Genomic DNA, 56,635 nt, shown 5'->3' with positions numbered 1-56,635 from the left:
TAATGGCCCCATGACTGCTCAGCCCTCCCGCACACGGCGGCTCACGAAGACGCTGCTCGGCGCCGCGCTCGTGTTCGCCGGCATCTCGCACCTCACCTTCGCCCGCAAGGATTTCCAGGCGCAGGTGCCCGACTTCGTTCCCCTCGAGCCTGACACCACCGTGGTGGCTTCGGGCATTGCGGAGATCACGCTCGGGACCGCTCTCACGGTCGCTCAAGGCAAGCGGGCACGCGCCGTGGGGAGGATCGCCGCGGCGTTCTTCGCAGCAGTCTTCCCGGGCAACATTGCGCAGTACCAGCACCGCCGCAGCGCCTTCGGCCTCGACACCGACGAGAAGCGCCTCGGGCGGTTGTTCTTCCAGCCCGTGCTGATCGCGCTCGCCCTCTGGTCGACCCGGCGCTGATCATGCGTCTCGGCGCGACCTGAGGCAGCAGGGGGGCGCACGCGAGCACGCAAGTGGGAGAGCGATCCGACTGCGCTCAGTCCTGCAGAGGACGACAATGGGCGGGCACGAAACTCAATGTTCCGCACCCGCCCATCACGTGAGGCAAGGAGCCGTCGCTTACTCCTGGTACTCCGCCACGAGCTCCGACTCGAAGAAGTCGCGCTCGACCTCGAGTCCGCCGGGCAGATCCCCGTTTACCGCGAGCAGCACGCTCTGCGTTGACGCCGAGCGGCCCGCATCCTGGAAGTTCTGCGGGGCGAAGATGCCGCCGTCGAGCTCGGGCAGCTCGCGCAGCGCACTGACGACGCCCTGACGAGTGAGGTCGCCCGCCTCGCACGCGGCGTCGAGCGCGGCACCGAGCACGCTAGCGGTCGCGTAGCCGTAGTTCACGTAGATCGTCGGATCGTCCTTCGGGAAGGTCTCACTGAACGCAGAGGCGATCTCGGCGGCATCGTCCGACCCCTCGGCATCGACGGGGAGATAAGAAAGTACGACGCGCACGCGTTCAGCGATCGCCTTGCCCGCTCCGGTTTCGAGCAGGGCCGGCCCGAACGACGGGCCCTGGGTCAGCACCGGCACGTCGAGACCGAGCGCAGACGTGCCGCCGACGATGCCGGCGAGCTGCGGCGGAGTGCCCGAGACCACGATCGCATCGACCTTGGCGTCGACCAGCTGCTGCACCTGCGCGCTGTAGTCGGTCGCGGTCGGCTCGACCATGATGTCGACGACCTCGAGGCCCTTCTGCTTCGCGAAGAACTGCGAGCCCTTGAGCGCGTTCTCACCGAAGTCGCCGGGGAGGTGCACGTGGCCGATCTTGCTGCCCTTCGAGATCACGCCCTCCTCTTCGAGCGCGGTCAGGCCGTTGATGATGTCGTAGGGGTAGATCGTGCCCGTGAGCGCGATCGGGTCACTACCGAGGAAGTCGCTCGACCACGAGGCGACGAACGTTGGGATCGACTTCGACTCGATGTCGGCCTTCAGCGCGTTGACCTGCGGCGAGCCGAGCAACTGCGTGAACGCGAGCACGTTGGGCTCGAGCTCTGAGAACGCCGAGACGGCCGACTGCACGTCGTTCCCGTGGTCACGCACCTCGACGTCGACGTCGTAGCCGCAGATGCCGCCATCGGCGTTGCGCTTGTCGAAGTAGAGCTGGTTGCCCTGCGCGAGTGTACTCCCGAGAGCCGCATACGGTCCTGTCTGGTCCGTGAGAGCCGCGACGGTCAGCGTATCGCCGCTGACGCCGACGTCGGTCTTGACGTCTCCCGCTTCGCCGTCGCCGGATTCGCCGCTCTTCGATGAGCAACCGACGAGCAGGGCCGTGATCGCCAGCATGCTGAGGCCGGCGGCCGTGGTCTTCCGAATGGTGTTCATAGGGTTTCCTTTCGTGAGGTCTTGCGAGTCGTGGCGCCGAGGCGGGCACTGATGCCGCTCCAGAGGCGGGAGCCGAGGCGTGCGAGGCCACCCGGCTCGAGAATGATGAGCGCGACCACGAGCACGCCGAACACGATCGACGAGACCGTTCCCGCGTCGTACCCACCGGATCCGCCCGCGGCGAGAATGCCCGTGTTCGCGGCGAGGTTCGCGAGGAGCAAGGGGGTCGCGGTCACGATGATTGCGCCGACCACCGCACCGCCGACCGAGCCGAGCCCGCCGATGAGCACCATGACGAGGAAGTTGATCGAGAGCGGCAGCCCGAAGTTCTGGGGCGTGAGGTACGCGTAGGCCAGCCCGGTGAGCACGCCCGCTCCGCCCGCGAACGCAGACGAGATGACGAATGCCGACGCCTTGTACCGCTGCACGTCGATGCCGAGGGCGGATGCGGCGGCCTGGTTGTCGCGCACCATCGTGAACGCCCGCCCAGGTCGGCGGTTGATGATCCCTCGCGAAAGATAGATGGCCACCAGTAACGAGAACAGTGCGAGGTACCATATGCGCTCCTGAGCGCCGAAGGCGACGCCCAGAACGCTGAGCGCGGGCTGGTTGCCGGTGAGCTCGAAGCCGAGGACCGAGAACGGGGGCACCCCGCGGCCGTTCACGCCGCCTGTGATCTCACCGAGGTTCTTCAAGAGGTGCTGCCCGATGAACACGAGACCAAGCGAGGCGACGCCCAGGTAGAGGCCGCGAACCCGCGCTGCGACCGGGCTGAAGGCCAGCCCGGCAGTGGCCGCGAGCGCAATGCCACCGAGGGCGGCGAACACCGGCGGCCAGCCGAGTCCGTCGCTCGGGGAAGCGAGGTACGCGTAGCCGTACGCACCGACGGCCGCGAAGAACGCGTGCGCGAGCGAGAGCTGGCCGGCCGTGCCAACGAGCAGCGTGAGACCGATCGCCCCGACCGCCGCCGCCATCGACCACGATCCGATCTTCAGCATCTGCGCGTCGAGGTAGAGGGGAAGCGCCGCGAGCACGATGAGGGCGACGAGGATCAATGCCGGGCGCGACCAGCGCTGCAGCGTGCCGCCGTCGCTCGTGGAGTTCACCGCCGGAGCCGTGGTGAGAGTTTTAGACACGGACGAGCTCCTTCGTTCCGAAGATGCCGCTCGGTCGCACGAGCAGGAAGATGATCATGAGGATGTAGGGGGAGATATCGCCGATACCCTCCCCGAGGAAGCTGAGCGACGCCGAGTAGCTCGTCACGATGGTCTGCGTGATGCCGACGATGAGCCCGCCGAGGATCGCGCCGCCGCTCGAATCGAGGCCACCGATGATGACGGCGGGAATCGCGTGGAACACGAGGAGATGCGCATGGGCGTCGAGCCCCGGGTTCGGGAACATCGCGAGGAAGACGCCCGCGACCGCAGCGAGACCGCCACCGATTGCCCAGCTGCTGAGGGAGACGCTGCGCTGGCTGATCCCCATGAGGGCGGCCGTCTCGGAATCGGCCGACGCGGCGCGCATCCGAATGCCGAAGCGGGTCTTCTGGAAGATCAGGAAGAACACCCCGATGAGCACGAGGCCGGTGACGAGCGCAATGACGCGGGTGAGCGGCACGGTCGCTCCGAGCAGGCTGATGGTTTGCGAGCCCCAGGGATCGCCGACCGTAATGAAGTTCGTGCCGATGAGCCGCGACGACTCTGCAACGAGCACGACATCGAGCCCGACGGTGAGGATCGTCAGCACGAGGTGATCGCCGCGCGGGGCGAGAGCGATGATGCGGTCGAGGATCGCCGCAAGAAGTGCTGCGGCAAGCACACCCCCGGCGACTGCAGCCGCGAAGCCGATGCGATCGGTAAGGATGGAAGCGACATATACGCCGAAAATCATCACGGATCCGTGCGCAAGGTTGAACACCTTCGTGCCCTTGAAGATCGTGACGAAGCCGAGGGCGATGAGCCCGTAGATGGCCCCGAGCGAGAGCCCGAGGACCAAGACCTGGACGAGTTTCATGCGCGGTCCTCCTTGTCGATGCCGATCTGCGTCATGACCTCGGTGTTGATGTCGCTCCCTTCCTCACCGAGGTAGGCGGCGATGACCGCCGGGTCGCTCTGCACCTCACCGGGCGTGCCCTCGGCGATGATGCGTCCGAAGTCGAGCACCGTGATCCGGTCCGCGAGCGACATGATGAGCGGCATGTCGTGTTCGACGATGAGCACCGTCGTGCCGAGCGAATCGCGGATCGAGCGCACCACTTCTGCGATCGCTCGTTTCTCGTGCGCCGGCATTCCGGCGACGGGTTCGTCGAGCAGGAGGGCCTTCGGCTCCGAGGCGAGGGCGCGGGCGAGCTCGATCCGCTTGCGCCCGCCGTATGAGAGGGAACCCGCGGGCACGTGCAGTTGATCGCCGAGACCGACGAATTTTGCGATCTGGATCACGCGTTTGCGGTGCTGCTGCTCCTCGCGTCGCACGCCCGGAAGGCCCAGGGCGCTCCCGAAAAATCCGCTGCGCATGAGGCGGTGGCGCCCGACCATGATGTTGTCGAGCACGGGCGCGTGCCCGACGAGGGCGATGTTCTGGAACGCCCGACCGAGGCCGAGCGCCGCGATCTGGTGTGGGTGGCGCTGACCGACGTCTTCGCCGTCGATGAGCACGGTGCCGGTGTTCGGCCGGTAGAGCCCGGAGATCACGTTGAAGGTCGACGACTTGCCGGCGCCATTCGGGCCGATCACGGCGTGAATGCTGCCCGGTGCAACGGTAAACGACAGGCGATCGAGCACCTGCACTCCGCCGAAGCGAAGCCCCACGTCTGAAACCTGAATCGAGATGCTCACGCTTGCCACCTTTCGAGTGTCGGTTGCGCTGTGTCGGCCGAGTCCGCTTCCTCCACCGCTGAGCCGCCGAGGTACATGCGGTGAATCTCGTCGGATTCGCGCAGCTCCGCGGCCGGTCCCTGCATGGAGATCGCACCGCGCTCGATAACGAGGCCCTGGTCCGCGATGCCGAGCGCCATCGCTGCATTCTGCTCGACGAGGACCACGGTCGTGCCGCCCTCATTGATGCGCTGAATGGTGTGGCCGATGTGCTGAACTACGCGCGGCGCGATCCCGAGCGAGGGTTCGTCGAGCAGCAGTATCTCGGGGCCGCTCATCATGCCGCGGGCGATTGCGAGCATCTGCTGTTCTCCACCCGAGAGGAGCGATGCGCGCTGGTCGCGTCGGCGGCCGAGCACCTCGAACATCTCGAAGGCCTGCTGCAGGCGCTCTTGGCGCAGCTTCGAGCTCCGCACCGACGCGGCACCCGCTTCCAGGTTCTCGGTGATCGTGAGCTCCGAGAAGACGTGTCGCCCCTCGGGCACAAGCGCGAGACCGTGCTGCACAATGCGGTGCGCACTGAGGCGGTCGATGCGAGTGTCGTTCAGCCGGACTTCGCCCGAGTGGACGCGGCCGCCGTGGAATCCGAGCGTGCCCGAGACGGCTCGCATAAGCGTTGTCTTGCCCGCACCGTTGCCACCGATGATGGCGCAGATGCTGCCGGGCTGCACGGTGAAGCTCACATCCTCAATGGCGTGAACGCCGGCGCCGTAGTGCACGGAAAACCTGTCGAACGTCAGCAATCAGTTCTCCTCTTTGAGTGTCTGGGACGCGGCAGAGCTGACGCCCGCCGAGGAGTTCTCTGCGGCGCAGATGAACCTCTGTAGTACTTTCATGAAGTGCCGTGAGGCGTTCAAGCGAGCGTGCCAATAGGCGAAACGAGCCCGGACGGGGCGCAGTCGAGGGTCGACGTAACCGCCGAATCGTGCTGGACTCCGGAACGGAAGCGCGCTTTCGAAGCGGGATGCCGAGAGTCTCGGAGGGGCGCGCTGCGGCTGCAGTCGGGTCGCGAGCGGCGACGGCTTCGCGAAACCGCTGAGCACCATGCTGTGCGCGCAGGCTGCACCGTACATCGTGTGCTGCCCGCCCCACTTATCGAGGAGGATCAATGGAGATACATCCGATCGCAAGCCCGTGGCTGGGCAAGATCACGGTCGAGGATTTGGCGGATCGTTCCCGGGACACCCTGAACGAGAACCTAGGAATGGAGTTCCTCGAGATCACCTCGATGGAGTTGCGCGGGCGCATGCCCGTCGACCGACGCACGGTGCAGCCGGCTGGCGTGCTGCATGGTGGGGCGTCGATGGCGTTCGCGGAGACGCTCGCGTCGTGGGCGGGCTACATGTCGATCGACCGAGAGCGCTTCCACGTCGTGGGTCAGGAGATCAACGCGAATCATCTCCGCCCGGGCAAGGCGGGCGGGTGGGTGTACGGCGCTGCGTCGCCGATTCACATCGGTCGTCGCGCGCACGTGTGGGAGGTCAAGATTGCGAACGAGGAGGGCAAGCTCGTCTGTATTTCGCGCTGCACGCTCGCGGTGATCGAGCAGAAGAGCAGCTACAGCACACCCGAGGGTCGCGAGTAGGCACACGAAGGCGCGCCCGCGGATCAGTCCGCGGGCGCGCCTTATGCGTGGATCAGGGGATGAGGCGATCCAGGTCGGGGCGCAACAACAGCAACGACTCGCTCATCGTCACCCGCTCTCGACTGCACCGACCCGGACGCTGGTGCTCTTGGACACAGTGAAAACCTGACCCGGCTCTAGAAGCTAGTGCGATCTGACGACGATCGTAAGCTGAGCGGGTACGTCAGCGGCGTGCGTTCAGCGAGTGCGTCAGCGCGAAGTCTCGACCTCGCTCGCCGCGAGCTCGGTCATGCGACGACGCTCAGTCTCTCGGCTCGGGGCGTAACCGTGCCACGTCTCGGCGACGACGGCCTCCCAGCGCTCGGCGCGCTCTCGCGCCGTCTTCGCCTCGGTCGTCTCCGGGAAGGGGTGATCGCGGTACTCGATATCGAGGCGATCACGAAGTCGCTGACGAAGCGCCGGGGCTGGTGTCGACGCGGGGATCGAAGCGTTCTCGGTCAGAGCTGCACTCGCGGCAGCGGCGTCGGAATTGATGAGAGGCTCGGTGTAGTTCAGGCTCAAGACGGGCCTCGTTTCTGCAGTTGTGACGGTTCGGTCAGTATGCGCTCACAACATGTGCGAGCACGCAGCTTCGCGCGGCTGGCTGGCTAGCGGGCTGCCGTATGAGCTGGCCGGAGCGCAGACGAGCGGGTGAATGGGCGCGGCCAACAATTGCCCTCGCTCGGTTCTGAGGCCACCGGTCAGCGCCACGCTCCAGCACGTCCCCTCGTTCGCTCGCAACCCCGAGCGGCGGCGCATCCAAGCTCTCTACGATGACCTCATGACCGCTCTGATCTGGTTCCGAGACGACCTGAGAATCTCCGACCACGCAGCGCTCAGTGCGGGCACGGCCGACCCCGACGGGATCGTTGCACTCTACGTGCTCGATGAAGACTCCGAGGAGGTGCGCCCGCTCGGCGGCGCCGCGAAATGGTGGCTGCATCACTCGCTCGAGCGGCTCGCGGGGGACCTTCAGAAGCGCGGGATCCCCCTCGTGCTGCGGCGCGGCCGCGCGGAGGACGTGGTCCCCGAGGTGGTCGCCGAGACGGGGGCGGATCGCGTGTACTGGAATCGCCGCTACGGTTCCGGGCGGCACATCGATACACGACTGAAACAGCGGCTACGCGAGGAGGGCAGAGATGCGCATTCCTTCCCGGGAAGCCTGCTTTTCGAACCCTGGACCGTGCAGACGCAGGCCGGAGGTCACTTCCGGGTCTACTCCCCGTTCTGGCGCGCGTGTCTCGCCATGCCGTCTCCGCCGGATCCGCTGCCGGATCCCGAATCGCTGCGTGCCGCTCGTGAGCAACCGCGTTCCGATCGACTCGATGATTGGGATCTGACCCCGAAGCGCCCGGACTGGGCCACCGGATTCGCGGATGCTTGGGAACCGGGGGAGGCGGGGGCGCTCGCGCGACTCGAGCGGTTCCTCGCGGGACCGACACGGGAATACGCTGCGCGACGAGATTTCCCCGCCGATGACGTCACGTCAGGACTCTCCCCGCATCTGCGCTGGGGCGAGATTAGCCCGCGCACGGTATGGCATCGGGCGCTCGCGTCGGGCGCGGACGTCGGCGACTTTCTCTCAGAACTCGGGTGGCGCGAGTTCGCCTGGCACACCGCGTTCCACAACCCGCCGCTGCACCGCTTCGGGTTGAACCGGCAGTTCGATGCGTTCCCCTGGAAGGATCCGGACGCCGAGCAGCTCCGCGTCTGGGAACGCGGCGAAACCGGGTACGGGCTCGTCGACGCCGGAATGCGAGAGCTCTGGGGCACGGGAAGCATGCACAACCGCGTGCGCATGGTCACAGCATCGTTCCTCACGAAGAACCTGCTGATGGACTGGCGGATCGGCGAGGCGTGGTTCTGGGACACCCTTGTCGACGCGGACGAGGCGAGCAATCCCTTCAACTGGCAGTGGGTCGCCGGGTGCGGGGCCGACGCCGCGCCCTACTTCCGCATCTTCAACCCGGCGACGCAGCAGAAGAAGTTCGACCCCGAGGGGCACTACGTCAATCTCTGGGCGCCCGACAGTGTGATGCGTCCCGAAATCGTCGACCTCCGCGCGACCCGTGCCCGCGCGCTCGCCGCATACGACACCGTGAGGCACAGCGAGACCGCGGCGCCGCCTGGATGATCACGGTCGTCGCAACCTCGCCGCAGGCTCGCGCGCGCCGAGGCGCCGCCTACTTGGCGGCCTGCTCCGCGTCGTAGTCCGTGTCTCGGCGTCGGCGCTTCGGCGACGTCGTCGACTTCACGAAGAGTCGAACGAGCGAGCGCTTTTTCTCGAAGTAGGCGTAGCGCGACAGTTCCCCCGCCGCGTACTGCTCCTCAAGCTCTCGCAATGTTTCCTCCGCGGAAGATGCGTCGAAACGCGAGTACCCGTTGGCGAGCGTGTGTGTTTCTCGAATGGCCAAAATTTCCCCCCGCGGAGGATGCTACGTGGAGGGTCCGACATTTCTGCTGAGCGCGCGGAGCGCTCAGGCAATTGCGAGCAAAGACCGCGCGAAACCGGGCCGCCTGGTGCATAGCACGTCCCGCCCTGAACGCGCACGGGGTGGTGGGGCCGCGATCCGCCGCCTACCGTGGAGGTGAGATTGGGAAGGAGCCTCTCATGACTGATTCACACACCCACCCGCACCCCGGGACCGAGCACGAGGCCTCGAACGGGGGAGGCACTGTGTCCTCCTACTCCAGCTCGGGCGGTGTCCTCGACCACTCGGTGCTCGACGGCTCGACCGAGGATTACGGCCTCGAGGGCGCGGAGAAGAACCCGCGCTTCGGGCAGGAAAACCCGGAGCTCGTGCGCGACACCGAAACCGGCGAAGAGACGCCGATCCCCGACGAAACCAAGTAGCGGCGACTCATTGCACCGCCGATGGCGTTAAAGTACTCGCTTGACGCCGTCGGCGGTGTAGTAGCGCACTGACGCTGTCGTATCGAGCACCCCGTAGACCGTCACACCGTTCGACATCTCGCGGACGTCGCAGATCGTGCCGCGAGCGCCTGTCGGAGCAACGACGTTGTCGCCGAGCTGGAGGGAATCTGGTTCAACCATGACATGACTGTACCCCGCCTGGCCCGCGAGGAGGAGGGCCGTTTACCGGTTCGCCTTGAACTCCGTCACGGGGTGGGTGCCGAACTCGCTCCGGTAGCTGGCGGTGAACCGAGAGGTGTTCGAAAAACCCCACCGTCGCGCGATAGTCGTAACGGTCTCTCCGACGCGAGCCTCGGCGAGGTCGCGCCGCGCACCCGCGAGCCGCGCCCGGCGCAGGTACTCGCTCGGTGTGTAATCGAGTGCCCTGCGGAAGGCGTACTGCAGTCCTCGAGTCGAGATGTGCGCTGCGGCCGCGATGTCATCGATCGAAATAGGCTCGTGAGCGTGGGCGTCGATGTAGGCGAGAGCTCGCCGCACCGTGAGCGGTGCCGCCGTGCGCTGAGGGTTCGCCTCCCACGCATCGGAGAACGTGGTGGAGAACGTGCTGAGGATCGTCCAGAGCGCGTGCCGCTGCAACCCGCGACCGACGAGCGTGTCGGGGTCGAGTGTCACGTCCCCCGCGAGCACGGCACCAGACAGATAGTTGAACGTCCGTTCCCAGTGCGAGGCTTCTTGCGGGCCGATCGCTTCCGGCCGCTTCAAGCGCAGGGAGAGCGCATCGTCGCCCGACATTTGCCGCGCGAGGTCCTCCGCATGTTCAAGATCGAACACCATGGCGTGCACAATGGCGGATTCGCTCCACTTGGAGCGCACGGGGGCGCCGTGCGACGCCCAGGGGCGACCGTGGGGCAGGGGCCGTCGCCCGGACTCGGAGCCCCCGCTCGTCGACTGCACGCTGCAGGTGAAGAGCTGATCCTCGGGCGCGATGGAGGACTCGACGGAGGCGGTGAGTTCGTATCTGATGAGGGAGAAACCGGGGGACGACGCTGAGAACCACTCGAGCTTGCCCTGCTCTTCGTCCATCCGGTTCAGCTTCGAGGTGGGCGCGAATTCGGACCAGATCTCGGCGACCTCGTCGGCGCCTTTCGATCGAAATCTGCGAACCTCCATGCGTGACATCGAACCCGCCCCTCCTCCCGCGCCCTCAGGTGCGACCCGCCCCACAATCAAGCCATGATCGTAGCCACTCGCGCTACGGTCCGCCAGTCCTTTGAATTTGGAGCGTACGCAAAGAATTAACGTAGTCCCCGCACACAACGCTCGTGTACGGCGAGATTCGCCGCGAAAACTTATTGCGCGAGATGTACGGCTGTTGCCCTGGCGGCGCTTCTCTGCCCATTCGGGCGGCTCGACTGACACTATGAGCACATGGGGTTTTTGATTCACGGTGGCAACGAGTACGAGTTTGAGGACCGTCTGCTCGCGCACTTGAAGATGGTCATCGGTCAGAAGCTCAAGAAGCAGGAGTGCTTCTTCCTGAGCTGGACGAAAACGCCCGAGGAGGGCAGCGGACGCGTCTCAGTGTGGCTCTCGCCGTACTCCACGGTCGCTTTCCGTTTCTCCGGCAGCCGGCCGCCCGAGCTCAACGTTGCGTGGGTCAAGGTGCTCAATGCGCTTTCGCACACGCCGCGTGGCCTCGTCGTGATCTCCGAGGAAGATGCGATCACCTACGCGAAGAAGAACCCGGACCTTATCTGATTTCGCGGATTCGACGGCGCCGCTGACAGCCGTCGCCGTCGCGGTCGCGCCCGAAGCGGATCGGATCTCGCGGCCCTGCTTTGAGGAGCACGGTGAAGTGGGATGCGCGTCTTCGGGGTGCCTTCATTCGCCGAGTGTGCGAGTATTTCGCCATGGGAATCTTGTTACACGGGAGTAATGAGTATGCGTTCGAGGATCGCCTGCTAGCTCACCTGAAGATGGCAATCGCTCAGAAGTTGCGCAAGCAGGAGTCGTTCTTCCTCAGCTGGGCGAAGCGCGCAGAGGATGGCGGCGGACGGGTGTCGATCTGGTTGTCTCCCGGCACCGATATCGCATTCCACTTCCATGGGAGCAAGCCGCCGGAGTTGAACGTGGTGTGGGTGAAAGCGCTCGCCGCGACCTCGCACACGCACCGCGGCCTCGTGGTGATCTCCGAGGAGGAGGCCGCGAAGTTCGCGCAGAAGAATCCCGACATCCTCTAACTCAGTCCGAGGCTTTGGAACACCGCCCGACGTGTAAATAGTGGTTCGCTTCCCGCGGTGCAAGCCCCTCGTGGTCATCCACGGTTCTTGGAATTCTGTACTTGGCGCTGTTGAGCGCCGAGTGGCATGGGGAACGTCGCGGATCTCGCGGCGATGCCGCGACTGCCGCATGGCGAGCTGCCGGTGGGGGCAGTTCGAAGAACGGATGCGGGGAACGCGTGGCGGGCAGTGGCGGGGGGCCACGCCCGCCACTGCCCTCGCTTCTGTGCCTAAGGGCATCCCTCACCGAGACTGAGCGTCATTGTTGTGACCGAGTGTTTTGACGTGCAAAGAGGCTCGGTTTCGGCAAAGACACTCGGTTTCGGCGTTGGGGGTGGGAGCTGGCCAGCTCCCACCGCGGTCCTGTCACGGACACATGCAATCATCAGATGTAAGTTAGGCTGCGAACATGAGCCTTCGAAACATCGTGACGCACCCGCTCGTTCTCAGACGACTTGAGGTGCTGGAGGTTTCCGACCTCACTCCGCGCATGCGGCGTGTGACCTTCGGGGGAGACGAGCTGGGGCCCTTCGAGCGCGCGGGCATGTCCTTCGGCGCATTTCACTCGCCAGGCTTCGATGATCATGTGAAGGCGATCTTTGCTGCGTCATCGGAACTCCAGCGCGTGCTTCCCATTCAGCTCGAGCACGGCATCGAATGGACTGAGTCGCCTGCGCGGATCACGCGTGATTACACGCCCCGCATGGTGGACGGGGCTGCTGGCACCTTCGCGCTCGACTTCGTGATGCACGGGCACGGTCCGGCCTCGGATTGGGCGCGCCGCGCGGTCGTCGGCGAACCCTTGTGGGTGGTGGGGCCCAAGTCGTCGCTCGTGCTGCCCGAAGGTCTCGACAGTGTGGTGCTCGCGGGTGACGAGACCGCGCTCCCCGCGATCGGTCGCTTTCTCGAGGAACGTCCTGTCTCGGCGGCGGCCAGCATCGTCATCACGACGTCATCCCCGGAGGCGAGGCAGAAGCTCGCTCTGAGCGACGGAGATCGTATCGAATGGGTGATCGCGGATCCAGCGGATCCGGAGCCGCTGCTCGCCGCTGTGCGACGGGCGGTGCCCGGGGTTGGATCGTGGTTCCTCTGGGCGGCGGGCGAGAGCCGCGCGCTCCTGCCCTTGCGGCGAGCAGCGCGAAGGGAATGGAATCTCCCGCCGGAGCGAACCAGCATCACCGGCTACTGGCACGTCGAGAAGGAGCGGAGCGGTGTCGCCTTGCCGGAGGTCCCTTCTCCCGCGGCCTGGTTCGTCGTTCGCGCCGCCCTCGCGACGGGGCTCCTCGATGACGTCGCCGACCACGCTGGCACCACGGTCGAGGAATGCGCGGTGCGCTTGACCATTTCCGCGAGTGCTATTGCGGCGATGATGCCCATGCTCGCCCACCACGGACTAGTGAACGAGGAGTCGGGCGCCCTCAGAGTCGGCGCCCCCGCCGAAGTGCTGCTCGCCGACGAGCATGCGCGGGAGGCCTATGTCGGCGTGGAGGCGAATGCGCTGTTGTCGCTCACGACCCTTCCAGAAGCGCTGTCGCGGGGAACTTCTCCGTGGTTCAGTGCGCATGGCGAAACGTTCGTGTCGCAGTCGGCCTATGATGCGGAGCTGCACGAGGAGCGTCAAGATGAGGCGAGCGTGCTCCGCTTTGTCGGGCGGGGGGTGTTCGACGATGCGGCGTGGGTGGGGGCGAGTCGCACGCTCCTCGTGGGACCTGGCGCCGAGGAGATGCGGGCACTCGCGGCGGAGAGTGGGGTTCGGGCGGAGCTGATCGCCGCGGAACAGTGCGAGAGGGATGCCATTGTCGGTGTCAGTGGCTGTGACGTCGGCGTGCTCGCGTTGGCGTTGCGTGATGCCACGGATGCCGAAGCATCGGCCCTATTCGGTGACCTGCGCGGTGTCGTGGAGCGACTCATAGTCGTGGAGCCGGTGCGCGCGGACGCGCTGGGTCCGCGCGCGGTCGAGGAGCCGATTCGCGCTTTTGCATTGAACGGTGCGGGCGTCCGTGATGCCGCGCGCATTACCGAGCTGGCCGAGGCCCGTGGATGGCGTTGGACTCGATCGCTCGCGCTCGGGTGGGGGATCGAGGCCCTTGTGCTGGAGCGGTAGGACTCGCTGATCGTCCTCCGTCTAACGATCTGTCAACAACGCACGTTGGCGCCGCCCCCTCAAGCATGTAAGGTGAGGGTTACCTACATCCGATGAAAGGATCCCCGTGAAGCTCACTCTTCGTGCCGCCGCCCTCGGCGCCGGTGTCGCCCTGTTCGCCCTGACCGCCTGCTCCGCTCCAGCGGCCTCCGACTCAGGAAGCGCCGACGCCGTTTCGGAAGCGTCCGGTGACTGGCCTCGCACGATCACTCATGACGCTGGCGAAACCGAGATCGCCGATGAGCCCATGACCATCGTGTCGACGAGCATCACGCTCACCGGGTCCCTTCTCGCAATCGATGCGCCAGTGGCCGCTTCGGCCGCGACAGGCGTCGGACCGCTGACCAATGACGAGGGTTTCTTCACGCAGTGGGCCGACGTCGCGGAAGAGCGGGGAGTCGAGGTACTGTACCCGAATCTCGATCTCGATCTCGAGGCGATCGAGGCTGCGGAGCCGGACCTGATCGTGGGTTCGACCATTGGCGCGGACAGCACCATCGATGCGTACGATCAGCTCAGCGACATCGCTCCCACGATCATGATCGACTACGGCACGCATAATTGGCGCGACGTCGTCGCGCAGCTGGGCGAGGCGACCGGTCACGAGGAGGATGCGGAGGCAAGCCTCTCCGAGTTCGATGCGTGGGTCGGAGAACAAGCCGATCAGGTCACGCCTGTCGACGGCCCGGTGACTGCGCTCTCCTACAACGGCGCAGATCCGTCAATGATCTTCGAGGAGAACAGTTCGCAGGCGGCTCTGCTCGATGCGCTCGGTTTCGAGTACCAGGGTGCTCCTGAGGATCTCATTGCACAGGCGCGATCCGATGCGTCGTCGGTGACCCCCGAGAATCTTCCCGCAGCCCTCGGCGATATGAGCGCGCTGTTCATGGTGAGCATTGAACGCGACGGAGTCGCCGGTGTGAAATCCGACCCGCTGCTCGCGAACGCGAAGGCAGTCGCCGACGACACTGTGGTGCCGCTCGGTGCGACCTCGTTCCGCATCGATCCGTACAGCGCTCGACTCTTCGTGGAGGCGGTCGTGGAGGCCTTTGGGTCCAGCCAGTAGTCTGCCGTGCCCGCTCCGCACACACGTCGGAAACCGAGCGTCCGATTCGTCACGGTGGTGACCTCGAGCCTCCTCGTGCTCGCGGTCACCACCGTGATGAGCCTCGGCCTCGGTTCGCACTTCGTACCCCCGAGGGTCGTGCTCGACGCGCTCCTCCACTTCGACCCAACGAACAACAATCACCTCATCATCAGGTCGTCTCGGGTTCCGCGGGCGGCGCTCTGCGTCGTCGTCGGGGTCGGACTCGGGATCGCCGGCGCTGTCATGCAGTCGCTCACGCGCAATCCGCTCGCCGAGCCCGGCCTCTTAGGCCTCAACGCGGGCGCGTCGCTCGCAGTCGTCGTTGCGATCTCATTCTTCGGCGTCACCCAACTGGCGGGATACCTCGGGTTCGCGTTCGCCGGAGCCGCGCTCGCCGCGGTCGGCGTCTACGCGCTCGGCACCGCGCACCGATCCGGAGCAACCCCCGCGCGGATGGCGCTCGCCGGAGCCGCGATCTCCATTGTCTTGAGCGCCATCACCACCTCGATCCTGCTGAGTCGCGAGTCCGCGTACGACCAGTTCCGTTTCTGGGCGGTCGGTTCGCTCCAGGGGCGCGGCCTCGATGTCACCACCACCGTGCTGCCGTTCATCGCGATCGGCGTGCTCGGGGCGCTCGTGCTCGCGCGCCCGCTGAACGCGCTCTCCCTCGGCGACGACACCGCCCGATCCCTGGGGGTCTCCGCCCCGCTCACCCGAGCGGGTGGGGGAGCGGCCGTCGTGCTGCTCGCCGGGGCCTCCGTCGCGGCGGCAGGCCCGATTGGTTTCATCGGGCTCGTCGCTCCCCACGCGGTGCGGATCCTCGTCGGACCGGATCATCGGCAGCTCATCCCCGCAACTCTGGTCGTCGGTCCCACCGTGCTCATGGTGGCTGACGTGCTCGGGCGCTCCGTGATCGCCCCCGCTGAGATTCAGACCGCGATCGCCGCCGCCATCATCGGAGGGCCCGTGTTCGTGGCGCTGATCCGCGGGAATCGGAGGATCGCAGGATGACAGAAATGCCTCCGCTGGTATCGGGTAGTGCCCTACGGGTCGGCCGCTACAGCGCGCGCGTTGATGGGCGGGTGCTCCGCCTCGCCCTCGTACTCCTCGCCGTACTGCTCGTTGTGGGCACCGCGAGCCTCATGCTCGGATCACTCCATCTCTCCGTGTCGGAAGTGCTCTGGGCGCTCGCGGGCCAGGGAGAAGAGCGCACGATCCGCACCGTCGTGGGAAGACGCGTCCCGAGGCTGCTCTGCGCGGCTCTCGTCGGCGCAGCGCTCGGCGTCGCCGGGTGCGTGTTCCAGAGCCTCTCACGTAACCCGCTGGGCTCGCCCGACATCATCGGTTTCACCTCGGGCGCCGCCACCGGTGCCGTCGCGCAAATCACACTCTTCGGGGGCGGCGTCTTCGCTACCGCGCTCGCCGCCGTCTCGGGCGGTCTGATCACGGCCTTCCTCGTGTATGTGCTCGCTCGGAAGCACGGGGTGACCGGCGGGATCAGGCTCGTGCTCGTGGGTATCGGGATCGGCGCCGTCGCGGCCGCGTGCACGGATCTTCTGCTCGTACGTGCCGGCATCGCCGAAGCCGCCGCAGCTCAGGTGTGGCAATCGGGATCGCTCACCGGCCGGGGATGGCCGCACGTGCTGACGCTACTCGTCGCACTCGCCGTTCTGCTTCCGCTTCTCGGCCTGCTCGGGCGCACTATGCGCATGATCGAGATGGGCGATGACACTGCGGCGGCCCTCGGCATCAGGGTGGAGCGCGTGCGGTTCGGGGTGCTCGTGACCGGCGTACTCCTCACCGGAGTGGCGACCGCTGTCGCGGGCCCGATTGCGTTCATCGCGCTCGCAGCGCCACAGGTCGTCGCGCGAATCATCAGGAGGGGGAGCGTGCACCTCGCGCTCTCGGCGCTCATGGGCGCGATCCTGCTTGCCTCCGCGGATATCGTGTCGCAGCACGTCGACATCGGGCTTCGAATGCCGATCGGTATCGTCACGGCCATCCTCGGCGGAATCTACCTCGTCTGGCTGCTTGCGCGTCGCGCGTGAGTATCGCTCCATCACCTGTCGGAAACGGAACACCCATCATGCATACCCCCTCGCTCAGTGCGGAAGCGATCCGCGTGGGTTATCCCGAGCGCTCAGTGATCGACTGCCTCGACTTCACCGTGCCCCAGGGCTCGTTCACCGCAATCGTGGGACCGAATGCGTGCGGGAAGTCGACACTGCTGCGCGCTCTCGGTCGGATGCTGACGCCCTCACGCGGCCGCGTGCTCGTCGATGGTCGATCCGTAGCGGATCTTCGCAGCAAGGAGTTCGCGCGACTCGTCGGGGTGCTGCCCCAGTCTCCCGTGACCCCGGAGGCCCTCACCGTCGGAGACCTCGTGTCACGCGGTCGCTACCCGCACCAGAGTCTGCTGCGTCAGTGGTCTGCGGACGACGAACGCATCGTCGAGGACGCCCTCGAAGAGGTCGGGATGCGGGAGTATTCGGATCGCCTGGTCGAGGAGCTCTCGGGAGGGCAGCGCCAGCGTGTGTGGATCGCGATGGCGCTCGCGCAGGAGACCGGGGTGCTCCTGCTCGACGAGCCGACGACGTTTCTCGACATCGCGCACCAGATCGACGTGCTCGAGTTGTGTGCGCGGTTGACGGGTCGCGGTCGCACGGTGGTCGCGGTGCTCCATGATCTCAACCTCGCGGCGCGCTACGCCGACCATATGGTGGCTATGCACGACGGCCGCATCATCGCTTCGGGCAGCGCTTCCGACGTGATCACGCCCGACGTGCTCAAGACGGCGTATTCGCTCGATGCGCTCGTGCTCGATGACCCCGAGACGGGTCGCCCCCTTGTGGTGCCCCGGGCCCAGCAGTCCGGAGCGTGATGAGTTTCCCGATGCCGCCGCGGGGCGGAACGCTCGCCGTGCCCCCGCACGCACCGCGGCCGACGCCGATCAAGCGTGCGGCAAGCCCGATGATCGCGGGACTGGGTGCCGCTCCTGACGAGGATCAGCTGGACCGCTTCTGGAGCGACGTGAAGCGGCAGGGCACGCCGGTAATCGAGGCGGATCGCGACAATGCATGCACCTACACGTTCGTCTACCGCGGCGCCGCGGCGACCGAGCGCGTGGCCTTCCTCGGCAACAAGATCGCGGACCCGCTCGCGGTCGAGGACACGCTGTTCGAGCGTCTCGAAGGGACCGAGGTGTGGTGGTTCAGCATCCGGCTCGGTGCCAGCTGGCGCGGGAGCTACGGGATCGCGGCGCAGGAGGGTGAACGGCCCGCCATCGCGCCGGAGCGCGCGCAGCTCATCGAGCGGCGACGCGCTCGATCGCTCGCGGCGACCGACGCTGAGCATCACCACCGCATCGAAGACTGGTACGACCTCCAGTATTACGTTGCGGCGGACCGTTTCGCGCGGGAAAACGGGCGGCCGGGAAGTTCACTGCCATCCGTCGCCTCGGGCCCAGCAGCGCCGAGTCCGCACGTCGCTTTGCCGAGCGGCGACGTGGCCAACACGGCGCCGCACATCGGACGCGTTGTGCCGGTCCGTGACGCTCCCCGCACGGGTCTCTGGTGGCACGTCCCCAGCGGTCCCCGTCCTGCTGAGTGGGACGTGCTGGTGCTGCTCGACGGCGAGCGCTGGCTCGATGCGGGCGCTGAGCTCGACGCGTGGCAGGCGTCGGGGGCGCTGCCGCCGACGGTAGCGCTGCTCGTCGGCGCCGGCGAGCTCGATCAGCGCGTCCGGGATCTCACGTGCTCACCCGACTTCGTCGACGACTTGGTTCGAGTGATCGATCGGGCGGCGGACGACTTCCCCGAACTCGGAGCACCGCTCACGCGCGACCCGCAGCGCACGCGCATCGCGGGGCAGAGCTTGGGCGGCCTGACGGCGTTGTACGCCCAGTGCGCCAGGCCCGAGCGGTTCGGCGTCTCAGTCAGCCAATCCGGTTCCTTCTGGTGGCCGAACGCGCGAGCGGTGCCCGACGCCGACGCAGACGCTGAAGCGGCGCCGACGACCGCTGAGTGGCTGACCAACGCGATACGCACCGCTGCACCGCGGCTCGGCACCGTCGCGATCGAGGTCGGCACGCAGGAGTGGGCGCTCCTCGAGCCGACCCGGCGTTTGCGCGCCGCCCTTGACGGAGCGTGCGTGAACCTCTTGTACCAAGAATTTGAGGGCGGACACGACGAGGCCTGCTGGTTCGCGACCCTGCCACGGTTGCTCCGCGATACGGTGCGATAGCCCGCTGCGCAGCGCAGCGCGCCACGCCATGCCTCCTGCTTAGGCGTGCGGCGCGGTGCTGCCCAGTGCCGCCTCGACCGCTGCCTCGGTCGTCGGATGGGCGAAGCGGAATCCGGTTCGAGTGAGCACCGTCGGGAGCACGCGGGCGTCGGAGAGCAGGAGCGCTTCAGCCGCGTCCCGGCCGAGCGCTCGACGCAGCGCCCACGCGGGCGCCGGCACGAGAAACGGCCGGTGCAGCGCTCGCGCGAGGGCGCGGCCGATATCGTTCGCTGTCGCGGGCACCGGCCCGGTGAGATTCACGGGCCCGTCGATCCCGCTGTCGATGACGTGGCGGATCGCCCGGACCTCATCAACGAGCGAGATCCACGGCCAGTGCTGCATTCCCCTCCCGAGCGGCCCGCTGATCCCGAGTCGCGTCAGCGTGACGAGCGGTTTCAGCACGGCCCCTCGATCGATGAGCGGGGCGGTGCGCAGCAGCGCGACGCGCGCGTGGGGGCCCGCGGTGAGCGCCGCTCGTTCCCACTCGACGCAGAGCTCCGCGAGGAAGCTGTGCCCGGGCCCGCTCCCCTCATCCAGGGTTTCGCCGGGTCGCGACCCGTAGTAGCCGACTGCGGACGCGTTGATGAGAGCGGGGGCTTCCGCGCCGAGAGCGCGGGCGGCTTCCGCGATTGCGCGGGTGGGTGCGATCCTCGAGGAGCGCAACTCCGCGCGATACTTCGGCGTCCACGGCAAGCGACCGATGCTCGCCCCGTTCAGGCAGACCACTGCGCGCGCACCGGCCACGGCGTCGGGACTGAGCGGGGCCTCTCCCGGACTCCACTGCACCTCGTGCGGCGACCGCGGCACCCGCCGCACGAGGTGCGTCACCGGGACTCCGTCGGTCTCCAAGGATCGCGAGAGGGCCGAGCCGATGAGGCCCGACGCGCCGGCGATGACGACGCGCGAGCTCACGGCTGTGTCCTTTCCCCAGGAGTGACGCTTGCTCGTTCATCTCGCCAGAGCTTCGACGGCCACCAGATAGCGCGCCCGATGTCCGTCGCGAGCGCCGGCACGAGCAGCGATCGCACGATGAAGGTGTCGAGCAGCACGCCGAAGGCCACGATGAACGCGATCTGGGCGAGGAACAGGATCGGGATCACGCCGAGCGCCGCGAACGTTGCCGCCAGCACGAGCCCGGCAGACGTGATGACGCCGCCCGTGATCGTGAGGCCGCGGAGCACCCCCTCGTGCGTGCCGTGCCGCTTCGTCTCCTCGCGCACGCGTGTCATCAGGAAGATGTTGTAGTCGATGCCGAGCGCCACCAGGAACACGAAGCCGTAAAGAGGAACTGCCGGATCCGCTCCGGGGAAGTCGAATACGTGGTTGAAGACGAGCGCTGAAATCCCGAGCGCCGTGCCGAACGAGAGCACCGTCGTCAGCATGAGCAGGATCGGCGCGAGAATCGACCGCAGCAGCAGCATCAGGATCACGAGGATCACGGCGAGCACCAGCGGGATGATGAGGTTGCGGTCATGGATCGACGCCTGATTGGTGTCGACGGCCGTCGCGGTCACGCCCCCGACCAGCGCATCCGTACCCGCGAAATCGTCGCGGAGGCTCGTCACGGTCTCTGCCGCGGCGTTCGAGTCGGCTGCGTCGGCGAGGGTCGCCTGCAGCAGCACGTCACCGTCGACGACGGTGGGGTCCGGCGCCGGGGTGCCCGGCGGGCCGAACGGCTGCAGCCCATCTTCGGTGACGGGCACCGTTCCGCTCGGGCTGTCTTCCGCGGTAACCGCGACGCTCTCGACGCCGGGGTTCGCCAGCGCGATGTCTGCCACCTCCTGGAGCGAGTCTTCCGAGGTGAGGACGTACGCTGGGCTGCCCGATCCGCCGGGGAAGTGCTCGCCCAGCACCGCCTGGCCGTCGCGCGCCTCCGAACTGCCGAGCACGAGATCCGACTGGGGCACGCCGCTCGCGTCGAGCTGTGTCGCCCCGACGGCTCCGACCGCGAGCACGAGCGTCGTGATGATCCAGATGGGTCGGGGGTGGCGGCGGATCGCGCCCGCGAGTCGGCGCCACACGCCCTTCGCGGGCATCCCGTTCTCCTCCGCGACCAACTCCGGTTCGTACTTCGGACGCCTGGGCCAGTACGCCGCGCGTCCGAATGCGAAGAGCAGTGCGGGAAGGAGCGTGAGCGCGGACAGCATCGCGAAGACGATGCCGATCGCGGCAACCGGTCCGAGCGTGCTGTTGGATTTGAGGTCGCTGAGGAGGAGGCACAGGAGTCCGACGATCACGGTGCCGCCCGAAGCGAGGATCGGCTCGAACGAGCCCTTGACGGCTGCGAGGATCGCGGCTCCGCGATCCCGCGCCACTCGAAGCTCTTCTCGGAAGCGAGCGACGAGCAGGAGCGAGTAATCCGTCGCCGCTCCAATGACGAGAATGAAGAGGATGCCCTGGGTCTGCCCGCTGAGCAACAAGACGCCCGCGTCGGCGAGATGCCAGATCACGAGGAGCGCAACGCAGAGCGCGAACAGGCTGGTGCTGAGCACGATGAGGGGGAGGAGGAGCGAGCGGTAGACGATGATGAGGATGACGAGCACCGCAAGGAGAGCGACGAGCAGCAGGATGCCGTCGATTCCGGCGAAGCCAGCCGCGAGGTCGGCGGTGAAACCCGCGGGACCCGTGACGTGAACCGTGACGCCCTCGGGCGCGTCCGCTCGAAGCTCGTCGCCGATGTCGGCCACCACGTCTGCGATCTCGGCGCTCGAGTCGATGGGGACGAAGACCTGCACCGCCTCTCCGTCTTCGGAGGTGATCGCGGGGGAGGTTTCTTCCGCCACGCCCTCGATCTCGGTGACGGAGGCGACGGCGTCCTCAATCGAACTCAGCTGCGATGTGCTGAGTTCCTCGGGTTCGTCCGCCGAGAAGACCACGATCGCGGGAATGACGTCGTCTCCGAGGAAGTCTGCCTGAACTTCGCGCACCGCGGTCGCGTCCGCGGACTCCGGGAGGTATGCGGTCTGGTCGTTCGATGAGACCTCGTCGACCTTGCCGAAGAGCGGGCCACCCAATCCGGCGCCCGCGAACCACACAAGGATCAACACCGCGGGGAGCAGGATCCGAAGCCAATTCGGTCCCGCTTTCGGCGCAGCGACGCTGTGCTTACCCGTCTTCGTTTCAATTTGAGACATTTATCAACTATCTATCCAAGGAAAGTATCTCGCTAAGTTAGCAAAATCATAGCGCGATGCGCGCCGCGGGGGAACCCGGGCGGACGAAGAACGGGTGGCACGATGAGAGCGCCCTGTACAGCCCCCTCTGCCCGAGAGGGCGCGCGCGTAGACTCGCGGCATGTCTGAGCCGCGAGACCGCAGCACATCGACCGCAACGAACGAGCAGGGGGAGGCGGTTGAGGAGCGACTGCCGCCGAGCGCCGAGGTCGTTCTGGAGCACGACTTCGCCGATCGGCTGCCCGAGCTGTCGGTGCCATGGCGCGCGCAGCGGCCGGACCAGCCCAGCGTGCTCGTGTGGAACGTCGCGCTCGCCGCAGAGCTCGGCATCGACGCCGCGCACCTCTCGGAGGAGGAGCGCGTACGTTTTCTCCTCGGCAATGCGCTTCCGGTCGGAGCGAAGCCCGTCGCGCAGGCTTATGCGGGACATCAATTCGGCGGCTTGTCTCCCCGCTTGGGCGATGGGCGCGCGCTGCTGCTCGGTGAGATTCGCGATGCCGATGGTGGTCTCCGCGACCTGCACCTGAAGGGATCGGGTCGCACACCCTTCGCGCGTGCGGATGGTTTCGCGGCGCTCGGGCCGATGCTGCGCGAGTACTTGATGGGCGAGGCCATGCACGCGCTCGGCGTGCCCACCACGCGTGCTCTCGGCGTCGTGGCGACGGGCCGTCGCGTGCCTCGCGACGGTGAGTTGCTGCCGGGGGCGGTGCTCGCACGCGTGGCCGCGAGCCACCTGCGCGTGGGGAGCTTCCAATACGCACGCCTCGTGGGGGAAGACGAGCTGATCGTGCGGGTCGCGGACTACGCGATCGAGCGTCACTTCCCGGAGCTCGCGGGCGCAGAGGGACGGTACTCGGCGCTGCTCGCAGCGGTGGTGGCGGCGCAGGCGCGCCTTGTCGCGCAGTGGGTGCTCGTCGGCTTTGTGCACGGGGTGATGAACACCGACAACATGACCATCTCTGGAGAGACGATCGACTACGGCCCGTGCGCCTTCATCGACGCCTTCGACCCGGGCGCTTCGTTCAGCTCGATCGATACCCAGCGCCGATACGCGTATGGCAATCAGCCGTCGATCGCCCTCTGGAATCTCACGCGCTTCGCGGAGACCCTGCTCCCGCTCCTCGGCGACGATACGGAGGCGGCAAAGGGGGTCGCGATCAAATCGCTCGACCGCTTCGGTGAGCTGTACAACGAGGCATGGATGTCGGGTATGCGCGACAAGCTCGGGCTGGCGCACGACGGGGCGAAGCAGGCGATCGACGACGGCGCACTCGCGGAGCTCACTGCGGAAATGCTTGGGGATCTACAGGGGCACCGGATCGACTACACGAGTTTCTTCCGCGCCCTTGCCGACGCGGCGCGCGGCGACGCCGCAGCCCTCGAGTCGGCGTTCCCTGAGGGAGTGGGGATCGGCGAGTGGGCCGGGCGGTGGCTCGAGGCGTCACCGGACGCCGACGCGATGGATCGCGTGAATCCCGTCTACATCCCGCGCAACCACCTCGTCGACGAGGCGCTCACTGCGGCCTCGGAGGGGGACCTCGCGCCGTTCCGCACGCTGCTCGAGGTGCTCGAGCGCCCATTCCTGCCGCGCCTCGGCTACGAGCGCTACGAGCGCCCTGCACCGGTCGGCGGGCCGGCGCATGTCACGTTCTGCGGCACGTAGGCTTCGCGATCCGCCGCCTTGCCGCCCCGCGCGCAGCGCGAGCGGGGCGGCCCTCACGTTTCCCTCACAACAAGAGAGTCCCGCCGATGCCGTGCCCTCCGCTACTCCGGAGTGACGCGGCCTCGACGGGACCCTCGAGAGGGGCGAGCGTTCAGAGCTCGCCCGCCTGCCGTGCCTAAGCCTGCTGGCCCTCGTGCTTCCCCTCGCCGATCTCCTCGACGAGCTTCGAGTTGAAGGCGGGGAGGTCATCGGGCGTGCGGCTGGTCACGAGACCCTCGTCCACCACGACCTCCTCGTCGACCCACGTCGCGCCCGCATTCTGCAGATCGGTGCGCAGGCTCGCGTACGAGGTCACCTTGCGGCCCTGCAGCACGTCGGCGTCCGCGAGGATCCATCCGCCGTGGCAGATCGCTCCGACCGGCTTGTGCTGGCTGAAGAAGTCACGGGTGAAGTCGACAGCCTTGCTATCGAGACGGATCTGGTCGCCGTTCACGACGCCGCCGGGAAGTACGAGTGCGTCGAAGTCCGAAGCGTTCGCGTCGGCGGTGCTGAGGGTCGCTTCCTGTTCGTGCCCGTTCTTGCCCGTGATCGTGCCGACCTCGGGTGCGACGACGGTCACCTCGGCGCCGTGCTCCGTGACGGCGGAGATGGGTTCGGTGAGCTCCGAATCCTCGAAGCCGTTCGTTGCGAGAACTGCGACGCGCTTGCCGGTGAGATGTGACATCTGTGAACCTCCTGGTTGTTCGGCGTTCGGATCGACCGCGCTCGGTGAGCGCCGGGCCACGGCTGCGTGCAGGGCATCTGCAACCAGCGCGTGTCCACGGCGGTCACCGGCGAGTCGACGCTTCCATGGCACCACGCGCACGGTGTTGCAGGCACCCCGTTGCACCCGCGGGGGAGCGGCGCTACACGCGCGCGATTGAGCGGTTGACCGTGCAGCGCGCGGGGAGGAGCGGGATTCGTGGCGGAAAACTGCGCGCTTGTCGACCCCTGGAAGGCGGTTTTCGTGCCGCGTAGGGTGAGGCGCATGGCACGCATCATTATTTTCGGTGGACATGGCAAGATCGCGCTTCTCGCGGAGCCGCTGTTGGCGGAACGCGGGCACACGGTAACGGCGGTGATTCGCAATCCGGATCACGTGGAGGAGGTTCGCGCGGCAGGGGCGGAACCGCTCGTCGCAGACCTCGAGCGCTTGAACACGGAGGAGGTTGCGGACCTCATGCGCGGGCACGACGCGGCCGTGTGGTCCGCAGGAGCGGGCGGCGGCGACCCGGAGCGGACGTGGGCGGTCGACCGGGACGCTGCGATCCGCACGATGGATGCCGCGGAAATCGCGGGAGTCTCGCGGTACGTGATGGTGTCGTACTTCGGCGCGTCGACGGATCACGGTGTCGATCCCGGTGACTCGTTCTTCGCGTACGCGGAGGCGAAGGCGGAAGCCGATGAGCACCTGCGCGGCTCGGGGCTGGAGTGGACGGTGCTCGGGCCGAGCATGTTGACGCTCGATCCCGCGGCCGGTGCAGTCGAGGTCGATGCGGACGAGGCGAACTCGGTGGCGCGCGCCGACGTGGCGGAGGTGATCGCCGCGGTTCTCGACGACGATTCGACGAAGGGGCGCACGATCCGCTTCAATACGGGTGAGACGCCGATTGCGGAGGCGGTCCGCGACTGACGTAGCGGTCGCTCCTACTGCTTCATCGGCAGTCGGGTACTGCAGGCCGCGCCGAAAACGCGGTAATTTGAATGATTCAAAATAAGTAGGGTAGGGTGAGGGGCGTGGAGATGAGCACGGAAACGGCGTTGCGCAACGCCGGATTGCGCGCGACCGCTGGCCGGGTCGCCGTTCTCGAAGCGCTCACCTCCATGCCGCACTCGGACGCAGATCATGTGTTCCGAGTGGTCGCGAGTGCCGTGCCGACTACCTCGATCCAGTCGGTGCATAACATCCTCGCGGACCTGACGGCGGCGGGGCTCACCCGCCGGATCGAGCCGGCAGGCTCCGCGGCGCTGTTCGAACGGCGCGTGGGAGACAACCACCACCATGTCGTCTGCTCCCAGTGCGGAGCCGTCGACGATGTGGACTGCGTCGTCGGTCACGCACCGTGCCTCGCCCCTGCCACAACGGCGGGCTTCACCGTTCAGACCGCCGAGGTCACATTCTGGGGCACCTGCCCCGAGTGCGCAGCCTCAGCCGCATAGCCGTCACGTTTTCACGCCGCTCCCCGGGCGGCGGTGATCGGCGTGCCCGAAACTCCGAAGGAGTGTCATGAGTCACCCGAATCCGACGACCCCCCACACCACCACGCAGACCGGCAGCCCGGTCGGGAGCGATGAGCACTCGCTCACCGTAGGACAGGGCGGCAGCATCCCCGTCCACGACCGCTACCTCGTCGAGAAGCTCGCGCAGTTCAACCGCGAGCGCATCCCGGAGCGCATTGTGCACGCGAAGGGCGGCGGAGCCTTCGGCGAGTTCGTGGTGACCGGCGACGTCTCCGCGTACACGCGCGCAGCGGTCTTCCAGCCCGGCACGCGCACGGAGACCGTGCAGCGCTTCTCGTCGGTCGCCGGCGAAATGGGCTCGCCCGACACCTGGCGCGACGTCCGCGGCTTCTCGGTGAAGTTCTACACGACCGAGGGCAACTACGACATCGTCGGCAACAACACGCCCGTCTTCTTCATCCGCGACGGCATCAAGTTCCCCGACTTCATCCACTCGCAGAAGCGTCTTCCCGATTCCGGGCTGCGCGACTCCGACATGCAGTGGGACTTCTGGACCCTCTCGCCCGAGTCAGCGCACCAGGTGACCTACCTCATGGGCGACCGCGGTCTGCCCCGCTCCTGGCGCAACATGCCCGGCTTCGGCTCGCACACCTACCAGTGGATCAACGCGGCCGGCGAGCGTTTCTGGGTGAAGTACCACTTCGATGCGCTGCAGGGCAACGAGGCGCTCACCGGTGACGAGGCCGAGGCGATCGCCGGCGCAGACGCCGACTACTACCGCCGCGACCTCTTCGCGGCGATCGAGCGCGGCGACTTCCCCTCCTGGAAGCTGTCGGTGCAGATCATGCCGTACGAGGACGCGAAAACCTACCGCTTCAACCCCTTCGATCTCACGAAGGTGTGGCCGCACGGGGACTACCCGAAGATCGAGGTCGGCATTCACACGCTGAACCGCAACCCCGAGAACTTCTTCGCGCAGATCGAGCAGGCCGCATTCTCGCCCGCGAACACCGTTCCCGGCATCGACATCAGCCCGGACCGCATGCTCCAGGCCCGGGTCTTCTCCTACCCGGATGCGCAGCGTTACCGCGTCGGCACGAACTACAACCAGATCCCCGTGAACGCGCCGATCTCGCCGGTGGCGAACTACTCGCAGGACGGCGCTCAGCGGCACGGCTTCAACTCCCCGTCGACGCCGGTGTACGCGCCGAACTCGAAGGGCGGCCCGGTGGCGAGCGCCGCTGCGGCGGGCGAGGGCTCCTGGGAGAACGACGGCGAGCTGATGCGCACGGCCGCCGCGCTGCACGCGGAGGACGACGACTTCGGTCAGGCCGGCACGCTCTACCGCGACGTCTTCGACACGGCGGCGAAGGAGCGGTTCCTCGCGACCATCACCGGAGCGGTCGGCTCCGTGAAGAGCGCGGAGATCCGCGAGCGTGCGATCGGGTACTGGACGCAGGTCGATGCGAATCTCGGAGCCGCGCTGCGCCGCAACCTCGACGCGCTGCTCGGAGCCTGAGATGGCGACGCAGACCATCCCCGTGCAGCCAGCGGCGGATCGCGACGGCGCGGAGCGCTCGGCCCATGCTGCGCCGCTCGGCGCCGCTGATCCCGCACCCCGCAGCACAGCATCGCGATCGGAGCGCCGCTCACGCCGGGACCAGCGAACGGCTCGCGCGGTAGCGGCCTACGAGGGGCAGTATCAGGGCCGCGTGATGGCTCCGAACGCAATGCTGTCTCGGCGTCACGAGGTGCGCGACAGCAACGTCGCGATGGCTCCGAACGAGATGCTCGCCCATCGACGCGGGGAGAACGCGCAGCACTGAACCGACGCCCGCCGGCACGAAGCCGCGGGACTCACGAACGCCACCCGGGAAGCCTCGCGGTTCCCGGGTGGCGTTCGTGCTGGAAGGAGCGCCTATCCTCGTAGCGGGGGAAGTGTCTGCGCTCACCGGCGCGAGTCTCCGGCGTCGCGCGGCGAACCCGCGCACTCCGCCCCCGGAATGTCGAGTCTCGTGCGCCGAAAGCGCGCGGCGCTGAGAAGAAGAGAGTTGAAGCCATGAGTGATCTCGCAGTGTTCGACCAGTACGAGTCAGAGGTGCGCGGGTACATCCGCTCCTTCCCGGTCATCTTCGACCGCGCGCACGGTTCGGTGCTCGTCGCGGAGGACGGCCGAGAGTACCTCGACTTCTTCAGCGGTGCCGGCGTGCTCAATTACGGCCATAACAATCCCGTCTTCACGCGTGCGCTCATCGAGTACCTCGAGAGCGGCGGCATCATCCACGGACTCGATATGGCGACGGCCGCGAAGCGCGAGTTCATCGCCGCGTTCCAGCGCCTCGTTCTCGAGCCGCGCGGGCTCGACTACAAGCTGCAGTTCACCGGACCCACCGGCGCGAACGCCGTCGAGGCCGCTCTGAAGGTGGCTCGGCAGGCGACCGGTCGGAGCAACGTCGTCGCGTTCACGAACGGCTTTCACGGCCTGAGCCTGGGAGCGCTCGCCGCGACCGGCAACGAGAAGTACCGCGCGGCCGGCGGCGTCACTCTCGGCGGCGTGACCCGCCTGCCCTACGACGGGTACCTGGGAGAGGGCGTCGACACCCTCGATCTCTTCGAGCGCATGCTCGATGATCCGGGGTCGGGCCTCGACCTCCCGGCCGCCGTGATCGTCGAGGCGATCCAGGGCGAGGGCGGCATCAACGTCGCGCGTCCGGAGTGGCTGCGACGCCTTCGCGAGATCACCGAAGCGCGGGGCATCCTGCTCATCGTCGATGACATCCAGGCGGGCGTGGGCCGAAGCGGCGCATTTTTCAGCTTCGAGGAATCCGGGATCGTGCCGGATCTCGTCACGGTCTCGAAGTCGATCTCCGCCTCGGGCCTCCCGATGGCGCTGCTCCTGCTCCGACCCGAGGTGGACGTCTGGGAGCCTGGCGCGCACACCGGTACCTTCCGCGGCAACAATCTCGCGTTCGTGAGTGCCCGCGCCGCGCTCGAAACCTACTGGGCCGATTCCGCCTTCACCGACGCTATTGCGGATCGCTCGGCGCAGTTGCGCGACGCGCTCACGGCGATCGCCGCGGACTTTCCGGCAGCGCAGTTCACGGTCCGCGGCCGCGGGCTGATGTACGGGCTCGCCTCTCCGTCGCGTCCGGAACTCGCGGGGGCAGTGTCGCAGGAGGCGTTCAAGCACGGGCTCGTGATCGAAACCTCGGGCGGCCGCGACGAGGTGCTGAAGTTCCTTCCGGCGCTGACGATCTCGGCAGACGAACTGAACCGCGGTTTGGGGGTCGTGCGCGAAGCGCTCGCGACGCTAGGCTGAATCAACGCCGTGTGCGGCGAGACCGCGGGGAGGGGCCGACGTGATCGAGTTCGAGCGGGTATCGAAGGTCTATCCCGGCGGAGCCACCGCGGTGCACGAGTTCTCCCTGCAGATCCCGTCGCATCGCACCGTGGTGCTCGTCGGCTCCTCTGGCTCGGGGAAGACCACTCTGATGCGGATGGTCAACCGAATGGTGGAACCGACCTCGGGCCGCGTGCTCATCGACGGTGAGGACGTGCGTGATCGAAACCCGGTCTCCCTCCGGCGCTCGATCGGATACGTCCTGCAGCAGGGCGGGCTCCTCCCGCACCGCACGGTCGCCGACAACATCGCTACGGTCCCGGTGCTCACGGGAGCGCGGCCGCGTGAGGCACGGGCGACGGTCGGCGGGCTCCTGGAGCGCGTCGGGCTCGATCCCTCGCTCGCCTCGCGGTACCCGGCCCAGCTCTCCGGCGGCCAGCAGCAGCGCGTCGGAGTCGCGCGGGCGCTCGCCGCCGATCCGAACATCCTGCTCATGGATGAGCCCTTCGGCGCGGTGGACCCGATCGTGCGGCGCGAGCTGCAGCAAGAGCTGCTCCGTCTCCAGGCCGAGCTCGGGAAAACGATCCTCTTCGTCACCCACGATGTCGACGAGGCGTTCCTTCTCGGCGATGAGGTGGTCGTGCTCGAAACCGGCGGCAGGATCGCGCAGAGCGGCACTCCCGCTGACATTCTCGCCTCGCCGGCGAATGACTTCGTGCGCGACTTCGTCGGGGCGGATCGCGGCGAGCGCCGCCTCAGCGTGGTCGAATCGGAGGGGCAGCGCATCGCGGTCGACGGGGCCGGGAGGCCCGTGGGAGTGCTTGAGCCGTGAACTGGCCGATCGCGAACTGGGACTTCGTTGCAGAGCTCGTGTGGAGCCATCTGCTGCTCAGCGTGCCGGCGATCCTCGTCAGCGTTCTCGTCGCGCTCCCGATCGGGCGCCTCGCGTTTCTCCGGCCGCGTATCGGCGGGCCGCTTCTTTCCGTGGCGACGCTCGCGTACGCGATCCCGGCGTTGCCGCTGCTCATCATCATTCCGGCGCTCATCGGTACGTCGCTGCGCTCCTGGCAGACCATGGTCGTCGCGCTCAGCGTGTACGGGGTCGCGCTCCTCGTGCGCACGGCCTGCGACGCGTTCGCCTCGGTCGACGGGCAGCTGCGCGACGCGGCGCTCGCGGTGGGTTTCGCGCCACATCAGCTGTTCTGGCGCGTCGATCTGCCGCTCGCGATCCCGGTGCTCATCTCGGGTATTCGCGTGGTCTCGGTCTCCACGATCAGCCTCGTCACGCTGGGCGCCCTGATCGGCGTGCCGAGCCTCGGAACGTTGCTCACCGACGGCTTTCAGCGCGGCATCTTCGCGGAGATCTGGACGGGGGTGCTCGCGACCGTGGTGCTCGCGCTCGTGCTCGACGCGCTCGTGCTTACGGCGGGGCGCGCGCTGACGCCCTGGACCCGGCGGGCGAAAGAGCGAGTCGCGCCGCACGGCAGCGCGGCGGCTCCTCGCGTCGCGTCGGGCTCTCGCGATGCGTCCCGCGAGACGGCGGGAGGCTGATCGTGGACCTCTTCGCGGACGCGGTCTCCTGGCTCACCGACCCCGCACAGTGGTCGGGCTCGGGCGGTATCCCGATCCGACTGCTGCAGCACCTCGCCCTGACGGGCGCGGCCCTGCTGATCGCTGGCGTCCTTGCGCTCCCCGTCGGCGCGGTCATCGGACACACGCGACGCGGTTCAGGGGCTGTCGGGGCGCTCGCGGGGGCTGCGCGCGCCCTTCCGACGCTCGGCGTGCTCACCCTGTTCGGGCTCGCGCTCGGCATCGGCGTCACGGCCCCATTGCTCGCGCTCGTCGTGCTCGCGATCCCGTCACTCCTCGCCGGCGCGTACGCGGGTGTGACCGCGGTCGATCCGCTCATTCCGTCGGCCGCGAAGTCCGTCGGCTATAGCGCGGTGCAGGTGCTCCTGCGCGTCGAGCTGCCGCTCTCGCTCCCCGTGATGATCGGCGGTGTCCGCGCAGCGACGCTCCAGGTCGTCTCGACCGCAACGCTCGCCGCTTACACCGCAGACGTGGGGCTCGGGCGGTATCTCTTCAGCGGGCTGAAATCCCGCGACTACGGACAGATGCTCGCGGGCGCCCTGCTCGTGGTGGCGGTCACCCTCGTGCTCGAGATCATCCTCTCCGCGTTGCAGAGACTCGCGTCACGACGGATCACGCCTCGCACTCAGCGCTCACTCCAGACCACACACGACAGAACTTGATCGAGAGGATTGACCCATGATTCGAAACTCCCTCCATCGCCACGCGCGCTGGGGCTCAGCCCTCGCCGTCGGCGCGCTCGTCACTGTGGCGCTCGCCGGTTGCTCCAGCGGAGATCCGCTTGAGAGCGACTCGGCGGATTCCGGCGACGCCGCCTCCGAGACGATCGTCGTCGGTTCGCAGGACTACTACTCGAACGAGATCATCGCCGAGATCTACGCGCAGGCGCTCGAGGCCGACGGGTACGACGTCGACCGGCAGTTCCGCATCGGGCAGCGCGAGGTGTACCTGCCCGAGATCGAGGACGGCAAGATCGACCTCTTCCCCGAGTACACCGGCAACCTGCTGCAGTACTTCGAGCCCGACGCAACGGAGCGCGTCTCCGATGACGTGTACTCGGCGTTGCAAGATGCGATGCCGGAGGGGCTGCGGGTGCTCGATCAGGCGCCCGCCACGGACCAGGACACCTACGTGGTGACGAAGGAGTTCGCGGAGAAGTGGGATCTCGAGACGGTCGCGGACCTGAAGAATGTCACGGATCCGCTCACCTTCGGATCCAACTCCGAGGCCGAGTCGCGCCCCTACGGGCCGGACGGGCTCGCGGAGACGTACGGCATCGAGGGCGTGAAGTTCACCCCGATCGAGGACAGCGGCGGCCCGCTGACCGTGAAGGCGCTGAAGGACGACTCGATCCAGTTCGCCAACATCTACTCGGCCGATCCCTCGCTCGAGGCCAACGACCTCGTCACGCTCGAGGACACGAAGGGGATCTTCCTCGCGTCCCACGTCGTGCCGATCGCGAGTGACAAGATCGACGATGACGCCGCCGAGGTCATCAACGCCGTGAATGCGGCGCTCGAGCCCGACGAGCTCGTGGCCATGAACGGTGAGAGCGTGAACGACGAGCGATCCGCCGAGGACATCGCGAAGGACTGGCTCGCCGACCAGGACCTCTAAGGAGGGCGTGCTCGCCGGGCGCCAGTGAGTGCCCGGCGAGCACCGTTCGCCGGTGATCCCGCGCGCTGCTCAGGCCTCGAGGAGCGCGGGGAAGATCAGCTCAGTGTTGAGCGGGGCCATGTCCGCGCGTTTCGTCGCGGGGTCGACCCACTCGATCGCCTCGATTTCAGCGCGGGGCTCGGCCGTCCTTGCCTCAGCAACGAGCGGGTGCTCGAACACGGCGGCCTCGACCAGGTGATCCGGCTCGTTGGCCGCCGCGGCGCGAAAGACGCCGAGCGATCTGAGCAGGCCGCGTTCGAGCGCGATCCCGATCTCCTCCTCGAACTCCCGAAGTGCGGTGTCGACGGGCGCCTCGTCGATCTCGGGCTTGCCGCCCGGCAGCATGAACGTCACGGTGCCGCGCTTGCGAACGTTGAGCACGCGACCCGCGGCGTCGCGCATGACGACGGCGCTCACTCGGATCACCCGCTTCGCAGATTCCTGCGTCATCGGCTAGTCGCGCGCCAGAGCACGGTAGTCGTCGATGCTGAGACGATCCGCGATCACGGGGAACTCGCCTCGCACCTCCGCGACCTTCCCGGGATCAACCTCGACGATGAGCACATCCTCGGTGTCACCGCACTCCGCGATGATGCGACCCGACGGATCGACGACGCGGCTGAAACCGCCGAGCTGCACGTCGCCCTGCGCGCCGCACGCGTTGACCGCAACGACCCACACCTGGTGCTCGACCGCGCGAGCCTGCGTCAGGAGGCGCCAATGCTCGCGCCGCGCTGCGGGCCACGCAGCAGGCACGACGACGGCTTCCGCGCCGCGCGCGCTGAGCTCCTCCCAGAGCCCCGGGAATCTGAGGTCGTAGCAGGTGGTGCTCGCCGTCGCGCCCAGGGGGCCGTCGACGACGCTGAGGCTCGACCCCGGTGTCAGCAGTTGCGATTCGAGCGACTGATAGCCGAAGACGTGGATCTTGCGATAGGTCTGCGCGATCTCGCCTGACGGGTCGACCAGCATCGCGGTGTTGTGCAGTGCGCCGTCAGCACCGCGCTCGACGATGCTGCCGACGTGCACAGCCGCGCCCAGATCGCGGGCGACGCGCTGAGCCATCTGCACCGTCGGCCCGTCGAGCGGCTCTGCGCGCTCCTCGTACTGCTCGAAGGAGAAGTAGCCGGCGCTCCAGAGCTCGGGGAGCACGAAGAGATCGACCGGCCCCGTACGGCGCAGGAGCTCCTCGACTCGAGCGATGCGGTCAGCCGGGGATTCCGATTCGGGGCTCGCGATTTGCACCAGGGCGACGCGGCGGGCGCCGGGCTCTCGCACTTCGCGGGGCGACGCGGTATCGGTGAGATGAGTGGCATGCTCCATGCAGTACAGCCTAGGTGAGGCGCGTCGAAGTCAGCAGGGGTCGCGTCGTGCGAAGATGAGTCGCAGGAATGCCGCGGAAGCGGCGAGACGGGGATGGTGAGGGATGACGATCGACACCGCCGAGTTGCCTGATCCGGAGGGGCCGGAGGATCGGCCGACGCCGCCCGGCAATCCGGGCTGGCTGAGCGACGATGAGCTGAGTTTTGTGCGCGGGCGCCTGCCCATCGTGTACGTCGAGGCCGTGCCCGTGCGTCTGGACGGCCTCGGCCAGGTGGTCGAGGTCGGGTTGCTGCTCCGTAGCACGCCCGAGGGTGTGATGACTCGGTCGCTCGTCTCGGGGCGTGTGCGGTACGGGGAAACCCTGCGCGAGGCGCTCTTCCGTCACCTCGAGAACGATCTCGGGCCGATGGCGTTTCCGCAGATGCCGGCGGCGCTCGTGCCGGTGCAGGTCGCGGAATACTTCCCGATGCCGGGCATCTCGCCGTACGTCGACGAGCGGCAGCACGCGGTGTCGCTCGTGTACGTCGTGCCCGTGACGGGAACGTGCAACCCGCGGCAGGACGCGCTCGAAGTGACGTGGATGGCGCCCGAGCAGGCGCTCGAGCCCGCGATTCTCGAGGAGTTCGGTAACGGCCGCGGCGCCCTCCTGCGACAGGCGCTCTCCTCGATCAGCTGCTGAGCGACGAGCCCACGCGCGGTCGCCACGTGATGACGTGCTGCGGTGAGAAGCGCTTTGCGCACTTCCCGCAGGAATGCACGCGCGTCGGCTTGCGGAAGCGGAAGTGTTCGTGGCCCGCAGCGCACTGCCCGACCCAGGGGGCCCGCTCGTGCGCGATCTCGCCCTGGTGCGTCACGCCGCCGACATAGCCGAGCTCCTCGGCGATCCGCTTCCACTCCCGGCCGTGCCCTGCGTCGGGACCGGCGAGCGCATGAGCGACCTCGTGCAGAAGAACCTGGTGGATCTCGTCATCGTCGAACTTCTCCGCGAGATAGCGCGACACCGTGATGCGACGATGCGTGTAGTTGCACAGGCCGGCGCGGCGCTTCGCGTGGTCGAACCGGAAGGTCCACGGTGCGGCTCCGGCGGGTGTCGTCGGCTGCAGGTGCAGAGCAATCAGAGCTTCAGCCCACACGCGGACTCGCGCGAGGTCGGACATCGGGATCAGCCTCGCTCGAACAGCTCGCGCGCCGGAGCGGGAGATGCGACAGCCGTGGCATCGGTGACGGGAGCGGTGCCGCGCGCCAGCTCGTCGAACTCACGGCCCACGAGCATCCGCGCGGGGTGCGGCCCGCCGGCCAGGAGACGGGGGAGCCAGTCGAGCGCTTCGAGGTCGTCGTCTGAAGCGACGAAGACGACGTTGCCGAAGCGTCGGCCCTTGAGCACCTGGGGCTCGGCGATCGCGACGACCGATGTGAAGAGGGCGTTGAGCGTCGCCGCTTGCCCGCGCACGAACGGCAACCCCTTCCCGTCCGCCGCATTCACGACGATGATGCCGCCGGGGGCGAGGAGGGGACGCAGCAACTCGTAGAACTCGACGCTCGAAACGTGCGCCGGGGTGCGTGCTCCGGCGAAGATGTCGACAACGATGAGGTCCATCGCGCCGTGCATGCCCTGGGGGAGGCGCGACACGACATCGCGCGCATCGCCGCGACGAACGCGAATGCTCGCGCGCTTCGGCAGCGGGGCGGCCTCGCGCACGAGATCTACGAGTGCTCCTTCGAGCTCGATCACCTGCTGGCGGCTGCCCGGGCGAAGCTCCTCGACGTAGCGGGGGAGCGTGAACGCGCCCCCGCCCAAGTGGAGTGCGGAGATCGGAGCCCCAGCGGGCCTGAACAGGTCGATGACGTGGCCGATGCGGCGGATGTACTCAAAGAAAAGCTCCGACGGGTCGCGAAGGTTCACGTGTGATTGCGGGGTGCCGTCGACGAGCAGCTGCACGGCTCCCGGAACCCAACGGTCCTCTTCGACCTCGGCGCGCAGCCCCGAGGAGAGCGTGACCGGTTCGGGCAGAGGCCTCACGACCGCGAGAGTCCGAGTTCTTCGATCTTGCGGAGCATGTCGGCGTTCGACGGCTCCACCTGGTGGGTCGCGTCGGGGTACAGGATCACGGGGATGTTCGTGCGGCCGCTGATGTCGCGTGCGACCTCTGCGGCCGCCGGATCCTGCACGAGATCGACGTAGCGGTAGGGAGTGCCCGAACGGTCGAAGATGAGCTTCGCGCGGCGGCAGTCACCGCACCAGTCGGCGCCGAAAATGACGGTCTCAGCGGAAGAGTCGGTCTCCTGAGTCATGACTTCAGCCTACGCCGGACCACGGACATCGACGGCCCGCGGGCCGAACCATACGCGCCTCGCCAAGATCGCGCAGGCCATGCCGAGCAGCGCACCCGCGATCGTGTCGGTCAGCCAGTGCACGTGCAGTGCAGTTCGGCTCCACATCATCACCCCGATCCAGAGCACCGCCGCCGCGACGATCCATTGGGCAAGACGGGCGCTGATGCGCTCGGACCCGAGGGCGATGAGCGCCGCGGAAACCGCGATCACCGCCGCACCCATCGAGTGGCCCGAGGGGTACGACGCCCCGAAGCTCTCATAGAGCGACCCGGAGGGGCGGGATCGGAGCACCAGCGCCTTCACCGCCTCCGATGCGGCGACACCGAATAGCGCGGCCGTGGCCACGGAGAGGGCATCGCGCGGGCGGCGCATCGCGAAACACAGAGCCGCGAGGATCGCGACGCACGCCGCTCCGCCCGCCCCGGAACCGATCTGCGCGAGGAAGACCGCGACCGCGTACGGTGCCGTTCCCCGCTGGACCGAGACGGCCTCGCTCCACCAGGCGTCGATCCCGAGTGGGCCCGCTCCGGTGAACCGGAGGAGGACACCGAACGCGGCAACCAGGGCGACGGCGACGAAGGCCGTCACCACGGCGGCCCGGGGAAGTGTTCGGCGCACAGCCCCCGGAGACGGAAGGGGCGGGCTCGGTCGTTCGATCGGGGCCATTCCGTTACGCTAGTGCAGGCAGGTGGGGAATCCGCCCAGATGTTCCGGTCGGGCGCGCATCGCGATCCGCCGCGTTGCGAAGACGCGTCTGGTGCGATGGAGCATCTCGCGCCGCGCCGCGGATAAGCATCTCGCGCCGCGCCGCGGATAAGCGCTGACGAGCGCTAGACAACTGGTATCGACGCTGATACAGTTGATAGTTGCACTACGGACACCAGTGTGCCTTCAAATAGCGGGAGGCCCCGGGAGCTGGCGCGAAAGCGCAGATGAGCCTCGCTCGCGTGATCCAGAAGCAATTCTCGCAAGACCAGGTCAACCGGCCCGACGGGGCCCACGGAGGTAGTTTCCTTGGCTGCTGCGCGCAACGCATCGTCCACCCAGAACCCGAAGAACGGCCGCGATCACCAGCGGCTTTCCTTCGCCAAGATTTCCGACACGCTGTCGGTGCCGAACCTGCTGGCACTGCAGCTCGAGAGCTTCGATTGGCTCGTCGGCAACGACACGTGGAAGTCACGCGTCGTTGAGGCGCAGGCTCAGGGGCGCGATGACATCGCGCTGAAGAGCGGCCTCGAGGAGATCTTCGATGAGATCTCGCCGATCGAAGACAACGCTGGCACCATGCAGCTGTCGTTCGAGAACCCGATTCTCGACGAGCAGAAGTTCACCATCGAGGAGTGCAAGGAGCGCGGCAAGACTTACGCCGCGCCGCTGTACGTCGAGGCGGCCTTCTACAACACCGAGACCCAGGTGCTGAAGAGCCAGACGGTCTACATGGGCGATTTCCCGCTCATGACCGACAAGGGCACGTTCATCATCAACGGCACTGAGCGCGTCATCGTGTCGCAGCTCGTCCGTAGCCCGGGCGTCTACTTCGAGCGCGCGCAGGAGAAGACGAGCGATAAGGACGTCTTCACCGCACGCGTGATCCCGAGCCGCGGTGCATGGCTCGAGTTCGAGGTCGACAAGCGCGATCAGGTCGGCGTCCGCATCGACCGCAAGCGCAAGCAGTCGGTCACGGTCTTCCTGAAGGCGCTCGGTATGACGAGCGAGGAGATCCTCGAGGAGTTCGCCGGCTACGAGTCGATCGCGCTCACCCTCGAGAAGGACGCGATCCTCACGCAGGAAGAGGCGCTCAAGGACATCTACCGCAAGCAGCGCCCGGGCGAGCAGGTTGCGATCGAGGCGGCGCGTGCGCTCCTCGACAACAGCTACTTCAACCCGAAGCGCTACGACCTCGCGAAGGTCGGCCGCTACAAGATCAACCGCAAGCTCGGCGTCGACGCCCCCATCACCGACTCGGTGCTGTCGCTCGAAGACATCGTTGCGACGATCAAGTACCTCGTGGGCCTGCACGCAGGCACCGAGACGCTCCCCGGCACCCGCGAGGGCCAGCCGGTCGACGTGCGCCTCGAGACCGACGACATCGATCACTTCGGCAACCGCCGCATCCGCGCGGTGGGTGAGCTGATCCAGAACCAGGTCCGCACCGGCCTCAGCCGCATGGAGCGCGTCGTGCGCGAGCGCATGACGACGCAGGACATCGAGGCGATCACGCCGAACACCCTGATCAACACGCGCCCCGTGCTGGCCGCGATCAAGGAGTTCTTCGGCACCTCGCAGCTGTCGCAGTTCATGGATCAGAACAACCCGCTCGCGGGCCTGACCAACAAGCGTCGTCTCTCGGCCCTCGGCCCGGGCGGCCTCTCGCGCGATCGTGCGGGCGTCGAGGTCCGCGACGTTCACCCGTCGCACTACGGCCGCATGTGCCCGATCGAGACCCCTGAAGGCCCGAACATCGGTCTGATCGGCGCTCTCGCAACCTTCGCGCGCATCAACGCGTTCGGCTTCATCGAGACCCCGTACCGCCGCGTCGTCGAAGGCAAGGTGACCGACCAGGTCGATTACCTCACCGCGCACGAGGAGGACGAGTACCTCATCGCGCAGGCTGGTGCGCCCCTCACGGAGGACGGCCACTTCGCGGAGAAGCAGGTGCTCGCGCGCCCCCGCGGCTCAGAGGTCATCATGGTCGACGCGGATCGCGTCGGCTACATGGACGTGTCGCCGCGCCAGATGGTGTCGGTCGCGACCTCGCTCATCCCGTTCCTCGAGCACGACGATGCGAACCGCGCCCTCATGGGTGCGAACATGCAGCGTCAGGCCGTGCCGCTCGTTCGCAGCGAGTCGCCGGTCGTCGGCACCGGTATGGAGGGCTACGCCGCTATCGACGCGGGTGACGTCGTCACCGCCGAGAAGTCGGGCGTCGTTTCCGAAGTATCGGCTGACTTCGTGACCATCGAGCACGATGAGGGCGGCTCGAAGAGCTACTTCATGCGTAAGTTCGATCGCTCGAACCAGGGCACGAACTACAACCACCGCGTCATCGTGAAGGCGGGCGAGCGGATCGAGGCCGGCGAGGTCATCGCCGACGGCCCCGCGACCGAGAACGGTGAGCTCGCGCTCGGCAAGAACCTCCTCGTGGCGTTCATGTCGTGGGAGGGCCACAACTTCGAGGACGCGATCATCCTGAGCCAGAACCTGGTGAAGGACGACACGCTCTCGTCGATCCACATCGAGGAGTACGACGTCGACGCGCGCGACACCAAGCTCGGCAAGGAGGAGATCACCCGCGATCTCCCCAACGCCAGCATGGAGGCGCTCAAGGATCTGGACGAACGCGGCATCATCCGCATCGGCGCCGAGGTCTCGCCCGGCGACATCCTCGTGGGCAAGGTCACGCCGAAGGGCGAGACCGAGCTCTCCGCCGAGGAGCGCCTGCTCCGCGCGATCTTCAATGAGAAGAGCCGCGAAGTGCGCGATACCTCCCTCAAGGTGCCGCACGGCGTCTCGGGCACGGTGACCTCGGTCAAGGTGTTCGACGCGGAGAACGACAACGACGACGAGCTCGGCTCGGGCGTCAACCAGCGCGTGGTCGTGTACATCGCTCAGAAGCGCAAGATCACCGAGGGTGACAAGCTCGCCGGTCGTCACGGCAACAAGGGCGTCATCTCGAAGATCCTCCCCGTCGAAGACATGCCGTTCCTCGCAGACGGCACGCCGGTCGACGTGATCCTGAACCCGCTGGGTATCCCGGGTCGAATGAACTTCGGGCAGGTGCTCGAGGTCCACCTCGGCTGGATCGCCAAGCAGGGCTGGAAGGTCGAGGGCGCTCCCGAGTGGGCCGCGAAGCTCTCGCAGCAGGCCCTCGAGGCCGCTCCGAACACCAAGGTCGCGACCCCGGTGTTCGACGGCGCTTCCGAAGCGGAGATCGCGGGTCTGCTCGACTCGACGCTCGTGACGCGAGACGGTGAGCGACTCATCGACTCCTCCGGCAAGACGCGCCTGTTCGATGGCCGTTCGGGTGAACCGTACCCGTACCCGATCTCGGTCGGCTACATGTACATCCTGAAGCTGCACCACCTCGTGGACGACAAGATCCACGCGCGCTCCACGGGCCCCTACTCGATGATCACGCAGCAGCCGCTGGGCGGTAAGGCCCAGTTCGGCGGCCAGCGCTTCGGTGAGATGGAGGTGTGGGCGCTCGAGGCCTACGGTGCGGCATACGCGCTGCAGGAGCTGCTCACGGTGAAGTCGGATGACATCCTCGGCCGTGTGAAGGTGTACGAGGCGATCGTGCGCGGCGAGAACATCCCCGAGCCCGGTGTCCCCGAGTCCTTCCGAGTGCTCATGAAGGAGATGCAGTCGCTCTGCCTGAACGTCGAGGTGCTGGGTGCCGACGGCAACGCCGTCAACCTGCGCGACAACGACGATGAGGCCCACCGCACCGCGGAAGAGCTCGGCATTAACCTCTCCAGCCGCTTCGAATCCTCGTCGATCGACGAGATCTAAGCCGGACACCTTCACTTTTAGAACATCCCCAAGGAGAACATTTTGCTCGAGGGTACGAGTTTCAACGAGCTGCAGATCCGCCTCGCTACGGCCGAGGACATCCGCAGCTGGTCGTTCGGCGAGGTCAAGAAGCCGGAGACCATCAACTACCGCACGCTGAAGCCCGAGAAGGATGGTCTGTTCGGCGAGCAGATCTTCGGGCCCAGCCGTGACTGGGAGTGCGCGTGCGGCAAGTACAAGCGCGTACGTTACAAGGGCATCGTCTGCGAGCGCTGCGGCGTCGAGGTGACGAAGTCCAGCGTTCGTCGTGAGCGCATGGGGCACATCGAGCTCGCGGCTCCCGTGACGCACATCTGGTACTTCAAGGGTGTGCCGTCGCGTCTCGGTTATCTGCTCGATATGGCGCCGAAGGATCTCGAGAAGGTCATCTACTTCGCTGCGTACATGATCATCGACATCGATGAAGAGGGCCGCCACGAAGATCTGGGCGAGCTGGAGGCGGAGCTCCGTCTCGAGCTGAAGGCTCTTGAGGATCAGCGCGACATCGCGATCGCTCAGCGTCAGCAGCAGGCCGAGTCCGACCTCGCCGCGCTCGAGGCAGAGGGTGCGAAGGCTGATCAGCGCCGTCGCGCCGAGGCCTCGGCGGAGAAGGAAATGACCGCCATCCGCAAGAGCTTCGACGACGACATCGCTCGTCTGCAGCGCGTGTGGGAGGACTTCCGCAACCTCAAGGTCGGCGACCTCAAGCCCGAGGACGCGGTCTTCGCGGACCTGCAGGATCGCTACGGCGATTACTTCGAGGCGTACATGGGCGCCGAGGCGATCAAGAAGCGCCTCGAGTCCTTCGATCTCGCGGCCGAGTCAGAGACGCTGCACCTGCAGATCGCCGAGGGCAAGGGCCAGAAGAAGATCCGCGCGATTAAGCGCCTCAAGGTCGTCAGCTCCTTCCTGCAGACGGGCGCGAGCCCGGCTGCGATGGTGCTGGACGTCGTTCCGGTGATCCCTCCCGAGCTGCGCCCGATGGTGCAGCTCGACGGTGGCCGCTTCGCGACCTCGGATCTGAACGATCTCTACCGTCGCGTGATCAACCGCAACAACCGTCTGCGTCGTCTGCTCGACCTCGGTGCTCCCGAGATCATCGTGAACAACGAGAAGCGCATGCTGCAGGAGGCCGTCGACGCACTGTTCGACAACGGCCGCCGCGGCCGCCCCGTCACGGGCACCGGCAACCGCGCACTGAAGTCGTTGAGCGACATGCTCAAGGGCAAGCAGGGTCGCTTCCGCCAGAACCTGCTCGGCAAGCGCGTCGATTACTCGGGCCGTTCGGTCATCGTCGTCGGCCCGCAGCTCAAGCTGCACCAGTGCGGTTTGCCGAAGCAGATGGCGCTCGAGCTGTTCAAGCCGTTCGTGATCAAGCGCCTCATGGATCTGTCGCACGCGCAGAACGTGAAGGCCGCAAAGCGCATGGTGGAGCGCGCGCGCTCCGAGGTCTGGGACGTGCTCGAGGAGATCATCCGCGAGCGTCCGGTGCTGCTCAACCGCGCACCGACCCTGCACCGTCTGGGTATCCAGGCCTTCGAGCCGCAGCTCGTTGAGGGCAAGGCGATCCAGCTGCACCCGCTCGTCTGCGCCGCCTTCAACGCGGACTTCGACGGCGACCAGATGGCAGTTCACCTGCCGCTCTCGGTCGAGGCTCAGGCAGAGGCCCGCGTGCTCATGCTCGCCTCGAACAACATCCTGAAGCCGTCGGACGGCCGTCCGGTGACCCTGCCCTCGCAGGACATGATCATCGGCCTGCACCACCTCACGACGATCAAGAAGGACGCTCCCGGCACCGGCCGCGCGTTCGGCTCGATCGCCGAGGCGATCCTCGCGATGGACGAGGGAACGCTTGATCTGGGTGCGCTGGCGAAGATCCGCCTCCTCGGATACACCGACGAGAACGGTGTCACGTCCGAGAAGCCGGTGCTCGTGGAGACCTCGCTCGGACGCGCGATCTTCAATGAGGCGCTGCCGACCGACTATCCGTACTTCGAGCGGGTGGCTGACAAGGGATCGCTCTCGGGCCTGGTCAACGACCTCGCCGAGCGCTACCCCAAGACCGAGGTCGCCGCGACCCTCGACCGCATCAAGGACGCGGGCTTCCACTGGGCCTCGCGCTCGGGTGTGACGGTCTCGCTCTCCGACGTCGTGACGCCGTCGAACAAGGCGGAGATCATCTCGGAGCACGAGCAGCGTGCCGCCAAGGTGCAGCGCGATTACGATCGCGGCATGATCCAGGACAGCGAGCGTAAGAAGGCGCTGACCGAGATCTGGACCGAGGCGACCGACGAGGTGGCTGCGGCGATGCGCGAGCAGTTCCCCGAGGACAACACCATCTACCGCATGGTGTCGTCGGGCGCTCGTGGTAACTGGCTGCAGATTCGCAACATCGCGGGCATGCGCGGCCTGGTGTCGAACCCGAAGGGCGAGATCATCCCGCGCCCGATCATCAACTCGTACCGTGAGGGCCTGTCGGTGGCGGAGTACTTCATCGCGACCCACGGTGCGCGTAAGGGTCTCGCCGACACCGCGCTCCGTACCGCGGACTCGGGCTACCTGACCCGTCGTCTCGTCGACGTGTCGCAGGACGTCATCATTCGTGAAGAGGACTGCGGCACTCGTCGTGGCCTCGACCTCCCGATCGCTGCGGCGGACGCTAACGGCGTGCTCGTGCGCGACGAAAACGTGGAGAACTCGGTGTACGCACGGACGCTCGCCGCTGACGCGGTGAACGGCGACGGCACCGTGGTTGCGGCTGCGGGCGAGGACGTGGGCGACGTGCTCATCGAGAAGCTCGTCGAGGGCGGCGTCACCGAGATCAAGGTGCGCTCCGTGCTCACCTGCGAGTCGGCGGTCGGCGTCTGCGCGACCTGCTACGGCCGCTCGCTCGCGACCGGTCAGCGCGTCGACATCGGCGAGGCTGTGGGCATTATCGCGGCGCAGTCGATCGGTGAGCCCGGTACGCAGCTGACGATGCGTACCTTCCACACGGGTGGTTCGGCATCGGCTGACGACATCACGCAGGGTCTGCCCCGCGTGCAGGAGCTTTTCGAAGCGCGTACCCCGAAGGGTGCGTCCCCGATCGCCGAGGCCGCAGGCCGCGTGGTGATCGAGGACACCGAGAAGAGCCGCCGCATCCTCCTCACGCCGGACGACGGAACCGAGGAGAAGGCGTACCCCGTGCTGAAGCGCGCCACGCTGATCGTCGAGGACGGCGATCACGTCGAGCTCGGCCAGCCGTTCCTCGCCGGAACGCTCGACCCGAAGGACATCCTGCAGGTCGGCTCCACTGAGAACGGGAAGCACATCCCGGGCGAGCGCGCGGTGCAGAAGTACCTCGTTGAGGGTGTGCAGGGCGTGTACCGTTCGCAGGGCGTGCCGATCCACGACAAGCACATCGAGGTCATCGTGCGCCAGATGCTGCGCAAGGTGACGGTGGTCGATCACGGCGAGACTGAGCTGCTCCCGGGCGAGCTCGTCGACCGCGCGCGCTACCAGCGGATCAACCGCGAGGCGCTGCTCGAGTCGAAGCGTGCGGCCACCGCGCGCCCCGAGGTCATGGGTATCACCAAGGCCTCGCTCGCGACCGAGTCGTGGCTGTCGGCCGCGTCGTTCCAGGAGACGACCCGCGTGCTCACGCAGGCGGCGATGGAGGGATCGAAGGATCCGCTCATCGGTCTCAAGGAGAACGTCATCATCGGTAAGCTCATCCCGGCCGGCACCGGCCTGGGCGTGTATCGCGACGTCGACGTGGAGGCGACCGAGGAGGCGAAGGCGGAGCGGTACCCGAACCGTCTGTTCGCGACCGAGGGCACCTTCGACGAGAACGACCTCTCGTTCGTCGACTTCGACAGCTTCACCGCTGACGAATTCAACCCCGGTAACTACAGCTAAGTAGCGCCACCGAGAACGGCCGCTCGCACCAATCGGTGCGGGCGGCCGTTTTCGTGCTTCCGGCTTCAGCGCTTTCGGCGCGTGAGCCGCAAGATCGCGGAGTAACCTTGTACTGTTGCCGCACAGAGTTCGTGTCCGGCGCCGGAATTGCCGGGCACCTCGAGCCGCTACGAGAGGTGAAGCGATGAGCGACGAGCGCGAGGCAATCGCATCGAGGGTCAGTTCAGACCCCGAAAATACGACTTCCCCCGGTGCTCCGATCGAGGAATCTGAGGCGAGTCGCACCGAAGTGCTTCGGGCGGTCGAGCGGTCCAAGACGACAAGCGCGAACGGATCCGACGAGCGCGGCGAGATGAGCAGCTCCGAGTTGTCCGCGGCGCCCGCGGGATCGCGTGCCAAGGCGGAGGCATCGAACGCCACTGTCGGTGCGAGTTCGTCGGCCGCCGCCGGTGCCGCTCGCGACGCCGATTCCGCAGTGGAGACCGACGCAGCCTCTCGTGAAGATGCGCGCCGCGCGGAACTCTCGCAACTCGATACGCAGCTCGATCTCGATACGCCGGGATCCGCGCTGCCCCCGATCAAACCGTCCATGACGCGCGAGGAGAGGGAGGCCCTGCCAGGTCTGCACGAGCTCCCCTCTGCGGGTACTCCGGTACCCGCGGCGCGCGACGGCGAGATCCGCATCAGCCCCGATCACCCCATGGCCGGGCTCTACCTGCAGTCGCCGATCCCGCCGGACATGAAAGGCAACCGGGGCGCGGGCGTGTTGATCGCTCTCGTCGCAACAGTTGGCTTCGCGCTCGTGTTCGCGGGTGTGCTCGCGCTCTGGCTCGCGCCCACCTATCCGCCGTCGACCTTCCTGACTGACGCTTTCCTTCCGTGGATCACCTCATGGCCTGCGATCGCCGCGGTGGTGGCGTTCTTCGTCGGGCTCGCGTTGATCGTCCTGATCGTCGGCCGCGCCGGGTGGTGGGCGTATGTGCTCGGCGGATTCGTCGTCGCCGCCCTCGTCTGGGCTGCGGTGACGGTCGCGCTCGCGTACTTCGGCACCCCGTTTGAGACACCCGGAGAGATGCTCGGTGGGACACGGGGTTGGTCGGGCGACCTTCACACGCTCGTCACCCGCTTCGGCCTGACGGTCCCGGCGCTCGGGGCCGCACTGGTAGCGCGAGAAGCAACAGTCTGGTTTGGGGCGTGGATCGGCGCTCGCGGCCGACGCATGAAGCTCCGCAACGCGCGCGAGCTCGCCGCATACGAGACAGCGCTCGCAGAGTCGAAGGCCGAATCGCGGTCATGACCGAGTCCCCGAGGCGCGGCGTCACCCGCGGCTACGTCGGGGGATTAGTGTGCGCCGCGGTGATCGTTGCGACCGCGCTGACGGTTGCGGTGTGGGGCGGGATCGCCCTCTTTGCGGATCGCCAGCCCGTCTCCACTGAGTCCGTGCCGGTGTGGGTAGCGCCGCTGCTGGTGTTCATCGCTCTCATGGCGCTGGGCTGGGGGCTTTGGATCACGGCACTCGTATTGCTTCGGGGGAGACGTTCGCCCTCATGGGGAATCATCGTCGTACTCGCTGTTGGCGTGTACCTCTGGTGGAATCTCGCGGGGATGCTCGGCGGGATGAGCGTCGCCGAGACGTGGCTCAGCCCGTTCGCAGCGGTGCTTCCAGTGATCTGGCTCATCGCCGCGCTCCTGTTCTGGGCGGTGCTGGCGCGCCGCGTCTACACGGACCGCCCCGCCCCTCGCTGGCCGTGGGAGCGCCACCCGGAGGATGAGTAATGGCGACGCCGCCGATCGAGGTTCGCGTGACCGCGGCGGTCGACGCGTGGCTGCGCTGGGTGCCGGGCTGGAGCCCGGGCACACACCGCGGACGGGCCCGTGTCTGCCGGCGGTGCACGGGTTCGCCGATCCTCTCGGCCGCCGGTCTCACCAATGACGTGCCGCACCAGGTACTTCACGCACTGGTCGCCCGCATGCAGCGGATCATCGATCGCCAGGTGGACGAGTTCACGGCCTCGTCGCTCCCGGCCCTCCACGCTGAACTCGAGAACGCCGAAATGTGGGACGCCGGTGGGTACGACCCGGCAAGCGGCCTGGCGCCGGAGTACGAAGGGCTCGATCCCGACCCGGAGCCCGAGGAGGTGGATCAGCCGTTCCTATTCACACTCGCGGGCCTTGCCGAGGAGTCTCGACCAGAGCCCCCGTTGCCGCGGCCGCCGCTGAGCGGTGAAGAGAAGGCGCGGATCCGCCGTGAGATCGAGCTCGCTGACGCGCAGGCCGAAGAAGTGGGCCGTGCGGTCTGCTTCGCCCTGATGCCGCATCGGCCGCGCATCCAGTCCGCCGTAGAGCGCTTCGTGGAGCCGCAGGTGCGCGAGATGCTCGACGAACTCAGTCGCGGCCTCGAGCCGCCGCGCTGAGACGATGTCGGTGGATCACCACCCTGCTTCTCCGGGCAGCGCAAGAGCGGGGCGCACTCGACGTGCGACCCCGCTCTTGCGCTCAGGTCAGGAGGTGACGCGCTTCGGCACGAGCGCCATGCCGATGGCCGCGACGACCGCGACGATCGCGAAGGCGATGAAGCTCCACTCCTGTCCGATGCCGGGCGATGCGAGCACTCCGCCAAGCAGGGGACCGGAGATCGCACCGATGCGGGCGAAGCTCAGCGCCCAGCCGACCGCCGTCGCACGGATCGCGGCCGGATAGTAGTCGGTGATGTACCCGGTCACCACGAGCGAGGTGGAGATCGAGCCGATACCGGCAATGCCCGCGAGCGTGAGGTTGATCAGCATCGAGTTCGGGTACTGCATGAGCAGCACGGCGACGCCGCCGACCGCGTAGGCGATGATCATCACGAGGCGCACGCCGTAGCGATCGGACAGCCAGCCCAGCGCGAGCCCGCCGACGGCCGCGGACAGGCTGAACACCAGGAGGAACGCGAGCGCCGGGCCGAGGTCATAGCCAGCGCCGCGCATGATCTGGGGGAGCCACGAGTTCAGGCCGTAGACGAGCAGGAGGCCGGCGAACAGCGTGATCCACAAGAAAATCGTGGAAGGAAGGTAGCGGAGCGAGAAGAGCTGCCCGAGGATGCGCTGCCAGGAGACTTTCTCGCCCGTCGGAGAAGCCTGAACGGTGGGCACGTAGGGCTCGATGCGCAGTCGCGAGGCCTGCGCGATCGCGCGGTCGTGGTGACCGCGGTTCTCGAGAGACTCGAGGGACTCGGGGAGGATCTTCGCGATCACGGGCAGCAGCAGGATCGGCGCGGCGCCGATTCCGATCACCCAGCGCCAGCCCAGGACCGGCAGCAGACCCATGGCAACGACCGATGCGAGGACGATGCCGATCGAGTACGCGGAGTACATGATGCCGTAGTTCAGTGAGCGACGGTGCGGCGGCGAGAACTCGATGGTGAGTGCTGCCGCCACAGGGATGACACCGCCCATGCCGAGGCCGCCGAGGAAGCGGAAGAGGCCGAAGAGTTCGGGCGTCGGCGCCAGGGCGGCGCCGAGCTGCATCGAGGTGAAGATCGCCATCGAGATGAGCAGCATTCGCTTGCGACCCAGCCGGTCGCTCAGCGTGCCGATGAACAGGGCTCCGATGAGCATGCCGACGAGCGCCCATGACGCGAGTCCGCCGATTTCGACGGGGCTCAACGCCCACGCCGCATGCTCCGCGAGAGCGGGGATGACGGCCCCGATGACGCCGATGTCGTAGCCGTCAGCGAGTACCGCGAGCCAGCAGCTGAACAGCACAATACGAGTGACTGCTGGTGGCACGGGCCACCTCGCGGTTCGTGTATCACTGGATGAGGGAGCGGACATTGACGTCTCCTTTGACTGGGATGCCGAGTTGCTGCATTGCGGTGCAGGCGTCACTCCGGATGGTCGGCGCTAGCGCGCCGGGCCCATACCGCCTTGCCGGAAGCGAAGCGCGACTGGCGAAAACGTGACGCCCGTCACGAATATGCAACGTAGCACCGACTGCCGACGCGGTAAGCGCCTGAGGTGGACGTGCGCGCGGAGCGGTCGAACTGCAGTAGTTCGCCCGGCGAACTTCCGGCCGAGTGTGGGGGAGGCGCGCGTTGCGCAAGCCCGACGGCGCGCGTATAGTTGTCTTTTGGTGTATTCCACCGATTCCGTCGTGCCTGCACTTCGAAACCGAGGGACTGCGCTATAGGGTTCGGACGCCTCTCACGAGGCGCACCCCCACGGCATACCTGCACTCCGTTCCGTCTCGGCGAAACAGCAGGTCCGCGGACGCGCAAGCGGACGCACATGCTCATCCATTGAAGCATTCCTGTCACCGTGCAGGACGAATGAGGAGAACGATTGCCTACCATTCAGCAGTTGGTTCGGAAGGGCCGGTCGCCGAAGGTCACTAAGACCAAGGCTCCCGCCCTGAAGGCGAACCCGCAGCAGGCCGGTGTGTGCACGCGCGTGTACACCACCACCCCGAAGAAGCCGAACTCGGCGATGCGCAAGGTCGCTCGTGTGAAGCTCCGCAACGGCACCGAGGTGACCGCTTACATCCCCGGCGAGGGCCACAACCTGCAGGAGCACTCGCTCGTGCTCGTGCGCGGCGGTCGTGTGAAGGATCTCCCCGGTGTTCGTTACAAGATCGTGCGCGGCGCGCTCGACACGCAGGCGGTCAAGGATCGCCAGCAGGCTCGTAGCCGCTACGGTGCAAAGAAGGTGAAGTAATGCCCCGTAAAGGTCCCGCTCCCAAGCGCCCCGTCGTTGCAGATCCGGTCTACGGTTCGCCCGTAGTCAGCCAGCTCGTCAACAAGATCCTGCTTGATGGCAAGAAGGGTCTCGCAGAGCGCATCGTCTACGGTGCACTCGAGAACGTTGCCGAGAAGTCCGGCCAGGACGCCGTGACGGTACTCAAGAAGGCGCTCGACAACGTGCGCCCCACCCTTGAGGTCCGTTCGCGCCGCGTCGGCGGCAGCACCTACCAGGTTCCGGTGGAGGTCAAGCCTCACCGCGCGAACACCCTCGCGCTCCGCTGGCTCACCAGCTACGCGAAGGCTCGTCGCGAGAACTCGATGACCGACCGCCTCACCAACGAGATCCTCGATGCTTCGAACGGTCTCGGAGCTGCGGTCAAGCGTCGCGAGGACACGCACAAGATGGCCGAGTCGAACCGGGCATTCGCGCACTACCGCTGGTAAGCGCGCACTACCGCTGGCAGCTTCGGTGTGCGGGATCACCATGAGTGATTCCGCACACCGTCTGCGGGCCAGCACCGCGAGACGGTCCTCCGCTTCGCGATCTCCCAAACTTTCACCCCCACCCCGGAGGAGAACCCCGTGGCACAAGACGTGCTCACCGACCTGAGTAAGGTCCGCAACATCGGCATCATGGCGCACATCGATGCCGGCAAGACCACCACGACCGAGCGCATCCTGTTCTACACGGGTGTAAACCACAAGCTGGGTGAAACCCACGACGGTGCTTCGACGACTGACTGGATGGAGCAGGAGAAGGAGCGCGGTATCACCATTACCAGCGCTGCCGTCACGTGCTTCTGGAACAAGAACCAGGTCAACATCATCGATACGCCCGGTCACGTCGACTTCACGGTCGAGGTGGAGCGTTCGCTGCGCGTGCTCGACGGCGCAGTCGCCGTGTTCGATGGCAAGGAGGGCGTTGAGCCCCAGTCCGAGACCGTCTGGCGTCAGGCTGACAAGTACGGCGTGCCCCGCATCTGCTTCGTCAACAAGATGGACAAGATGGGCGCCGACTTCTACTTCACGGTCGACACCATCATCAGCCGCCTCGGCGCGAAGCCGCTCGTGATGCAGCTTCCGATCGGCTCGGAGTCCGACTTCGTCGGCGTCGTCGATCTGCTCTCGATGCAGGCATTCGTATGGGAAGGCGACGCCAAGGGCGACGTCTCCCTGGGTGCGGCTTATGAAACCCGTGAGATTCCCGAGGACCTCCAGGCCAAGGCCGAGGAGTACCGCGCGCAGCTCGTCGAGGCTGTCGCAGAGAGCGACGACGCGCTGCTCGAGAAGTACTTCGCTGGCGAAGAGCTCACGATCGACGAGCTCAAGGCGGGCATCCGCAAGCTCGTCGTGAACAACGAGATCTACCCCGTGTACTGCGGCTCGGCCTTCAAGAACCGCGGCATCCAGCCGATGCTAGACGCCGTCGTCGACTTCCTGCCGAACCCGCTCGACGTGGGCTCGATCGAGGCGCACGACCCGCGCGACGAGTCGGTCGTCATCGAGCGCAAGCCGTCTTCGGACGAGCCGTTCTCGGCTCTCGCGTTCAAGATCGCCGTTCACCCCTTCTTCGGTCGTCTGACCTACGTGCGCGTGTACTCGGGCTCGGTCGAGTCGGGCACCCAGGTCGTGAACTCGACCAAGGGTAAGAAGGAGCGCATCGGCAAGATCTTCCAGATGCACGCCAACAAGGAGATCCCGGTCGAGCGACTCACGGCGGGCAACATCTACGCCGTGATCGGTCTGAAGGACACCACCACCGGTGACACCCTCTCGGATCCGAACAACCAGGTCGTGCTCGAGTCGATGACCTTCCCTGAGCCTGTGATCGAGGTGGCCATCGAGCCGAAGACCAAGAGCGACCAGGAGAAGCTCGGCGTCGCGATCCAGAAGCTCGCGGAAGAGGATCCGACCTTCCGCGTGAGCCTGAACGCTGAGACCGGTCAGACCGTGATCGCGGGTATGGGCGAGCTCCACCTCGACATCCTCGTCGACCGCATGAAGCGCGAGTTCAACGTCGAGGCGAACGTCGGCAAGCCCCAGGTGGCTTACCGCGAGACGATCCGCCGCGAGGTTCCCAAGTACGACTACACCCACAAGAAGCAGACCGGTGGTTCCGGTCAGTTCGCAAAGGTGCAGATCTCGCTCGCGCCGCTCGAGAGCGACGACGACAAGACGTACGAGTTCGAGGACAAGGTCACCGGCGGTCGCGTGCCGCGCGAGTACATCCCGTCGGTCGACGCTGGTATCCAGGACGCCATGCAGTACGGCATCCTCGCCGGATTCCCCGTAGTAAACGTCAAGGCGCAGCTCCTCGACGGACAGTACCACGACGTCGACTCCTCGGAGATGGCGTTCAAGATCGCCGGTTCGATGGCGTTCAAGGAGGCCGCGCGTCTCGCTCAGCCCGTGCTGCTCGAGCCGCTGATGGCCGTCGAGGTCCGTACGCCCGAGGAGTACATGGGCGACGTGATCGGCGACCTGAACTCGCGTCGTGGACAGATTCAGTCGATGGAGGACGCGAGCGGCGTGAAGGTTGTACGCGCGCTCGTTCCGCTGTCCGAGATGTTCGGGTACATCGGTGACCTGCGGTCGAAGACCAGCGGTCGTGCGGTGTTCTCGATGACCTTCGATTCCTACGCTGAGGTGCCGAAGGCTGTAGCCGATGAGATCGTTCAGAAGGCTAAGGGCGAGTAACACCGCTCCCTGGTCGGCGGCGGCCGAGAGCGTCGCCGCCGACCGAACCGCTCAGGTCGCGATCAATGCGCTGAGCTTGTAACATAGTGACACCAACCCCGTATCAGTGCCCTCCGAAACCGTCGGAGTCGCAAGGGTACTCAACGTCCTGAGGAGGACCATAGTGGCGAAGGCCAAGTTCGAGCGGACCAAGCCGCACGTAAACATCGGAACGATCGGTCACGTTGACCACGGTAAGACCACCCTTACCGCGGCGATCTCGAAGACCCTCGCCGACAAGTTCCCGTCCGACGTGAACGTGCAGCGCGACTTCGACACGATCGACTCGGCTCCCGAGGAGCGCCAGCGCGGCATCACGATCAACATCTCGCACGTTGAGTACGAGACCGACAAGCGCCACTACGCGCACGTTGATGCCCCGGGTCACGCTGACTACATCAAGAACATGATCACCGGTGCCGCTCAGATGGACGGCGCGATCCTCGTGGTCGCGGCGACCGACGGCATGATGGCGCAGACCAAGGAGCACATCCTGCTCGCCAAGCAGGTCGGCGTTCCTTACCTGCTCGTCGCGCTGAACAAGAGCGACATGGTCGACGACGAGGAAATCCTCGAGCTCGTCGAGATGGAGGTCCGCGAGGAGCTCTCCAAGCAGGGTTACCCGGGAGACGACGTCCCCGTGGTCCGCGTTTCGGGCTACGAGGCGCTCCAGGGCAACGAGAAGTGGGTCAACTCCGTTCTCGAGCTCATGCAGGCCGTGGATGACAACATCCCGGATCCGGTGCGCGACAAGGACAAGCCGTTCCTGATGCCCGTCGAGGACGTTTTCACGATCACCGGTCGTGGCACCGTCGTCACGGGTCGCGCCGAGCGTGGCACGCTGAAGATCAACTCCGAGGTCGAGATCGTGGGTCTGCGCCCGACGCAGAAGACGACCGTCACCGGCATCGAGATGTTCCACAAGCAGCTCGACGAGGCATGGGCCGGCGAGAACTGTGGTCTGCTGCTCCGCGGCACCAAGCGCGAGGACGTCGAGCGCGGCCAGGTCGTCGTGGCTCCGGGTTCGATCACCCCGCACACCAAGTTCGAGGGCACCGCCTACATCCTCAAGAAGGAAGAGGGCGGCCGTCACAACCCGTTCGAGACGAACTACCGTCCGCAGTTCTACTTCCGTACGACTGACGTGACCGGTGTCATCACCCTTCCCGAGGACAAGCCGATGGTTATGCCCGGCGACACCACCGATATGACGGTCGAGCTGATCCAGCCGATCGCTATGGAAGAGGGCCTCGGCTTCGCTATCCGTGAGGGTGGCCGCACCGTCGGCGCCGGCACGGTGACGAAGATCGTCGAGTAATTTTCGACGAACCGTGTGTTCGCGGCCGTGAGGTCGTGTGAAGAACCCCCGAAGTGCACTCGCTGCACCTCGGGGGTTCTCTCGTTTTATCGCTGAGTGCGCGCGGCCTCCGGCTCCGTGCAGGTGAGGCGCGGTATCCTCGACTTTGGTCAGACGCCGTATTCTCGGTGAAAGCCGAAGAACTGTGGAGGGAGCCGACGTGCCGCACACATTCGCTGGACGCATGGCTCACTTTGGCCGGCAGTACGGACTTCTCTTTCTGCTCGACGCTGCTGCGTGGGCCATTGGAATTTTTGCCGCGCTCGTACTGCGCTTTGACTTCGACCTCTCGCGCATTCACTGGGGCTGGACGCTCGCGGTCGTCCTGACCACGGCGGTGCTACAGCTCGTTGCCGGCTGGATGTTCTGGCTGTACCGCAACCGTTATCACGTGGGCAGCTTCGACGAGGTGCGCGCCCTGGTGCTCGACATCACGGCGGTCATGGTGCTCGCGTGGTTGTTCGCGTTCTGGGTGGGGTACGGCAACGGTATTCCACGCAGCACGCTCATCATCGCGGCGCCGATCACGTTCAGTCTCATGGGCGTCGCTCGCTACATTCTGAGACTCTCGAGCGAACGCCAGATGATGCCCAGTTCCGAAGCCGAGCGGACGCTGCTCTACGGAGCGGGATATCTCGGTGTTCAGACCGCAAAGCGACTCCTCACCGATGCTAAGGGGAGCATTCTTCCGGTTGGCTTCATCGACGATGATCCGACGAAGCGCCACCAGGAGGTGCGAGGAGTACGCGTGCTCGGCGGCTTCGAGGACATCGCCGAGGCCGCGAGTAATACTCGTGCCTCTAAGATCATCGTCTGCATCGGTGACGCCGATGCGGGCCTGCTCCGACGCGTCGACGAGGCCGCGAATCGGGCCGGAATCACGGCGCTCGTGCTCCCGCCCCTAGATCAGATCCTGCGCAACAATTCGGTGATCTCGGACTTCCGCCAGTTGTCGATCGAGGACCTGATCGGGAGGCATCCGGTCCGGCTCGAGACGGAGTCGATTGCGTCGTATCTCCAGGATCGGCGTGTGCTCGTCACTGGAGCCGGGGGATCCATCGGCTCGGAGCTTTGCCGACAGCTCGCGCGTTTCGCCCCGCGAGAACTCATCATGCTGGATCGCGACGAGACCTCGCTGCAGGAGACGCAGCTGTCGATCAGCGGGCACGGACTGCTGGACACTAACGACGTCGTACTCGCGGATATCCGCGACGAAGCCGCACTCGAGCGCATTTTTATGGAGCGTCAGCCCGAGGTGGTCTTTCACACGGCGGCGCTCAAGCACCTTCCGATGCTTGAGCAATACCCCGATGAGGCGTGGAAGACGAACGTGCTGGGTACGTTGAACGTGCTCCGCGCTGCGCAGGCCGCCGACGTCGGAACCTTTGTCAACATCTCGACCGACAAGGCAGCGAACCCGACCAGCGTCCTCGGGCACTCCAAGCGCGTGGCGGAGAAGCTCACTGCCTGGATGGCGGAGCAGACCGGACGCCGCTATTTGTCGGTGAGGTTCGGCAACGTGATCGGGAGTCGCGGATCGATGCTGCCGACCTTCCGTGCACTCATCGAGTCCGGGGGGCCCCTGACGGTGACGCATCCTGACGTCACGCGCTTCTTCATGACCATTCCGGAGGCCTGCCAGTTAGTCGTCCAGGCCGGAGGCATCGGCCGACCGGGCGAAGTGCTGATCCTCGACATGGGGGAGCCGGTGAGCATCCTCGACGTCGCACAGCGCATGATCGCGCAGTCGGGTCGCGACGTCGATATCGTTTTCACGGGCCTGCGGCACGGAGAGAAGCTGCACGAGGAGCTCGTCGGTTATGGCGAGGGCGACGAGCGCCCATTTCATCCGAAAATTTCGCACGCTCACGTAGACACGCTGTCGCCCGCGATGCTCGATCACGAGGGGTGGATCGCGCGGATGGATCTCACGCCAGAGGCTGAGGAGCGCGTGCAGTGAGTGCTGCCACCCTGGCGAGCATTACTGGCGCGGTCACGCTTGTGCTGAGCGCCCTGCTGCCTTTCGTGATCCGGCCACTGCTCGTGAGACTCGGCATCATGGACGTGCCGAACGCGCGTTCTTCGCACGATCGACCGATACTCCGAGGGCTCGGGCTCGCGGTGCTGCTGGCGATGGCGATCGGGGGAGCATTCGGCGTCTCGCAGCTCATCACGCCGACCGGCACGGGATGGCAGTTGCTCGCGGTCGTGCTCGCGGGATTGCTCGCGGCCGGCTTTCTGGGGCTGGGTGAGGACCTGAAAGGCCTCAGCGTCGCGGTTCGAAGCCTGTGGCTCCTCGGGATCGCCGCCGCGTCAGCCGGATGTATTGCGTGGATCGCTACTCGCACGCCCGATGCTTCGTTCTCGTGGGTGCTCGCGCTCGACGCGCGTGCCCTTCCCGTTTGGGTGATCGTGCTGTTGTGCGTGTATGCGGTTTTCTTCATCTCCAGTTACATCAACGTCGCGAACTTCATGGACGGGCTCAACGGCATCAGCGGGTTCCACGGTGTGATTGCGGGCGTCACTTTCGCGTTCGCCGGTTGGTGGGTCGGTGCGGGCTGGTTGCTCGTGGCGGGCACGGTCGTTGCCGCGGGATTTGCGGGATTCCTGCCCTGGAATCTGTCGAAGCCGGGCGCGTTCCTCGGGGACGTCGGAAGCTATCTTCTCGGTGGCGCAGTTGCCGTGACGAGCTTTGCCGCGCTGATGACCGCGGTACCGCTTCTTGCGACGATCGGACCCATGGTGATTTACTTCGGCGATGTCGCGGTCACGCTGGTGAAGCGCGTTCGTGCCGGACATCGATGGGACGAGCCGCACAAGGAGCACGCCTACCAGCGGATCCAGCAGCTCGGGTACTCGCACGTGCAGGCCTCCGGAATCACGGCGATCTGCACGCTCGCGACATCGCTCCTCGGCCTCGCAAGCCTCTTCACCTCGCTGCTCGGCACGCTCGTGCTCCTCGCCGCGGGCCTTGTGGTCCTGATCATCTACCTCGCTCTCCCGCGCCTCCTCCCGCGCAGGCACTAGTGGGATCTGCGAAAGCGAGGAATTTCGCCGGCTGAGCGCATCACGAGAAGGAATTCCCGGGTGCTGTGCACTT

53 protein-coding genes are annotated in these 56,635 nt (G+C 66.7%); 34 read left to right on the top strand and 19 right to left on the bottom strand.

Annotated elements, in window-relative coordinates; all coding sequences use genetic code 11:
- Positions 1-10: 10 nt before the first annotated feature.
- The gene (locus WFH00_RS02135; RefSeq protein WP_336658943.1) at positions 11-403 is read left to right on the top strand and encodes a DoxX family protein; all 393 of its coding nucleotides are present in this window, start codon (positions 11-13) and stop codon (positions 401-403) included.
- Positions 404-562: 159 nt separating this feature from the next.
- Here the strand turns inward: WFH00_RS02135 and WFH00_RS02130 are convergent, their stop codons facing one another.
- Genes WFH00_RS02130 through WFH00_RS02110 form a run of 5 tightly spaced genes read right to left on the bottom strand, consistent with a single transcriptional unit; the run spans position 563 to position 5,432 of the window.
- Complete coding sequence (locus tag WFH00_RS02130; protein WP_336658942.1) at positions 563-1,816, bottom strand: ABC transporter substrate-binding protein; 1,254 nt, start codon at positions 1,814-1,816, stop codon at positions 563-565.
- A complete protein-coding gene (locus WFH00_RS02125) occupies positions 1,813-2,952 on the bottom strand; it encodes a branched-chain amino acid ABC transporter permease (protein WP_336658941.1) in 1,140 nt (379 codons plus the stop codon). The genes WFH00_RS02130 and WFH00_RS02125 overlap by 4 nt, the downstream gene beginning before the upstream one ends.
- Positions 2,945-3,829, bottom strand: a complete 885-nt coding sequence (locus WFH00_RS02120) for a branched-chain amino acid ABC transporter permease (RefSeq protein ID WP_336658940.1) — start codon at positions 3,827-3,829, stop codon at positions 2,945-2,947. Before WFH00_RS02120 ends, WFH00_RS02125 begins: the two co-directional genes overlap by 8 nt.
- Positions 3,826-4,650, bottom strand: coding sequence for an ABC transporter ATP-binding protein (locus tag WFH00_RS02115; protein WP_336658939.1), 825 nt, complete (start codon positions 4,648-4,650; stop codon positions 3,826-3,828). The genes WFH00_RS02120 and WFH00_RS02115 overlap by 4 nt, the downstream gene beginning before the upstream one ends.
- Positions 4,647-5,432: an ABC transporter ATP-binding protein gene (locus WFH00_RS02110; RefSeq protein WP_336658938.1), complete on the bottom strand. Its 786-nt coding sequence runs from the start codon at positions 5,430-5,432 to the stop codon at positions 4,647-4,649. Before WFH00_RS02110 ends, WFH00_RS02115 begins: the two co-directional genes overlap by 4 nt.
- A 365-nt stretch (positions 5,433-5,797) precedes the next feature.
- Between WFH00_RS02110 and WFH00_RS02105 the strand changes: the two genes are divergently transcribed.
- Complete coding sequence (locus tag WFH00_RS02105) at positions 5,798-6,274, top strand: PaaI family thioesterase (protein WP_336658937.1); 477 nt, start codon at positions 5,798-5,800, stop codon at positions 6,272-6,274.
- A gap of 249 nt (positions 6,275-6,523) precedes the next feature.
- Here the strand turns inward: WFH00_RS02105 and WFH00_RS02100 are convergent, their stop codons facing one another.
- A complete protein-coding gene (locus tag WFH00_RS02100) occupies positions 6,524-6,835 on the bottom strand; it encodes a hypothetical protein (protein WP_336658936.1) in 312 nt (103 codons plus the stop codon).
- 259 nt (positions 6,836-7,094) lie between these two features.
- Between WFH00_RS02100 and WFH00_RS02095 the strand changes: the two genes are divergently transcribed.
- Positions 7,095-8,447 (top strand): cryptochrome/photolyase family protein, encoded by a 1,353-nt coding sequence (locus WFH00_RS02095; protein ID WP_336658935.1) that lies wholly within the window; start codon positions 7,095-7,097, stop codon positions 8,445-8,447.
- Between the two features lie 49 nt (positions 8,448-8,496).
- Here WFH00_RS02095 and WFH00_RS02090 read toward each other — a convergent pair whose 3' ends face one another.
- Complete coding sequence (locus tag WFH00_RS02090; RefSeq protein ID WP_336658934.1) at positions 8,497-8,727, bottom strand: hypothetical protein; 231 nt, start codon at positions 8,725-8,727, stop codon at positions 8,497-8,499.
- A 197-nt stretch (positions 8,728-8,924) separates the two neighbouring features.
- Between WFH00_RS02090 and WFH00_RS02085 the strand changes: the two genes are divergently transcribed.
- Entirely contained in the window at positions 8,925-9,167 is a 243-nt protein-coding gene (locus tag WFH00_RS02085) for a hypothetical protein (RefSeq protein WP_336658933.1), read from the top strand.
- A gap of 27 nt (positions 9,168-9,194) precedes the next feature.
- Here the strand turns inward: WFH00_RS02085 and WFH00_RS02080 are convergent, their stop codons facing one another.
- Together WFH00_RS02080 and WFH00_RS02075 are read right to left on the bottom strand one after the other, a co-directional pair.
- Positions 9,195-9,368: a hypothetical protein gene (locus WFH00_RS02080; RefSeq protein ID WP_336658932.1), complete on the bottom strand. Its 174-nt coding sequence runs from the start codon at positions 9,366-9,368 to the stop codon at positions 9,195-9,197.
- A 42-nt stretch (positions 9,369-9,410) separates the two neighbouring features.
- Positions 9,411-10,358: an AraC family transcriptional regulator gene (locus WFH00_RS02075; protein WP_336658931.1), complete on the bottom strand. Its 948-nt coding sequence runs from the start codon at positions 10,356-10,358 to the stop codon at positions 9,411-9,413.
- A 258-nt stretch (positions 10,359-10,616) separates the two neighbouring features.
- On the opposite strand from WFH00_RS02075, the gene WFH00_RS02070 reads away from it, so the two are divergent.
- From WFH00_RS02070 to WFH00_RS02035, 8 genes are all read left to right on the top strand, one after another.
- Positions 10,617-10,946 carry a DUF7882 family protein gene (locus WFH00_RS02070; protein WP_336658930.1) on the top strand — a complete coding sequence of 110 codons (330 nt, stop codon included), beginning with the start codon at positions 10,617-10,619 and terminating at the stop codon, positions 10,944-10,946.
- A 152-nt stretch (positions 10,947-11,098) separates the two neighbouring features.
- A complete protein-coding gene (locus tag WFH00_RS02065; RefSeq protein WP_336658929.1) occupies positions 11,099-11,428 on the top strand; it encodes a DUF7882 family protein in 330 nt (109 codons plus the stop codon).
- Between the two features lie 448 nt (positions 11,429-11,876).
- Complete coding sequence (locus tag WFH00_RS02060) at positions 11,877-13,571, top strand: siderophore-interacting protein (protein WP_336658928.1); 1,695 nt, start codon at positions 11,877-11,879, stop codon at positions 13,569-13,571.
- A 106-nt stretch (positions 13,572-13,677) separates the two neighbouring features.
- Positions 13,678-14,676, top strand: coding sequence for a Fe2+-enterobactin ABC transporter substrate-binding protein (fepB, locus tag WFH00_RS02055; protein ID WP_336658927.1), 999 nt, complete (start codon positions 13,678-13,680; stop codon positions 14,674-14,676).
- A gap of 54 nt (positions 14,677-14,730) precedes the next feature.
- Positions 14,731-15,708, top strand: coding sequence for a FecCD family ABC transporter permease (locus WFH00_RS02050; RefSeq protein WP_336658926.1), 978 nt, complete (start codon positions 14,731-14,733; stop codon positions 15,706-15,708).
- On the top strand, positions 15,705-16,745 hold the full coding sequence (locus tag WFH00_RS02045) for a FecCD family ABC transporter permease (RefSeq protein ID WP_336658924.1): 1,041 nt from the start codon (positions 15,705-15,707) through the stop codon (positions 16,743-16,745). The genes WFH00_RS02050 and WFH00_RS02045 overlap by 4 nt, the downstream gene beginning before the upstream one ends.
- A 38-nt stretch (positions 16,746-16,783) precedes the next feature.
- Positions 16,784-17,578 (top strand): ABC transporter ATP-binding protein, encoded by a 795-nt coding sequence (locus WFH00_RS02040; RefSeq protein ID WP_336658922.1) that lies wholly within the window; start codon positions 16,784-16,786, stop codon positions 17,576-17,578.
- A complete protein-coding gene (locus WFH00_RS02035) occupies positions 17,578-18,939 on the top strand; it encodes an enterochelin esterase domain-containing protein (protein WP_336658921.1) in 1,362 nt (453 codons plus the stop codon). The genes WFH00_RS02040 and WFH00_RS02035 overlap by 1 nt, the downstream gene beginning before the upstream one ends.
- A gap of 39 nt (positions 18,940-18,978) precedes the next feature.
- Here the strand turns inward: WFH00_RS02035 and WFH00_RS02030 are convergent, their stop codons facing one another.
- Complete coding sequence (locus WFH00_RS02030) at positions 18,979-19,890, bottom strand: TIGR01777 family oxidoreductase (RefSeq protein ID WP_336658920.1); 912 nt, start codon at positions 19,888-19,890, stop codon at positions 18,979-18,981.
- Entirely contained in the window at positions 19,887-22,112 is a 2,226-nt protein-coding gene (locus WFH00_RS02025; RefSeq protein WP_336658918.1) for an MMPL family transporter, read from the bottom strand. Before WFH00_RS02025 ends, WFH00_RS02030 begins: the two co-directional genes overlap by 4 nt.
- Before the next feature lie 160 nt (positions 22,113-22,272).
- On the opposite strand from WFH00_RS02025, the gene WFH00_RS02020 reads away from it, so the two are divergent.
- Positions 22,273-23,814 carry a protein adenylyltransferase SelO gene (locus WFH00_RS02020; RefSeq protein WP_336658916.1) on the top strand — a complete coding sequence of 514 codons (1,542 nt, stop codon included), beginning with the start codon at positions 22,273-22,275 and terminating at the stop codon, positions 23,812-23,814.
- 175 nt (positions 23,815-23,989) lie between these two features.
- On the opposite strand, the gene WFH00_RS02015 is transcribed toward WFH00_RS02020, so the two are convergent.
- Positions 23,990-24,538, bottom strand: coding sequence for a type 1 glutamine amidotransferase domain-containing protein (locus tag WFH00_RS02015; protein WP_336658915.1), 549 nt, complete (start codon positions 24,536-24,538; stop codon positions 23,990-23,992).
- A 303-nt stretch (positions 24,539-24,841) separates the two neighbouring features.
- Between WFH00_RS02015 and WFH00_RS02010 the strand changes: the two genes are divergently transcribed.
- The 9 genes from WFH00_RS02010 to WFH00_RS01970 all read left to right on the top strand — a co-directional run bounded on the left by WFH00_RS02010 (position 24,842) and on the right by WFH00_RS01970 (position 32,581).
- Positions 24,842-25,486, top strand: coding sequence for an SDR family oxidoreductase (locus WFH00_RS02010; RefSeq protein WP_336658914.1), 645 nt, complete (start codon positions 24,842-24,844; stop codon positions 25,484-25,486).
- Positions 25,487-25,596: 110 nt separating this feature from the next.
- Complete coding sequence (locus WFH00_RS02005; RefSeq protein WP_336658913.1) at positions 25,597-26,013, top strand: Fur family transcriptional regulator; 417 nt, start codon at positions 25,597-25,599, stop codon at positions 26,011-26,013.
- Positions 26,014-26,080: 67 nt separating this feature from the next.
- Positions 26,081-27,553: a catalase gene (locus WFH00_RS02000; RefSeq protein ID WP_336658911.1), complete on the top strand. Its 1,473-nt coding sequence runs from the start codon at positions 26,081-26,083 to the stop codon at positions 27,551-27,553.
- Between the two features lies 1 nt (position 27,554).
- On the top strand, positions 27,555-27,860 hold the full coding sequence (locus WFH00_RS01995) for a hypothetical protein (protein ID WP_336658910.1): 306 nt from the start codon (positions 27,555-27,557) through the stop codon (positions 27,858-27,860).
- Positions 27,861-28,093: 233 nt separating this feature from the next.
- Positions 28,094-29,353, top strand: coding sequence for a diaminobutyrate--2-oxoglutarate transaminase (ectB, locus tag WFH00_RS01990; protein WP_336658909.1), 1,260 nt, complete (start codon positions 28,094-28,096; stop codon positions 29,351-29,353).
- A gap of 40 nt (positions 29,354-29,393) precedes the next feature.
- On the top strand, positions 29,394-30,206 hold the full coding sequence (locus WFH00_RS01985) for an ABC transporter ATP-binding protein (protein WP_336658908.1): 813 nt from the start codon (positions 29,394-29,396) through the stop codon (positions 30,204-30,206).
- Positions 30,203-30,925, top strand: coding sequence for an ABC transporter permease (locus tag WFH00_RS01980; protein WP_336658907.1), 723 nt, complete (start codon positions 30,203-30,205; stop codon positions 30,923-30,925). The genes WFH00_RS01985 and WFH00_RS01980 overlap by 4 nt, the downstream gene beginning before the upstream one ends.
- Before the next feature lie 2 nt (positions 30,926-30,927).
- A complete protein-coding gene (locus WFH00_RS01975) occupies positions 30,928-31,626 on the top strand; it encodes an ABC transporter permease (protein ID WP_336658906.1) in 699 nt (232 codons plus the stop codon).
- Positions 31,627-31,642: 16 nt separating this feature from the next.
- The gene (locus WFH00_RS01970; protein ID WP_336658905.1) at positions 31,643-32,581 is read left to right on the top strand and encodes an ABC transporter substrate-binding protein; all 939 of its coding nucleotides are present in this window, start codon (positions 31,643-31,645) and stop codon (positions 32,579-32,581) included.
- A gap of 69 nt (positions 32,582-32,650) precedes the next feature.
- Here the strand turns inward: WFH00_RS01970 and WFH00_RS01965 are convergent, their stop codons facing one another.
- On the bottom strand, positions 32,651-33,070 hold the full coding sequence (locus WFH00_RS01965) for an NUDIX hydrolase (protein WP_336658904.1): 420 nt from the start codon (positions 33,068-33,070) through the stop codon (positions 32,651-32,653).
- Positions 33,071-33,073: 3 nt separating this feature from the next.
- Complete coding sequence (locus tag WFH00_RS01960; protein ID WP_336658903.1) at positions 33,074-33,940, bottom strand: carbon-nitrogen family hydrolase; 867 nt, start codon at positions 33,938-33,940, stop codon at positions 33,074-33,076.
- Positions 33,941-34,043: 103 nt separating this feature from the next.
- On the opposite strand from WFH00_RS01960, the gene WFH00_RS01955 reads away from it, so the two are divergent.
- Positions 34,044-34,619, top strand: a complete 576-nt coding sequence (locus WFH00_RS01955; protein ID WP_336658902.1) for an NUDIX hydrolase family protein — start codon at positions 34,044-34,046, stop codon at positions 34,617-34,619.
- Here WFH00_RS01955 and WFH00_RS01950 read toward each other — a convergent pair.
- Genes WFH00_RS01950 through WFH00_RS01935 form a run of 4 tightly spaced genes read right to left on the bottom strand, consistent with a single transcriptional unit; the run spans position 34,609 to position 36,940 of the window.
- Positions 34,609-35,097: a SprT-like domain-containing protein gene (locus WFH00_RS01950; protein ID WP_336658901.1), complete on the bottom strand. Its 489-nt coding sequence runs from the start codon at positions 35,095-35,097 to the stop codon at positions 34,609-34,611. The two genes, WFH00_RS01955 and WFH00_RS01950, sit on opposite strands and share 11 nt — an antisense overlap.
- Before the next feature lie 5 nt (positions 35,098-35,102).
- Positions 35,103-35,960, bottom strand: a complete 858-nt coding sequence (locus tag WFH00_RS01945; RefSeq protein ID WP_442918763.1) for a spermidine synthase — start codon at positions 35,958-35,960, stop codon at positions 35,103-35,105.
- Complete coding sequence (locus tag WFH00_RS01940) at positions 35,957-36,232, bottom strand: glutaredoxin domain-containing protein (RefSeq protein WP_336658900.1); 276 nt, start codon at positions 36,230-36,232, stop codon at positions 35,957-35,959. The genes WFH00_RS01945 and WFH00_RS01940 overlap by 4 nt, the downstream gene beginning before the upstream one ends.
- 9 nt (positions 36,233-36,241) lie before the next feature.
- On the bottom strand, positions 36,242-36,940 hold the full coding sequence (locus WFH00_RS01935; RefSeq protein WP_336658899.1) for a phosphatase PAP2 family protein: 699 nt from the start codon (positions 36,938-36,940) through the stop codon (positions 36,242-36,244).
- Between the two features lie 348 nt (positions 36,941-37,288).
- Here WFH00_RS01935 and rpoB point away from each other — a divergent pair, with 348 nt between their 5' ends.
- From rpoB to WFH00_RS01910, 5 genes are all read left to right on the top strand, one after another.
- On the top strand, positions 37,289-40,786 hold the full coding sequence (gene rpoB / locus WFH00_RS01930; RefSeq protein ID WP_336658897.1) for a DNA-directed RNA polymerase subunit beta: 3,498 nt from the start codon (positions 37,289-37,291) through the stop codon (positions 40,784-40,786).
- Positions 40,787-40,828: 42 nt separating this feature from the next.
- Complete coding sequence (locus WFH00_RS01925; RefSeq protein WP_336658896.1) at positions 40,829-44,722, top strand: DNA-directed RNA polymerase subunit beta'; 3,894 nt, start codon at positions 40,829-40,831, stop codon at positions 44,720-44,722.
- 184 nt (positions 44,723-44,906) lie between these two features.
- A complete protein-coding gene (locus WFH00_RS01920; RefSeq protein ID WP_336658895.1) occupies positions 44,907-46,019 on the top strand; it encodes a hypothetical protein in 1,113 nt (370 codons plus the stop codon).
- Positions 46,016-46,498 (top strand): hypothetical protein, encoded by a 483-nt coding sequence (locus tag WFH00_RS01915; protein WP_336658894.1) that lies wholly within the window; start codon positions 46,016-46,018, stop codon positions 46,496-46,498. The genes WFH00_RS01920 and WFH00_RS01915 overlap by 4 nt, the downstream gene beginning before the upstream one ends.
- Positions 46,498-47,136 (top strand): spermidine/putrescine ABC transporter substrate-binding protein, encoded by a 639-nt coding sequence (locus WFH00_RS01910; RefSeq protein ID WP_336658893.1) that lies wholly within the window; start codon positions 46,498-46,500, stop codon positions 47,134-47,136. Before WFH00_RS01915 ends, WFH00_RS01910 begins: the two co-directional genes overlap by 1 nt.
- A gap of 87 nt (positions 47,137-47,223) precedes the next feature.
- On the opposite strand, the gene WFH00_RS01905 is transcribed toward WFH00_RS01910, so the two are convergent.
- Positions 47,224-48,492, bottom strand: a complete 1,269-nt coding sequence (locus WFH00_RS01905) for an MFS transporter (protein WP_336658892.1) — start codon at positions 48,490-48,492, stop codon at positions 47,224-47,226.
- A 552-nt stretch (positions 48,493-49,044) separates the two neighbouring features.
- Here WFH00_RS01905 and rpsL point away from each other — a divergent pair.
- The 6 genes from rpsL (at position 49,045) to WFH00_RS01875 (ending at position 56,562) form a co-directional block, all read left to right on the top strand.
- On the top strand, positions 49,045-49,416 hold the full coding sequence (gene rpsL / locus WFH00_RS01900; RefSeq protein ID WP_010156385.1) for a 30S ribosomal protein S12: 372 nt from the start codon (positions 49,045-49,047) through the stop codon (positions 49,414-49,416).
- Entirely contained in the window at positions 49,416-49,886 is a 471-nt protein-coding gene (gene rpsG, locus WFH00_RS01895; RefSeq protein ID WP_017885334.1) for a 30S ribosomal protein S7, read from the top strand. Before rpsL ends, rpsG begins: the two co-directional genes overlap by 1 nt.
- A gap of 138 nt (positions 49,887-50,024) precedes the next feature.
- Complete coding sequence (gene fusA / locus WFH00_RS01890) at positions 50,025-52,139, top strand: elongation factor G (protein ID WP_336658891.1); 2,115 nt, start codon at positions 50,025-50,027, stop codon at positions 52,137-52,139.
- 163 nt (positions 52,140-52,302) lie between these two features.
- Complete coding sequence (gene tuf / locus WFH00_RS01885; protein ID WP_336658890.1) at positions 52,303-53,496, top strand: elongation factor Tu; 1,194 nt, start codon at positions 52,303-52,305, stop codon at positions 53,494-53,496.
- Positions 53,497-53,719: 223 nt separating this feature from the next.
- Complete coding sequence (locus WFH00_RS01880) at positions 53,720-55,495, top strand: polysaccharide biosynthesis protein (RefSeq protein WP_336658889.1); 1,776 nt, start codon at positions 53,720-53,722, stop codon at positions 55,493-55,495.
- Positions 55,492-56,562, top strand: coding sequence for a UDP-phosphate alpha-N-acetyl-D-fucosaminephosphotransferase (locus WFH00_RS01875; protein WP_336658888.1), 1,071 nt, complete (start codon positions 55,492-55,494; stop codon positions 56,560-56,562). Before WFH00_RS01880 ends, WFH00_RS01875 begins: the two co-directional genes overlap by 4 nt.
- Positions 56,563-56,635 lie beyond the last annotated feature (73 nt).

Source organism: Leucobacter sp. USHLN153 (assembly GCF_037145615.1).
Classification (GTDB): domain Bacteria; phylum Actinomycetota; class Actinomycetes; order Actinomycetales; family Microbacteriaceae; genus Leucobacter.
The sequence above is the reverse complement of the archived record's forward strand: the minus strand, read 5'-3'. Positions and strand labels throughout refer to the sequence as shown.

What these genes read in the sequence shown, in the direction of transcription:
- WFH00_RS01950 (WP_336658901.1), bottom strand. Translation starts at nt 35,097, where the DNA reads ATGTCCGACCTCGCGCGAGTCCGCGTGTGGGCTGAAGCTCTGATTGCT.
- WFH00_RS02040 (WP_336658922.1), top strand. Translation starts at nt 16,784, where the DNA reads ATGCATACCCCCTCGCTCAGTGCGGAAGCGATCCGCGTGGGTTATCCC.
- WFH00_RS02000 (WP_336658911.1), top strand. Translation starts at nt 26,081, where the DNA reads ATGAGTCACCCGAATCCGACGACCCCCCACACCACCACGCAGACCGGC.
- WFH00_RS02095 (WP_336658935.1), top strand. Translation starts at nt 7,095, where the DNA reads ATGACCGCTCTGATCTGGTTCCGAGACGACCTGAGAATCTCCGACCAC.
- WFH00_RS01955 (WP_336658902.1), top strand. Translation starts at nt 34,044, where the DNA reads ATGACGATCGACACCGCCGAGTTGCCTGATCCGGAGGGGCCGGAGGAT.
- WFH00_RS02035 (WP_336658921.1), top strand. Translation starts at nt 17,578, where the DNA reads ATGAGTTTCCCGATGCCGCCGCGGGGCGGAACGCTCGCCGTGCCCCCG.
- WFH00_RS02065 (WP_336658929.1), top strand. Translation starts at nt 11,099, where the DNA reads ATGGGAATCTTGTTACACGGGAGTAATGAGTATGCGTTCGAGGATCGC.
- WFH00_RS02015 (WP_336658915.1), bottom strand. Translation starts at nt 24,538, where the DNA reads ATGTCACATCTCACCGGCAAGCGCGTCGCAGTTCTCGCAACGAACGGC.
- WFH00_RS01970 (WP_336658905.1), top strand. Translation starts at nt 31,643, where the DNA reads ATGATTCGAAACTCCCTCCATCGCCACGCGCGCTGGGGCTCAGCCCTC.
- WFH00_RS02135 (WP_336658943.1), top strand. Translation starts at nt 11, where the DNA reads ATGACTGCTCAGCCCTCCCGCACACGGCGGCTCACGAAGACGCTGCTC.
- WFH00_RS01920 (WP_336658895.1), top strand. Translation starts at nt 44,907, where the DNA reads ATGAGCGACGAGCGCGAGGCAATCGCATCGAGGGTCAGTTCAGACCCC.
- WFH00_RS02080 (WP_336658932.1), bottom strand. Translation starts at nt 9,368, where the DNA reads ATGGTTGAACCAGATTCCCTCCAGCTCGGCGACAACGTCGTTGCTCCG.
- WFH00_RS02105 (WP_336658937.1), top strand. Translation starts at nt 5,798, where the DNA reads ATGGAGATACATCCGATCGCAAGCCCGTGGCTGGGCAAGATCACGGTC.
- WFH00_RS01940 (WP_336658900.1), bottom strand. Translation starts at nt 36,232, where the DNA reads ATGACTCAGGAGACCGACTCTTCCGCTGAGACCGTCATTTTCGGCGCC.
- WFH00_RS01935 (WP_336658899.1), bottom strand. Translation starts at nt 36,940, where the DNA reads ATGGCCCCGATCGAACGACCGAGCCCGCCCCTTCCGTCTCCGGGGGCT.
- rpsG (WP_017885334.1), top strand. Translation starts at nt 49,416, where the DNA reads ATGCCCCGTAAAGGTCCCGCTCCCAAGCGCCCCGTCGTTGCAGATCCG.
- WFH00_RS01965 (WP_336658904.1), bottom strand. Translation starts at nt 33,070, where the DNA reads ATGACGCAGGAATCTGCGAAGCGGGTGATCCGAGTGAGCGCCGTCGTC.
- WFH00_RS01915 (WP_336658894.1), top strand. Translation starts at nt 46,016, where the DNA reads ATGACCGAGTCCCCGAGGCGCGGCGTCACCCGCGGCTACGTCGGGGGA.
- WFH00_RS02070 (WP_336658930.1), top strand. Translation starts at nt 10,617, where the DNA reads ATGGGGTTTTTGATTCACGGTGGCAACGAGTACGAGTTTGAGGACCGT.
- WFH00_RS02120 (WP_336658940.1), bottom strand. Translation starts at nt 3,829, where the DNA reads ATGAAACTCGTCCAGGTCTTGGTCCTCGGGCTCTCGCTCGGGGCCATC.
- WFH00_RS02005 (WP_336658913.1), top strand. Translation starts at nt 25,597, where the DNA reads ATGAGCACGGAAACGGCGTTGCGCAACGCCGGATTGCGCGCGACCGCT.
- WFH00_RS01880 (WP_336658889.1), top strand. Translation starts at nt 53,720, where the DNA reads ATGGCTCACTTTGGCCGGCAGTACGGACTTCTCTTTCTGCTCGACGCT.
- WFH00_RS01910 (WP_336658893.1), top strand. Translation starts at nt 46,498, where the DNA reads ATGGCGACGCCGCCGATCGAGGTTCGCGTGACCGCGGCGGTCGACGCG.
- WFH00_RS02045 (WP_336658924.1), top strand. Translation starts at nt 15,705, where the DNA reads ATGACAGAAATGCCTCCGCTGGTATCGGGTAGTGCCCTACGGGTCGGC.
- WFH00_RS02020 (WP_336658916.1), top strand. Translation starts at nt 22,273, where the DNA reads ATGTCTGAGCCGCGAGACCGCAGCACATCGACCGCAACGAACGAGCAG.
- WFH00_RS02010 (WP_336658914.1), top strand. Translation starts at nt 24,842, where the DNA reads ATGGCACGCATCATTATTTTCGGTGGACATGGCAAGATCGCGCTTCTC.
- WFH00_RS02085 (WP_336658933.1), top strand. Translation starts at nt 8,925, where the DNA reads ATGACTGATTCACACACCCACCCGCACCCCGGGACCGAGCACGAGGCC.
- WFH00_RS02025 (WP_336658918.1), bottom strand. Translation starts at nt 22,112, where the DNA reads ATGTCTCAAATTGAAACGAAGACGGGTAAGCACAGCGTCGCTGCGCCG.
- ectB (WP_336658909.1), top strand. Translation starts at nt 28,094, where the DNA reads ATGAGTGATCTCGCAGTGTTCGACCAGTACGAGTCAGAGGTGCGCGGG.
- WFH00_RS02060 (WP_336658928.1), top strand. Translation starts at nt 11,877, where the DNA reads ATGAGCCTTCGAAACATCGTGACGCACCCGCTCGTTCTCAGACGACTT.
- WFH00_RS01995 (WP_336658910.1), top strand. Translation starts at nt 27,555, where the DNA reads ATGGCGACGCAGACCATCCCCGTGCAGCCAGCGGCGGATCGCGACGGC.
- WFH00_RS02075 (WP_336658931.1), bottom strand. Translation starts at nt 10,358, where the DNA reads ATGGAGGTTCGCAGATTTCGATCGAAAGGCGCCGACGAGGTCGCCGAG.
- WFH00_RS01960 (WP_336658903.1), bottom strand. Translation starts at nt 33,940, where the DNA reads ATGGAGCATGCCACTCATCTCACCGATACCGCGTCGCCCCGCGAAGTG.
- WFH00_RS02130 (WP_336658942.1), bottom strand. Translation starts at nt 1,816, where the DNA reads ATGAACACCATTCGGAAGACCACGGCCGCCGGCCTCAGCATGCTGGCG.